Raw genomic sequence first — 57,218 nt, forward strand, 5'->3', positions numbered from 1 at the left:
CGAGTCCGCCGTGGAGGCTGCGGCAGAGCCGACGGAGGTTGTTGCCGAGACCCCGGTTGCCGAGGCGTCGGTTGTGGTTGAGCCGGTTGCGGAGGTTGCGGCCGAGCTGACGGAGGTCGTCGCGGACGCGGACTCGGCGGCGGTTGAGGCCGAGTCCGCCGTGGAGGCTGCGGCAGAGCCGACGGAGGTTGTTGCCGAGACCCCGGTTGCCGAGGCGTCGGTTGTGGTTGAGCCGGTTGCGGAGGTTGTGGCCGAGGATGCGGCCGAGCCGGTTGTGGAGGCTTCGGTTGAGGCTGAGACGGCCGTGGAGATTCCGGCCGAGCCGACGGAGGTCGTCGCCGAGGCGCCGGTTGAGGCTGAGCCGGTTGCGGAGATCGGGGCCGAGGAGACGGCCAAGCCGGCTGCAGAGGCTGAGGCTGAGCCGGTGGCCGAAGCCGAGCCGGTGGCCGAAGCCGAGCCGGTCGCCGAGGCGCCGGTTGTGGTTGAGCCGGTTGCGGAGGTTGTGGCCGAGGAAGCGGCCGAGCCGATGGTGGAGGTTGCGGCCGAGCTGACTGAGGTCGTCGCGGACGCGGACGCGGAGTCGGTGGCGGCTGAGGCTGAGCCCGTGGCCGAGGCGAGTGTCGAGGCCGTTGCGGAGGCCCCGGTCGCCGAGGCGCAGGTCGAGGCTGAGCCGGTTGCGGAAGCCGTGGTCGAGACCGAGGTCGCCGAGCCCGTCACGGACGCCGCCGCCGACGAGGCGCCGGAGCCGGAGGCCGCCTCCGAGGCTGAGCCCGCCGCCGAGGTCGGGGGGCGGCCGGAGAAGCCGGACTTCACGCCGGGGCGGCCCGTGACCGCGTACTCGGCGGAGGAGCTGCTCGTGATCGTGCGCTGGGTCGACGGCGACGCGGTCGAGCGGAGTGACGAGGAACTGCTGCGGGCGGCCATGAAGGAGCTGGGCTTCGCCCGCCTCGGGCCGCGCATCAAGGAGGCGCTGGGCGCCGCCGTCGCCGCCGCGCGCGGCTGACGACGACCGGGAAGGCCCCGGAGCACGGTCACCGACCGCGCTCCGGGGCCTTCCCCGTGTCCACCCGGTGAAGTCCGACGACAGGGATCGGGCGGTCACCCGTGCGCCGACGCCCGGGTGAGCTGCGCCGTCAGGACGGCCGGGGCCTGTGCCAGGGACGGGCCGTACCAGGTGAGGTGGCGGCCGCTCACCAGGGCCGCCGGAACGCCGGGGAAGGCCTCGGGGCCGTCGTCGGCGGTGAAGCGGTAGGGCTCGTCGGGCAGGACCACCAGGTCGGGGCGGGAGGCGAGCAGGTCGGGGAGCGGGACGGCGGGGTAGCGCTCGGGGCGGTCCGGGTCCTCGGCGTGCGGGAGGCGCAGGCCGAGGCGGCGCAGCAGGTCGCCGGCGAAGGTGTCGTGGCCGAGCACCATCCAGGGGCGGCGCCAGATCGGCACCACCGCCCGGCGGGGCGGGCCGGGCAGCGGGCGGGCGTCGGCCCAGGCGGCCTCGGCGGCGTCCAGCCACGGTGGGCGGGGCAGGCCGCAGGCGACGGTGAGCAGCCGGTCCAGTGAGCTGAACGCCTGGTCGAGGGTGCGGATGTCGGTGACCCAGACGGGTACGCCGGCCGCCCGCAGGGCGTCCAGGTCGGGGCGGCGGTTCTCCTCGGCGTTGGCGATCACGAGGTCCGGGGCGAGCGCCACGATCCGGGCCACGTCCGGGTTTTTGGTGCCGCCGATCCGGGGTACGTCCAGGTTCGAGGGGTGGCTGCACCAGTCGGTGACGCCGGTGAGCAGCCCGTCCGAGGTGGCGGCGAGCGCCTCGGTGAGCGAGGGCACCAGCGACACCACCCGCCGCACCGGTCCCGCGCCGAGCGGTACCACGAGTCCGAGATCGTCGGCCACCGGCGGACCGCCGGAGGGGGAGGAGGACGTCATCACCCCACCCTAGCCACCACCTCGCCACCACCCGGCCGCCACCTCGCCACCGTCGAGCCACCACCCGGCCCGCCCCACCCGGCCGTCCCCGTCCCGACCGCCCCGCCGTCACCGGCCGGGTGCCTGGAGGGGCAAACTCCCGGGAACCGGCCGGGTGCGGTGGCCGACTACCTGGTCCGGGTTCACAGGAAGGACCCGAGCACGACCACTGACCAGGAGAGATTCTGATGCGCCCTCGCGCCCTTCGCGGTATCGCGGCCGCCGTCGCCCTGTTCGCCGCGGCCACGGCATGCTCCGGCGGTGGTGACGGTGACGGTGGCGCGGACGCGGCGGGCGGCGGGAGCGCGCGGCCGGCGGCGGGCGGGACGTTCCCGGTCAAGGTGGCCGACTGCGACGGCAAGGAGACGACCGTCAAGCAGGCGCCCGAGCGGATCGTCACCAGCAACGCGGCGGCGCTGGAGATGCTGCTCCAGCTCGGCGTGGGCGAGCGGGTGATCGGCACCGGGTTCCCGCCGCGCAAGGGCGGCCTGCCGGCCCCGATCGCCGAGCAGGGCGCCAAGGTCCCGGTGCTGGGCGACACGCTGATCCCCAAGGAGAAGCTGCTCGGCTCCGGCGCGGACCTCTACGTGGACACCTTCGGGCCGATGCCGGCGATGGGGGCGGCGGGCTCCGGGCCGAGCGAGGAGGAGCTGAAGGCGGTCGGCATCCAGCACGTGCTGCTGCTCTCCACGGCCTGCGCCAAGAGCTCCAAGGCGGCGCAGGGCCCGCGCACCGACCTCTCCGCCGTCGAGGAGGACATCCGCCGCCTCGGCGCGGTCACCGGGACGGCCGCCCGGGCCGAGGAGATCGTCGGCGCGATGGAGCAGCAGATCACGGAGGTCAAGAACGCCACCGCGGGCGTACCGGAGGCGCAGCGTCCCGGGTACTTCCTCTTCGACTTCGATGCCGGTACAAAGCAACCGATGGCCGTCTGTGGCAGGCAGGTCGCCAACGCGGTGATCACCCTGGCGGGCGCGCGCAACGTGTTCGCCGACTGCGACGCCGACTTCAGGCCCGTCTCCTGGGAGGACGTGGTGGCCAAGAACCCGGACTGGATCCAGCTCGCGGTGCGCAACCGCGGAGGCGAGGAGGCGAACCGCAAGGCCTTCGACGAGGCCGAGGCGTTCCTCAAGAGCTTCCCGGCCACCCAGGGGCTGAAGGCCGTGCAGGAGGGGCGCTTCCTGCGGATCGGCTCCGAGGTCACCACCATCGCCGGGACCCGCACCGCCGACACCGTCCGGCAGATCGCCGCGACGGTCCACCCGACGCTCGTCAAGAACGGGCAGTAGCCGATGTCCGGGGCCACGACCACCACCACCGCGGGCGACGCCGCTGACGCCGCGAACGTCGCGGACACCGCCGGCGCCGCCGACGCGGCCGTGCGGCGCAAGCGCGTCCGGGCCCTGCGGGCCGGACCGCTCGCCGCCGTGCTCACGGCCGCCCTGGTCGTGGCGTTGACCGCCGCGGTCTCGCTCGGCGCGGTGGACATCCCGCCCGGTGAGGTGTGGGAGGTGGTCGGGCGCCGGATCACCGGGCAGCATCCGGCGCCCGGCAGCCGGGACCTCATCGTCTGGCAACTGCGCGTGCCGCGCGCCCTGCTGGCGGCCGTGGTCGGGGCCGGACTGGGCGTCGTCGGCACCGCCGTGCAGGCGTTGGTCCGCAATCCGCTCGCCGACCCGTTCCTGCTCGGCATCTCCTCCGGGGCCTCGCTCGGCGCGGTCGGCGTCATCGTGCTCGGCGCCGGCGTCGGCCTGGAGCTGACCGTCGGCGGCATCGCCGGGATCACCGTCTCGGTGGCCGCCTTCCTCGGCGCGCTCGCCGCCTTCTCGCTCGTCTGGCTGATGGCCCGGCGCGGCGGCGGCTTCTCCCCGCTGCGCCTGGTGCTGGCCGGCATCGGCATCGGCCAGTTCCTCTCCGGCCTCACCAGCTACCTGGTGCTGCAGACCGGCGACGAGCAGCAGACCCGGGGCGTGCTGTTCTGGCTGATGGGCAGCCTCAGCGGCGCCACCTGGGGACAACTCGTCGTTCCTGCCGTCGCCGTGGTCCTCGGCATGCTGCTGCTCCAGGGGCGCGCCCGGGGCCTGAACGCCATGCTGATGGGCGACGAGACGGCGGCCGGGCTCGGCGTCGACGTGGTCCGGCTGCGCCGCGAGATCTTCGCCGTCACCAGCGTGCTCACCGGCGTCCTGGTCGCGGTCTCCGGGGCGATCGGCTTCGTCGGGCTGATGGTCCCGCACGTGTGCCGGATGCTGGTCGGCGGCGACCACCGCCGGCTCCTGCCGTTGTCCGCCCTCACCGGCGCGGTACTGCTGGTGGTCGTCGACCTGCTCGCCCGCACCGCGCTGGACGGCCAGGAGGTGCCGATCGGCGTGGTCACCGCGCTGCTCGGCGCGCCCACCCTGCTCTACCTGCTGGACCGACGACTGGAGCGGAATTGAGAATCGCCGTCGAGGACGTGAGCGTCGCCCTGGCCGGGCGGACCGTGGTGGCCGGCGTCCACCTGGTCGCCAAGGAGGGCGAGATCGCCGGGCTGGTCGGTCCCAACGGCAGCGGCAAGTCCAGTCTGCTGCGCACCGTGTACCGGCACCTGCGGCCGAGCGCGGGACGGGTGCTGCTGGCGGGGCGGGAGCTGTCCGAAATGAGCCCGGCGCAGTCCGCCCGGCACATCGGGGCGCTGCCCCAGGAGCGCGGCGGGGACTTCGAGTTGACCGTCCGCGAGGTGGTCTCGATGGGCCGCACCCCGTACAAGCGGGCGTTCGCCAAGGACGACGCCGAGGACCACCGGGTGGTCGGCGAGGCGCTGGAGCGGGTCGGCATGGCGCACGCCCCGGACCGCCGGTTCGCCCAGCTCTCCGGCGGGGAGCGGCAACGCGTGCTGCTGGCGCGGGCGTTGGCGCAGCAGCCGGACGTCCTGGTGCTGGACGAGCCGACCAACCACCTGGACGTCCGGCACCAGGTGGAGCTGCTGGCCCTGTTACGCGAGCAGCGGCGCACCACACTGGTCGCGCTGCACGACCTGAACGCGGCGGCCTCGGTGTGCGACCGGCTGCACGTGCTGCACCGCGGCGCCCTGGTCGCCTCGGGGGAGCCGCGCGAGGTGCTGACGGCCGAACTGCTGGCGGAGGTGTTCGGGGTGCGGGCGGCGGTGGTCGAACACCCGTTGACGGGTGACCCGTTGATCGCGTTCGACCACCGCACGCCGGCCGGGAGCACGTCGGCCGGGAGCGTACGGGCCGGGAGCGGGAAGGCCGGGAGCGGGAAGCCCGCGACCGGACCCGACGGGGGAACGACGTCGGCCGGGGCGGCGGGCGCCCGGGTGCCCTCAGGACTCCCGGTCGCCGCCGCCCCGGCCTCGGTCGAGTGTCAGGAGGTCTCGTAGTGGCTCGGGCGGCCGTTGCGCTCGACCAGGCGGCCGACCTTGGCGGCCTCCTCGCTGCGCAGCAGCTCCCACTCGCCGTCCTGGCGGTGCAGCACCGAGGAGTGCCACGGGGTCATCCACATGTCCGCGTGCTCGAGCAGCCGGATGCCGAACTTCAGCACGCCGACCTTCTGCGGGTGGATGGAGAGCCGGAACGAGCGGGGGTGCTGCTCGGCGATGAGGTCGCCCCAGGCGCGGCTGCGCTGGATGACGCCGTAGGCGCGCTGGCGGCAGTCCTTCTGCAGGGCGGACTTGGTGCCGGTCCAGCCGAAGGTGTCCTCGGTGAGGAAGCGGGTGATGCCGCGATAGAGCTTGGCGGTCTCCTCGTCGGTGAGCACCTGCTCGCGCAGTTCCTCCTTGGTCGGCGCGTACTGGGCGTGCACCCGGGCGCGCTTCTCGTCGAAGGGCAGGTCGCCGAGGACGGCCCGCAGGTCGAAGGTGTCGAGGTTGGTCAGGCCCTCGCGCTCGATCAGCGCCGCCAACTCGTCCGAGTACTGGTCGATGTTGTCGTCGGGCACGTGGATGAGGTCACCGAAGATGTGCCCGTCGGAGCAGATCAGGATCTTGGCGCCGGGCTCGTAGATCTTGCCGATCTCCTCGGCCAGCCGGTTGAGGAAGGTGAGCGAGAGCCGCTCGCCCTCGTCGGGCAGGTGGCTGAGCACCTTGGCGAGGTTGGGGGATTTGCAGGGGAACCCGGGCAGGGTGAACAGGATCGGGTCCCCGGCGGTGATGAAGTCCGCCAACTGCTCCATCTGGAGCGGGAAGTCGGCGGGCGCCGCGTCGACCTCCGGGTCGGAGGCGCGGCGGTGCGGGAGCAGCAGGTCGAGGATCTCGGCGGAGATCCGGGTGATGGTCTGCTGGTCAGGGACGGTGTACCCGGCGCTGGTCTGCGCGGTGGTCACGTCGCTCCCGGTGCTGTCGGCCTGGGAGTTGCTGGAGCTGCTGGTGACGGTGCCGGCGGGCGGCATGGCGGTCCTCCACGGAACGGTGATCGGGCTTCGGGCAGGCGGAGCCACGCCCCGGCGGTGGTCGCCGGGACGCTGTGGTGGATGCAGGGAGAAGCGTGGTCGCCCCTTCGCAGGCGCTCAGATCCGCCGGTCGTAGGCGACCGGGAGCTGGTTCACCCCACGGGCCAGGACGGCGGGAACCCAGGCGAGCGCGTCGATGTGCTCGCCGTCGGCGACGGACGGGCGCAGCCCGGGCAGCCGGGTGAGCAGGGTGCCGATGGCGATCTGGAGTTCGGCCCGGGCCAGGGCGGCGCCGGGGCAGAAGTGGATGCCGTGGCCGAAGGCCAGGTGGGCGTTGGGGGAGCGGTCGAAGTCCAGGACGTCGGTGTCCGTGAACTGCTCCTCGTCGCGGTTGGCGGCGCTGAGCGCGACGATCACCGAGTCGCCGGCCGGGACGGTGGTGCCGTGCAGGTCACTGTCCTCGGCGAAGAAGCGCCAGGTGGTGAGCTCGAAGGCGCCGTCGTAGCGCAGCAGTTCCTCGATCGCCCGGATGAGCAGGTCCGGTTCGGCGGTGGGCGCGTCGGGATCGAGGGCGGCGCGCAGCCGGTCGAGCTGCTCCGGGTGGCGCAGCAGGGTGATCAGCATGGTGGTGATCTGGTTGGTGACCGGCTCCTGGCCGGCGACCAGCAGTTGGAACACCATCGAGTCGAGCTCCTCGGGGCTCAACTCGCCGGCGTCGCAGGCGGCGACGAGCCGGCCGAGCAGGTCCACGTCGGGCCCGGCGGGGTCATAGGTGGCGCGCTTGTGCGTGACCACCTCGGCGATGTACGTCTGCAGGCCGCGCAGCCGGCCCTCGTACGCCGGTCGGCCCGGGTCCTGCGGGCCGACCGGTTGCACCACCTTGCCCCAGTCGCGGTCGAACTTGACGGCCAGCTCCTGCGGGAGGCCGATCACCGCGGCCAGCACCTGGAAGGGGTAGTGGGCCGCGAAGCCGGCCACCAGGTCGACGCCGCCGGTCGGGGCGGTCGGCGGCAGCTCGTCGACGAGGGCGTCGGCCAACTCCTGGATGCGCGGGCGCAGCCGCTCCACCCGGCGCGGTGAGAAGGCGTCCAGGACGAGCTTGCGCATCGTGGTGTGCTTCGGCGGGTCCTGGTGCAGCAGGTGCACCTGGAGCTGGGAGTGCTGCGGCTCGGGCATGATCGAGGCGAGCCGGCGCCACTCGTCGTTGCCGAGCGCGTGGTTCTTGCCGAGCCGGGGGTCGTTGAGCGCCTCGTGGGCGGCCTTGTAGCCGGTGACCAGCCAGGCGCCGACACCACTCGGGAAGGTCACCCGGTGGACCGGGCCTGCCGCCCGCATCCGCCGGTAGAGGGAGTAGGGGTCGCTCTTGAATTCCTGGCCGAACATCGGTACGGGGTCGGGGAGTTCGTCGTAGCCGAACGGGCAGCGAGGCCCGTCGGGGGCCTCGCCCGCCGCGGTCGGGTCGTGGACGGTGTCGGTCATTTCGGATGTTCCTCCGGTGTGGATCCGCCGAATGCAGGCCGAGTGTGACGATCCGTCACGCGGGACTGCTGATCGTCTGGTCGGTCTTGGTGGTGCTCTCGGTCTTGATGGTGCCCGTGGTGCGGTCGGCGGGGTTCCCGCCCTTGGTGGTGCGGTGGTGCAGGGTCAGGAGGGCTACGGCGACGGCGGCGGCGAGGCCGGCGACGGTGAGGCCGGCCCGTACGCCGGCGATCTCGGTGGTGCCGTACAGGGTGGCGGCGGTGCCCAGCGCGGGGCCGAGGGCGAATCCGAGGCTGCGGGACAGCTGGACGGCCGAGCCGGCGGTGGCGAGCTGGTCCCGCGGGGCCGAAGTCATCACCAGGGCCTGGACCGGGCCGCCGTTGAGGCCCATTCCGGCGCCGGCCACGGCGAGCCGCCAGGCGATGTCGGGCGAGGACCAGTCGGTGGACACGGGGACGAGCAGCAGCAGGCCGATCGTGGTGACGACGGCGCCGGTGAGCGCCGTCGGGCGGGCGCCCCAGCGGTCCGCGAGCCGTCCGCCGAAGCGGCCGGCCAGCACCATGCCGAGCGGGAACGCCAGCATGGTGAGCGCGGTGGTGGTCGCGCTCTCCCCGCTCTCCCGGCGCAGGTGCTGGGCGAGCAGGAAGTGGGTGGCGGCGAAGCCGGCGGCGAGCGCCAGCACCGAGCCGTTCACGGGGGCGGTGCGGGAGACGCGCAGCACGGTGGCGACCGGGCGCCCGCCGGGGCGGCGCAGCCAGATCAGCAGGAGCGGTACGGAGGGAAGCGTGAGCAGCAGCCAGAGCGGCGCGTCCGGGGCGAGGGTGAGGCCGAGCAGGACTGCGGCGATCGCCGAGCCGATCAGCGCGGCGTCGCCGAGCGAGCCGCGGTCGGGCAGCCGCAGCCGCTTGCCGCCGCGCGTGGCGCTGCGGTGCGCGATCAGCCAGGCTGCCAGGCAGATCGGCAGCTTGACCAGGAAGATCGCCCGCCAGCCGACGTGGTCCAGCAGCAGGCCGCCCATCACCGGGCCGGTGACGGCGCCGAGCGGGCCCATGGTGGCGGGCACGCTCATCGCCCGGCCGCGCAGCTCGGGGCGCACGGAGGTGGCGGCGAGGACCGGCATCAGGACGAACAGCACGGCGCCGAAGGCGCCTTGGGCGAGGCGGGCGGCGATCAGCCAGCTCGCCCAGGGGGCGACGGCGGCCAGGACGCTGCAGAGCGCGAAGCAGGCGACGGCCAGCAGCAGTGCGGAGCGCAGGCCGACCTGGTCCAGCCACCGCCCGGCGGGCAGCAGCAGGGCCACCAGGGGGAGCTGGTAGCCGAGCACGGCCCACTGGGCGGTGGTGGGGGAGACGTCGAAGGCCTTCGCGATGTCCGTGAGCGCGAGGTTCACGACGTTCATGTCGAGCATCGCGACGAAGGCGAGCAGGCCCGCGGCGAAGACCAGGCTCCACCGGTCCTCCGCCCCGGCCGGGCTGCTACCCGGTGCGCCGACGGCGGGAGACTGCTGCGTTGCCATGGGTCATCCTCCGTTCCCCCCCGTGCTGTCCGGACACCCTCTCGGCGGCGGCGTCCGGTACAGCAGTCGGAGGCACCCGGGTCCGGGTTCCGAACAGGTGGGGGATTTTTGAGGCTTGGCCGGATCATGACGACGATGGCTGATCTTGCCTGCGGCCGGGAGCGGGGAGCCGGGCCCGCCGACGGCTGACAACTGACAGATTTCAGATAACAGATAACAGATTTTGAAATCTGTCATCCGTCATCTGTCAGCGGTCCGGGGTCGAACATCTCGTCGGGGGCCGCCGGTCCGTCGGCCCCCGGCGCCGCCTCAGCCGACGGCCGCCAGTTCCCCGGCCGAGGCCGGTGCCGGCTCGCCGGCCTCGGCCGCCCGCAGCCGGGCTATCAGCTCCTCGCGAGCCCGGGCGACCCGGGAGCGGACGGTGCCGACCGGGCAGCCGGCCACCTCGGCGGCCTCGGCGTAGCTCAGCCCGACGACCTGGGTGAGCACGAAGGCCTCGCGCCGCTGGGCGGGCACCCGGTCCAGCAGGTCGCCGAGCGCCACGCCGTCCTCGAAGCCCGCGGCCGGCGGGGTGCCCTGCCGCTCGGCGGCCTCCTGCCAGTCCGGCAGCGCGGCGCAGCGCGGCCGGGCGGCGGCGGTGCGGTAACGGTCGATGACGGTGCGCCGGGCTATGGACAGCAGCCAGGTGCGGGCGGAGGAGCGCCCGGCGAACCCGGGCAGGCTGCGCAGCGCCCGCAGGAAGGTCTCCTGGGCGAGGTCGTCGGCGGACTGCACGTCGGTGAGGTGGGCGACGAACCGCCACACGTCCCGCTGGGTGGCCCGGACGAAGGCCTCGACATCGGCGGGCCGCCCCTCGCGGGCGGCCAGGGCGAGCGCGGTCAGCTGATCGTCATCCACGACGGCCCCCTACCCGGTCGGTCCCGCCTGGGAGCAGGTACGGGACGATGGTCATATGAGATGCGCGCAACTTCGTACCGCTCTGTCCGCCCGCCTCGACGGCGAACCGGCCGGTGTGCCGGACCGCCGGCTGGACGGGCACCTCGCCCGGTGTACGGCCTGCCGGGAGTGGTTGGAGCGGGCGGAGCGACTGCGCGGGCCGCTGCTCGCGAACGGGGCCGACGAGCCGTCGGCGGACTGGACGGCGAAGCTGCTCACGCGCCTCGGCGCTGCCGAGGACGGTGGAGCCGAAGTGGGCCGCCCCGGGCAGGGGGACGGCGGGCGGACGCGGTAGGACGGTGGCGCCGGGTGTGGCCGGTGCGCCGTCGAAGTCAGGCATGGAGAAGTCCTGAGGGGAAGACGGGGTGCGGTGCCGTTGCGGTCGGCACCGTCGGCGTCGATGGGCGGTCGTGCGGTCCCGGTCCCGGTCCGGCGGAGCGGCGGGAACGGTCGGCACGTGCGGGCCCGGACCCCGGCGCCGGCAGCGGTCTCCGTCGGAACCGTCGGCGCCCCCCGGCACGGACGCACCGGCCGCCCGCGACGGCCCACGGCCGCCCGGCGGGAGGCGCGGGAGGCGGTGGTGCGCGGTCGGTCGGCGGTCGTCGGGGGACGGGCGGCGGTACCCGGCGGCGCGGTCGCGGCGCGGGGCGACCTGCCCGCCGCGTGGCGGACACCGGCGGTGTCCGGGAACGGCGGCGGGCGCGTCAGCGGGCGAACGCGGCCGGGGGAGGCCCGCGCCGGACCAGGGCGTGCGAGAGCAGCACCGACCGTGGCAGCCGGGCCCGGTGTCCGACGGGTTCGGGCACGTCCGGCGGCCGGTAGCCGGTCGCACGGGCGAACAGTACGAGCAGCGGCGCCAGCAGCGCCCCCGCCAGCACCGAGCCCAGCGCGCCGAGCAGTTCGAACAGACGCACCAGCGCCGCCTCGCCGCGCCAGAGCAGCAGCGAGCAGGCCAGCGCGGCGACCACATGGGCGGTGATCATGCCGGTCGACATGCCGTGCGCGGCCATGCCGTGGCCGCCCATGCCGGTCGTACCGTTCATTCCGTTCATCCCGGGCATGCCGCTCATGCCGCTCATACCGCTCATGTCGTGCCCGGCCATCCCGGACGCGGCCGCGGAGCCGGAACCGGAGCCCGGCACCGGCGTACCCGCGGCGGACGTGAGGTCGGCGGCCGCCGCCGCGCCGTGCGCGTGGGCGACGGCCGCGGTGCCGGACGGCGGAATGTCGGGGTCCAGCCCGGCCATCAGCGCCAACTCGTCCGAGGACAGCCCGGTGGGCGTGGTGTCCGGATTGCACAGCAGCAGCGAGGCCCAGTCCGTCGACGGCGCGCCGGCGATGCCGCCGCCCCCGAACAGCGAGCCCGCCTGCTGGAACGTCAGGTGCAGCGCGGTCTGCGCCACCACCATCCAGCAGCTGATCACCGTGAGCCCCCGCCGCCGGCCGGCCAGCAGCCAGGTGAGGCTGAGGGTGAGAGCGAACGCGCCCGCCAGGACCGGGGCCGAGACCCCGGAACCCGCCATGGCGACGTGCGCCGTGGCGGCCAGCGCCACGCAGAGCGCGGCGAAGACCACGGCGCGCAGCGAGCGGATCCGGTCGGTCATCACGATGACACTCATCGTCGCACCCGCCTCCGCCGCCCTGTACCGCACCCTCCGGTATTGGCCGGTTCCGTCCCTGCCGTGATGTCCGGCCACCTCGGGAACGCCCCTTCGGGGCAAGCCGTTCGGGCACGCGCGCCGTCCGGCACGGGCGGGGCGCAGGTGATGGAGGTGACGGTGTGGTGGCCGGATCCCGACGGTGCGCGAGCGACCGCCCTCCGCCGCATGCCGGACTGGTCCGGAAGATGCTCTCTTCATACCGTCATATCGGTTTGACACGTCCGTGCAGATACGTACTGAATGTGACGCCCTGAATGTGACTCCGCGCACACGGGCCCCGACGGCGACAGGAGACCCGGCATGGACACCACGGCACCCGAGGCCGGCAGCATCCCCGCGCCCGGCACCGCAGGAACCGCCGGCACCGCAGGAACCGCCGACGCCTCCGGCACCCTCGGCACCCTCGGCGCCGATCTCGCCGACCCGGTGTTCTGGCGGCTGCCCGACCACGCCCGCGCCGCCGCCTTCGCCGAGCTGCGCCGCCTGCCCGCCCCGGCCCGCTTCGGCGACGCCCCGGGCTTCCACGCCCTCGTCCGGCACGCCGACGTCGTCGAGGCCAGCCGCAACCCCGCCGTCTTCCTCAGCGGACCCGGCGTCACCACCCCCGAACCCGCCCGCTGGGTGCGCCTCCTGTTCGGCGACTCGATGGTGAACCTGGACGACCCCCGCCACGCCCAGCTGCGCCGCATCGTCTCCCGCGCCTTCACCCCGCGTCTGATCGCCCGGGTCGAGGACGACATCCGCCGGGTCGCCACCGACCTGGTCGACCGGGTCGAGCGCGAGCGCCCCGAGGACTTCGTCAACGCGGTGGCCGCCGAACTCCCCTTCCAGGTGATCTGCAACATGATGGGCATCCCGCAGGAGCCCCGCCGCGCCATCCTCGACCAGGTCGACCACGCCTCCGAGCACACCGGTGTCCAACGCCCGCTGCGCCAGCGGATCCGGATGCCTGGCCGGGGACTACGGGCGCTGGCCCGGATGCAGGGCATGGTCGCCGACCTCGGCCGCGAACGCCGCCGCCGGCCCACCGACGACCTGATCTCCGCCCTGGTCACCGCCGACGTCGACGGCCGCCGCCTCACCGGCCGCGAACTCGGCGCCTTCTTCTCCCTCCTGCTCGTCGCCGGGGTCGAGACCACCCGCAACGCCCTCGCGCACGGCCTCCACCTGCTCACCGCCCACCCCGAACAGCGCGCCCTGCTCCTCGGCGACCTCGACGGGCACCTCGGCGGCGCGGTCGACGAGATCGTCCGCCACTCCACGCCGATCATCCAGTTCCGCCGCACCCTGGCCGTCGACCACCGGCTCGGCGGCCCCGACGGCCCGCTGCTGCGGGCGGGCGAGAAGGTGGTGCTCTACTACGGCTCCGCCAACCGCGACGAGAGCGTCTTCACCGACCCCGAGGCCTTCGACATCACCCGCAGCCCCAACCCCCACCTCGGCTTCGGCGGCGGCGGGCCGCACTACTGCCTCGGCGCGCACCTCGCCCGGCAGGAGATGAAGGTGCTCTACCGGGAGCTGTTCACCCGCCTCCCCGAGGCCCGCTCGACCGGCGAGCCCGAGTTCGTCCCCTCCAGCTTCGACCACCGCATCCGCTCGCTCCGGTTCACCTTCTGAGCAGCCCCGGCCTCACCCGGACCCCGGCCTCACCCAACCCCTCCCCGCCTCGCCCAACCCTCTCCGCCTCACACCGCCCCGGCCGGCTCCCACACCGCGTCATCGTGCGCGAACAGCACCCGGCGCGGCCCGAACGCCGCCAGCCGCTCCAGCCAGGCCGGGTACCCGGGCAGCGGCGCGCCCACCACCCCCTCCGCCGCCGCCCGCCGCGCCAGCACGGCGGCGCCGTACCCGGACGCCGTGTCGCACGCCTGGCCGGCCAGCACCGTGCAGCCGTCCGCCCCCGCCACCACCAGCGACTGGTGCCCGGCCGTGTGACCGGGCGTCGGCACCACCCGCACCCCCGGCCACACCTCCGCCTCCCCGTCCAGCTCCCGGTAGCGGGCACCCGGGAAGTCCACCAGCGCGTCGATCGTGTACCCGCCCGCCCGGGCCTGCGCCAGCTCCGCCGCCTGCGTCCACACCGGTACCCCGGCCAGCAGCGGGTTGCCGCCGCAGTGGTCGAAGTGCAGATGGCAGTTGACGACCACGTCCACCTCGCCCGGCGCCACACCCGCCGCCGCCAGCGCCGCCGTCAGCGGACGGCGCACCGGGCGGTAGTGCGCGTCCGCCTCCGGATCGCCCTCGCCGAGGCCGGTGTCGAACAGCAGCAGCCCCTCCGGCCGGCGCACCAGGTACGCCAGCACCGGCTCCACCCGCGGCTCCGGGTTGTCGGCCTCCCCGGCCGGACGCACGAAGTAGCCGAGGTCGAGCCGCCGGATCGCGGGCACCGGACCGGGGTGGGGCCTGGCCATGCGGGTCCTCCTGGGGGACGCGGGGGAGGTGGTGGCGGATGTCACTGCGTTTACCCCGCCGCACGGCGCACAATGCGGGCATGACCGACCGTCCGCTGCCCGGCCCTCCGCTGCCCGGCCCTCCGCTCGCCGGCCGTCCGCTCCCCGCCCCGCCCGGGCCCGCCGACGGACCCACCGCCGACGCCTGGCACGCCCTCGGCGGGGCGTCCGCCCTGCTGGAGCGGGTCTCCTTCCACGGCCCCGACGCGGTCCTGCCCTCCCGCCTGCCCGTACGGCGGCTGGCCCGGGCCACCGTCGCCGCCTGCTCGCTGGCCGCCGCAGAACTCGCCGCGCTGCGCACCGGCGGCCCCGTGCCGCGGGTCCGGATCGACCAGGGCGCCGTGGCCACGGCCTTCGTCAGCGAGCGCCACCTGCGGATCGACGGCCGCGCGCCGGTCTCCTTCGCACCGCACTCCGGCTTCTGGCCCACCGCCGACGGCTGGCTGCGCACCCACGCCAACTACCCCCACCACCGCGACCGGCTGCTCGCCGCCCTCGGCCTGCCCGACGACGCCGGGCCCGAACGGCTCGCCGCCGTGCTGCGCGAACTGCCGGCCGCGGCCGTCCAGGAGCGCGCGTACGCGGCGGGGGCGCTCGCCGTCGCCGTCGCGCCGGTCCGGGACACCCTCCTGCCGCTGGCCGAGGTGCGCACCGTCGACGAGGCGGCGCCCCGGCCGCTGGACCCGGCCCCGGCCGACCGGCCCGCCGCCGGGATCCGCGTCCTCGACCTCACCCGGGTGATCGCCGGCCCGGTGGCCACCCGCACCCTCGCCCTGCTCGGCGCCGACGTGCTGCGCCTCGACCCGCCGCGCCTGCCCGAGGCCGACGACGCCCACGCCGACACCGGCTTCGGCAAGCGCTCCGCCCGCCTCGACCTCGCCGGGAGTGCCGACCGGGCCGTCTTCGAGGACCTGCTCGCCACCGCCGACGTCGTCATCAGCGGCTACCGCCCCGGCGCGCTGGACGCCTACGGCCTGGCCCCCGGGGCGCTGTTCGCCCGCCGGCCCGGCCTGGTCCTCGTCGAGCTGAACGCCTGGGGCTGGAGCGGCCCGTGGTCCGGGCGGCGCGGCTTCGACAGCCTGGTCCAGGCGGGGTGCGGCATCGCCGCGACCGAGGCCGGCGCCGACGGCCGCCCCGGCGCCCTGCCCGCCCAGGCCCTCGACCACGGCACCGGCTACCTCGTCGCGGCCGGCGTACTGCGCTCCCTCACCGACCAACGCACCGACCAACGCACCGATCAACGCACCGATCAACGCACCGACCAGCGCACCGGCCGGCCCGGCGGCCGCCACCTGCGCTACTCCCTGGCCGGCACCGCCTCCTGGCTGCTGCACGGCATCACCCCCACCGCCGACCCGCACCTGCCGCCCAACGACGAGCCCCACGACCCGGCCCGCTGGCTCACCGAGACCGACTCGCCGTACGGACGGCTGCGGTACGCCCTGCCGCCCGTCGGGTACGCGGGCGCCCCGGCGGACTGGACGCGCCCGCCGGGGCGCTGGGGCACCGACGCGCCGCGCTGGGCCTGAGGGCTGCCGGAGCCGCGCGCTCAGACCCCGGAGGGGATCTGCTTCGCGGTGCTCCGCACCTGGAACGCGGTGGCGATCTCGATCAGCCCCAGGACCACCAGCCAGCAGCCGGCCAGCACGGTCAGCGCGGTGATCGACCCGGCCGGCCAGACCATCAGCAGCACACCGGCCAGCGTGTTCGCCCCGCCCGCGAAGGCCTGCCAGCCGCGGGCGGGCATGGCGGGGTCCGAGATGGCGGCGGCGAGTTGCGTGATGCCGCGGAACAGCCAGCCGATGCCGATCCAGATCGCCAGCAGCAGCACCGACTGCGCCGCGCTGCGGAAGCAGAGCAGGCCCAGCAGCACGCAGATCGCGCCGCTGATGAACGCCAGCACCCGCATCGCGGTGGTGGCGTGCGTGCCGAACGCGGCGACCAGCTGCACGATGCCGATGACCAGCAGGTAGAGGCCGAACAGCACGCCGACCACCAGCAGCGTCTCCTTGGGCCAGACGAACACGACGATCCCGAGGCCGAGCGAGACGAGTCCGGCGACCAGCAGGACCTGCCAGGCGGCCTTGGCGAGCAGCCCGAGCGGGCCCTGCACCGGGGAGCCGTCGGGAGTGATGATCGGGGAGACCACGGTGGCGTCCTCCAGGGGAGCGGCGGGGGAGCGTAAGGGGAACGGGCGCCCCGGCGTACGCGTGGGGGCGGGTGCGCGGGCCCCCACGGCGCGCGGGGTTCGGGCGCTCCTCACGATCACCCCACGCGCCCCGTACCGCTCGCCGGATACACCCGTTCGGGCGATCGAACGGGTTTCCCCCGGGATTGCCGGAACGCCATCTGGGCCTCATACACCGTCGATAGGATCCGGTGATGTGACTTCTGAAGGGTGGGGGACCCCTCCGGTCGAGCCGATCAGCCAGCACTACATCGTCTGCGGCGGCAACGCGCTCGCCCACCGGCTGGCCCTCGAACTCGTCGAGCACTACGAGGTACCGGTCGTCGTCCTCGTCCCGGACCGAGCCCGCGACCACGCGCCCCGGATCGAACAGCTGGAGGGCGTCGCCGCCGTCGTCGAGTACAGCAGCGTCACCGAGGAGGCGCTGCGCGCCGTCCGGGTGGAGACCGCGCGCGGCATCGCCTTCGTCGACGGCCACGACCAGGAGAACATCCACGCCGCGCTCTCCGCACAGGGCCACAACCCCGCCATCCGCATCGTCCTGCGGATGTTCAACCAGCGGCTCGGCGCCAACATCGAACGCCTGCTCAGGAACGGCGCCGCGCTCTCCGGCTCCGCCACCGCCGCCCCCGCCTTCGCCGACGCCGCCCTCTCACGCCCCAACTCCGTCCAGGTCGGCGACCGCTTCCTGCACATCGCCTACGACGACGACATCAGCTCCGACCGGCTCTGCGTCGTCGCCGACCGGATCGACCGCCAGGACGTCGGCCGGATCCGGCTGCTGCCCGCACAGGCCGGCGACTCCGCCTCCTTCGTCCGGCTGGCCAGCGAGTTCGGCGACGACGGGCCCATCCGCTCCGGCGCCGAGGCCCGCCGCGCCGCCGACCTGGCCGACGAGGCCGGGCCGGACGGCGGCATCGCCGCCCTGCAGACCCTGCGCAGCGAACCCGCCGTCCGGATCGCCTGGTGGCGCCGGCTGCGCTGGCGGCTGCTCGACACCCTGCGCTTCTTCACCAGCGTCCGGCTGAGGGTGGTGCTGATCACCGCCCTGGCCGCCGTGCTGCTCGCCTTCGGCCTGCTCTGGCACCTCAACGGCAACTTCGCCTGGACGCTCTACACCTCGCTGCTCGACATCGCCGGCGCCGCCCAGCCCGACCAGCCCGGCGCCTCCGGCGGGACCGGCGGCACCTGGCAGCGGGTCGCCCAGGTGGTGATCACCTTCTGCGGGATCACCTTCGCCCCGGTCGCCACCGCCATCATGGTGGAGGTGCTCGCCTCCGGCCGGCGCGGCCAGCCCCGCAACCCCGGCGCCGGCACCCGCGACCACGTCGTCGTGGTCGGCCTGGGCAACGTCGGCACCCGCGTGGTCAGCCAACTGCACGGCCTCGGCGTCCCGGTGGTCGGGGTGGAGAGCGACCCGCAGGCGCGCGGCATCTCCGCCGTCCGCGCGCTCGGCGTCCCGGTGGTGGTCGACGACGGACCGCTCGCCGAACAGCTGCGCCGCGCCCGGCTCAAGCACAGCCGCGCGGTGGTCGCGGTCAGCGGCGACGACGCCACCAACCTGGAGGCCGCCCTGGAGGCGCGCGCCGAACGCCCCGACGTCCGGGTGGTGCTGCGGCTCTTCGACGACTCCTTCGCGAGTCACGTCTACGCCACCCTGGACAACGTGGCCTCGCGCTCCACCTCCTACCTCGCCGCCCCGGCCTTCGCCTCCGCGCTGATGGGGCGCGAGGTGCTCGGCACGCTCTCGGTGTTCCGCCACGTGCTGCTGATCGCCGAACTGCCCGCCGAACTCGGCAGCGGCCTGATCGGCCTCAACCGCCACGACCTGGAGGACCCGGGCGGCGTCCGCGTCCTCGCCGTCCGCCTCGCCCGCAACCCGAGCCTCTACCAGTGGAACTACGCCGACCGCACCCGCACCCTCGAACCCGGCGACAGCGTCGTGGTCGCCGCCACCCGCAGCGGCCTGGCCCGCCTCAACACCGCGCTGACGGCCGACGGCTGAGCCCGGCGGGGCCCGGCGGGGTGGCGGTGAAATACCACGGACAGTCGGATTCCGGTTGTGAATGGACGGAAAAGGTCATCATCCGTCATTCTGTGGATCGTCAGAGACCGTGAACATGGCGCGATTTGACGCCGCCTGGCCGGGGGGTCGGGCGGACCCGACCCGCGGAAAGGCGGAGCACATGGCATTGGTCCCCGACATCGGGGCTACTCGCCCGGGCCGATGGCGAAGGCTGCGGCGTGGAATGGCGGCAGCGGTGACGGCCGCTGCGCTGGGCACCCTGGGCGCGGTCGTCCCGGCCGCGGCGGGGCCGTCGGCGCCGTCGGTGCAGCCTGTGCTGCTGGCCTACGTCGCCAATCTCCAGGACGGTTCGCTCACCGCCTACCACCCGGCGACCGGCAAGGTGGCCGCCACCATCCCGGTCGGCAACGGGCCGCAGTACGTGGCCCTCTCACCGGACCGCACGCAGGTGTACGTGACCAACAGCGGCGCCTCCTCCGTGGCGGTGGTCGACACCGCGACCAACACCCTCGCCGCCACCATCGCGGTCGGCCTCGGCCCCAGGGCGGTGACCTTCTCACTGGACGGCGCGCACGCCTACGTGGGCATCGCCGACAAGGTGGTCGTGATCGACACGGCCACCCGGAAGGTCACCGCCTCCATCCCGGTTGATATGGGGCCGATAGCGATCAGGCTGACCCCGGACGGTCGCCGGGCCTACGTGGCCAGTCTCGACGGCAACTCGGTGGCGGTGATCGACACCGCGACCAACACCGTCACCGCCACCATCCGCCAGCCCGGGTCCAGGAGCCCGAAGGGGGTGGTGATCAGCCCCGACGGCGCGCTCGCGTACGTCTCCTACACCTCCTCCAGCCGAGTCGGGGTGATCGACACCGCCACCCACAGCGTCGTGGCGCTCGTCCCGGTCGGCACCGGACCGGGGGGCATCGCCGGCAGTCCGGACGGGCGGTATGTGTACGTCGCCAACGGCACGGGGGATTCGGTGTCGGTGATCGACACCGCGACCAACACCGTGGTCGCCACCGTGCCGGTCGGTGACCTGCCCCTCGATGTCGCGGCCGACCCGGCCGGCGGCGTCATGTACGTCACCAACGCCAATTCGAACACGGTGTCGGTGATCGACACCGCGACGAACACCGTCACCGCCACCTTCCCCACAGGCCGCCGCCCCTGGGGCCTGGCGGTCGGCGAGGTCGTGCCGCTGACGGTCACCGGCATCAGCCCCGGCCACGGCCCGGCCGCCGGCGGCACCACCGTCACCCTCACCGGCGTCCGCCTGACCGGCACCACCGCCGTCACCTTCGACGGCGTCCCGGCGACCGACCTGACCGTCGTCGACGACACCACCGTCACCGCGACCGCCCCGCCGCACGCGGTCGGCAGCGTCGATGTGGCCCTGACCGCCTCGGGCCGCACCTTCCCCGCCGGGACGTACAAGTACGACATCCCGGCTCCCGCTGTGAGCGGCATCGCGCCGGATCACGGTCCGCTGGCGGGCGGCACCATGGTGACCCTCACCGGCGCCAACTTCACCGGGGCGAGCGCGGTGTCCTTCGGGGCCGCTGCGGCCACGGCGTTCACGGTCGTCAGTGACACCCAGATCACCGCGACCGTCCCTGCCGGGAGTGCTGCCGGTGCGGTCGACGTCACGGTCACCACCCCTGGTGGCACCAGCCCCGCCGCGAAGTTCACGTACGACGTGCCGGCTCCCGCTGTCACCGGTGTCGCGCCCGATCACGGTCCGCTCGCCGGTGGCAGTGTCGTGACGATCACGGGCACGAACCTGTCCGGGGCGAGCGCCGTGACCTTCGGGACCATCCCGGCGGCGGCGTTCACGGTCGTGAGTGACACGCAGGTCACCGCGACCGTTCCTGCGGGCATCGCTGCCGGTGTAGTTGATGTCACGGTGACCACGCCGGGTGGCACCAGTGCCGCCGTGAAGTTCACGTACGACATCCCGGCGCCGGCCATCACCGGCATCACCCCGGACCACGGACCCCTCGCCGGTGCCACTACCGTCGCGATCACCGGTAGCAACCTGTCCGGTGCGAGCGCGGTGAACTTCGGGACCACCCCGGCCACGGCGTTCACTGTTGTGAGTGACACGCAGATCACCGCGACCGTTCCCGCTGGGGCCGCTGCCGGTGCGGTCGACGTCACGGTCACCACCCCTGGTGGCACCAGCCCCGCCGTGAAGTACACCTACGACGTTCCGGCGCCTGCCGTCACCGGCATTGCGCCGGACCACGGTCCGCTGGCCGGTGGCACCGTCGTCACGATCACTGGCACCAATCTGACCGGTGAAACTGCCGTGAACTTCGGGACCACCCCGGCCACGGCGTTCACCGTCGTCAGTGACACCCAGATCACCGTCACCGTCCCGGCCGCGAGCACCGCCGGTGCCGTGGACGTCACGGTCACCACGCCGGGTGGCACCAGCGCCGCCGCGAGGTACACGTACGAGGAGGGCTCCTACGTCTTCGCCAAGTCCGCCGACCCGAAGTCGGGTTCGACGGTGAAGGCGGGCGACAAGGTCACCTACACCGTCACCGTGACGCAGCAGGGCGCGGGCGAGGTCAAGGGCGCGACGGTCGCCGACGACCTGTCCAAGGTCCTGGATGACGCCGCCTACAACGGCGACGTCAAGACGACCTCCGGCACCGCCGAGGTCAAGGACGGCAAGCTGACCTGGACCGGCGACCTGCCGGTCGGCGCCACCGCCACCCTCACCTACTCCGTGACCGTAAACGGCAAGGGCGACAGCAAGCTGCACAACGCCGTCACCACCACGGACGGCAAGCGCGGCACCTGCGCCACCGAGAAGGGCTGCGAGACCGACCACACCGCCCAGGCCGGGAGCACCCCCTCGCCGACGCCCACCCCGACGCCGACGCCGTCGTCGACCGACAGCGGTCAGAAGCCCGGCACCCCCGCCCCCAGCACTCCCGCCCCCGGCCCGGCCAACCCCGGCCCGGCGAACCCGCAGGCCCCGGCCGCTCCGGCCGCCCCCGCTGCTCCGGCCCCGCAGCCCGGGCCGGTCTCCCGGGTCGCTCCGGCGGCCTCGGCGCCCCGGCACTCGTCGGGTGGCAGCCTCGCCGACACCGGCGCCACCGTGTTCACCACGGCGACGGTCAGCGCCGCCCTGCTGATCCTCGGCGGTCTCGCCATCGCCCTCAGCCGGCGCCGCCGACTCAACGAGGGCTGAACCGTACGAACCCGATAGGTGGGGTGGTCGTGGCAGCCGGCCATGACCACCCCACTGTCATTCACGGGCGTCCAACTTCCGGCCGTTGGCACGTTGTCGACACGATGTTGACGTGTCACTTCCAAGCTGGCGGGACTGCACACACCCCGCAGAGAAAGGAAGGACACCTCATGCGTCTACGCGGTCTCCTCACAACCCTCGTGGTATCCGTGGCGGCCCTCGGCATGGCCGTGCCGGCCTCGTCCGCCGCACCGGCCACGACGACCACGGGCACCAAGCCGATCGAGCGCGTCAGCGGCAACACCCACGTCCTGATCAACCCGGCGCATGCCGGACGCACGAACTGGACGCCGGAGAACGAGAGTTCCCTCGACGGTCGCCCGCTGACGATCCGCGCGACCGAACCGACCGTCAAGCCGGCGGCCGCCGCTGCCACGGCGGCGAGCGTCTGGGGCACCACGGGGCGTCTGGACGCCGGGAACAAGGTGTGCACCGCCAACGTCGTCTCCAGCGCCAACCGCGACGTCATCGCCACCGCCCGGCACTGCGTGGAGGGCGGGCACGACTTCAAGTTCGCGCCCGGCTACGACGCGGGGAACGCCCCGCACGGCTGGTGGACCTGGCGGGCGGCGGGCTGGGTCACCGCTCCCGCTCCTCAGGGCGACATCGCCTTCATCGTGCTGAACACCCAGAACGGTCGGCACATCGCGGACGTCGTCGGGGCCACCGGCATCGGGTTCAACCGGGACATCAACAACTACGCGCACATCATCGGCATCCCCGCGAAGAGGGAGAAGGAGAACGAGCACATGTTCTGGTGCGGCGGCCAGCCGGTGGCCGGCCCCGAGCAGCCGTCCACCGCGCTGATCGACAACTGCATCGGACTGGACGGCGGCGCCAGCGGCGGACCGTTCTTCGTGAACTACAGCCAGACCGACGGCTCGGCCGTGCAGACCGGCGACTTCGTCACGGGCTACAGCTGGCAGGGCAAGTGGTGGGCGGTGAGCTCCTACTACCGCGACGACGCCTACAACGTCTTCAACGGAGCGCAGTACTCCTGACCGCACGCCCCCGCCGACCCGAAGCCCCCGCCGGACTCAGCCGGCGGGGGCCTCGCAACGGTGGCCCGATCCCTTGCTGGTGGACGGCCGAGCACCGGCCGGGCGCCCATCCCCAGCGTCCCTTAGGGTGGGCGCCATGGCCGACCGCCCCGAACCCGCGCCCGTATCGCCGTCGCAGTTCGGCATCGACGGCGCCTGGCTGCCCGTCAGCACCGCTGAGTCGGGCGCCTTCGTCTTCCGCAGTGCCGACGCCACCGGGTACGCCAAGTGCGTAACGGCCGCGGGTACAGCCGAGTTGGCGGCCGAGCGCGATCGGATCGCGTGGCTGGACGGCAAGGACATCCCCGGTCCGCGCGTCCTCGACTGGACCGACGGCGAGGCGGGAGCCTGCCTGCTGACCAGCGCCGTCCACGGCGTACCCGCCGATCAACTGCCGCCCGAGGACCTGTGGCGCGCCTGGGACGACATCGCGGACGCGGTCCGCCGACTGCACGAACTCCCGGTACGGGCATGCCCGTACCGCCGGAACCTGGACGAGATGGTCGCCCGTGCAAGGGACGTCGTGGCCCGCGACGCCGTGAACCCGGAGTTCCTCCCCGACGATCAACAGCACACGCCCCCCATGGACCTACTGGCCGCCCTCACCCAGGAGGCCCCCCTCCGACGCGCCCAGGAACCTGCGGACACGGTCGTCTGCCACGGCGACCTCTGCCTCCCCAACATCATCCTCGACCCCACCACATGGGCCGTCTCCGGCTTCATCGACCTCGGCCGCCTCGGCCAGGCCGACCGCCACGCCGACCTGGCACTCCTCCTCGCCAACGCCCGCGAAACCTGGCCCACCGAGGCCCGTGCCCAAACGGCAGACACGGCCCTCGCCGCCCGCTACGGCACCACCCTGGACCCCGACCGCCTACGCTTCTACCTCCACCTGGACCCCCTCACCTGGGGCTGACCCCGCCTGCGGCGCCGGGACTCTGCCCGTGACGATCAGGGTCCCGATGTGTCCCTCGGTCGGCGCGTCGAGCACTGTGGCATCCACCGACTCGAACCCGCTCCGCCGAAGCAGCCCGGCCCACTTGCGGGGCGTGTAGGAGTAGCGGTACGTGTACAGCGCCCTCCCGGCGAAGCCACCCTTGTACATGCCCTGCGGGCCGTAGGCGCCGGGGATGGCCGGCGGGTGCGAGAAGGCCAGGACGCCGCCGGGGTTGAGGAGGGAGGCGACGAGGGGGAGCAGCTTCAGCGGGTCCGTGAACCAGACCGCCCCGAACACCGAGTAGACCGCGTCCCAGGTCTCGTCCGTGCCGCTCAGAAAGTCCAGGACCTCGGCACAGTGGACCCGGACGCCGGACGGCCCCCAGCGCTCGGTGACCCTCCCGACCATGACCGGCGAGAGGTCGATACCCGTGACCTTCACACCCCGCCCGGCCAGCACGGCCATCGCCCGCCCGGTCCCGCACCCGATCTCCAGCGCACTGGCCGGATCCCCGAGCAGCTCCGGCCCGGGCCCGTGGCCGGCGTACTGCGTCCAACGGAGGGCCGGCCCGCCGTCGAACACCTCGTCCTTGATCCCGGCCGCGTACGTGTCCCAGAGTTCGCGCTCGGCTTCGATGTCGTGCTGTGCGGTCAACGGACTTCCCTTGAAGAGGAGTTGGCGGGAGAGAACGCCTTCCGCACGGTACGAGGCGGCAGGGCCTTCCGGTGTCCGAACAGCGATTCCTGGCCACCTTCGAGTCATCCGATGAGCGGATCAGCTGGACCTGCGGTGGTTACTGGAATGACAAGGCCGACTAGATTCAGGTCCGACCGTTCCCAGTGAGGCCCTCGTGCCCGGTGGCACGAGGGCCTCACCCCCCTTCTCCGGGAGACTCGTTGAACCGCACGACCGCCACCGTCGCCGCAGCAACGTTCGCCGCGGCACTGCTGCTCACCGCCTGCGGGCCGACCACCGTGGCCGCTCCGACGCATCAGCCGGTCTTCGCGCCCACGGCGATGCCCGCCGTGAGCGGTGCGGAGGACGGGGCTGCGGAGTTCATCCGGTTCGTGCAGGAGAAGGGAACCCCCGAGCAGCAGTCGGCGGTGGTCGGGCACGTCTCCAAGGTCGCCCGGTCGGCGCCCCAGGGGGATCACCGCAACAGCTACATCGCCACCGATCACCCGCAGCCCGATGAAACGACGATGCGGGCCATCACCGACGCCTACCTGGCGTGGGCCGGCCCGGCCGACGACGCGGCCATGCTCGTGCTCTACACCGCCGCAGGAACGGTGATGGGCGGTGTGGAACTCGGACCTTGGCGCAGTTCCACACCAACGCCGTCGGCCCAGTAGCGGAGCCGGAAGCCGGGCCCGGCGCCGCCCAACCGGCCGACGCCACCAACGGCCTCAGCGGTACTGGTGGGCCTCTCTGGTGCTGTGACCGGGATGGTTCACCGTGATCGGAAGGCGGTTCGTGGGACGAGCGCATGCGAAACAGCTGGTATGACTGGGGGCATGGAGGAAGAGACCGCACGCTCCGCGATCGACACGTTCATCTCCGCGTTCAACGCCTCGCACGACAGCTATGTGACGGCCCTGCTCTCCCAGGCCCTGACCTCCGACGTGGTCTTCTGGGGACCGCTGGGTCGCAGCGAGGGAATCGCGGCGGTCGAGCGGTTCGTGCTGGACGTCCGGCATCACCCGGCGGGGCCCGGCACGAGCACGTGCCGCACCTGGTCACCGGAGAGGAGTGGGAAGCCCGGTTCGTCCTCGGACTCCGCCTCGGTGTGTGGACCGTGGGAGGAGGACGCCGCCCGGCTCTGGGACGAGGTGGAGGCGGCCCACCGCTGGTGGGAGGAGCGGGACCGGCCGGGGCCCGGGCGGTTCGGGTCGACCGTCAGCGCACAGGGACAGCGGGCCTGGTCGGACGCCTCCACGCAGGCCGTCCGGAGGTGAGCGGGGAGGCCCCGGGGTGACGGGGCCTCCCCGCTCGGAGGCGTCAGCGGTGCTTGAACTCCGCGGGGCGCTTCTCGGCGAAGGCGGCCATGCCCTCCTTCTGGTCGGCGGTGGCGAAGGCGGCGTGGAAGAGGCGGCGTTCGAAGCGGACGCCCTCGGCGAGGGTGGTCTCGAAGGCGCGGTTGACGCTCTCCTTCAGCATGATCGCCGCGGGGGTGGACATCGCGGCGACCTTCTCGGCGGTGGCGATGGCGTCGGGGAGCAGGTCGTCGGCGGGGACGATGCGGGAGACCAGGCCGGCCCGTTCGGCCTCCTCGGCGCCCATCATGCGGCCGGTGAGGCACAGTTCCATCGCCTTGGCCTTGCCGACGGCGCGGGTGAGGCGCTGCGAGCCGCCGATGCCGGGGATGACGCCGAGCTTGATCTCGGGCTGGCCGAACTTGGCGGTGTCGGCGGCGATCAGGATGTCGCAGAGCATCGCCAGTTCGCAGCCGCCGCCCAGGGCGAAGCCGGCCACGGCGGCGATGACGGGCTTGCGCAGCTCGCCCAGGCGGTCCCAGGGGCCCAGCCAGTCGTCGAGGTAGACGTCGGGGAACCGGTTGCCCTGCATCTCCTTGATGTCGGCGCCCGCCGCGAAGGCCTTCTCGGATCCGGTGATCACCAGAGCGCCGATCTCCGGGTCCCGGTCGAACGCGGTGGCCGCGGCCACGACCTCGTTCATCAGCCGGGTGTTGAGCGCGTTGAGCGCCTCCGGCCGGTTGAGCGTGATCAGTCCGACCCGGCCCTTGCGGTCCACCAGGATCGTCTCGTAGGTCTCGGTCATCGCCGTTGACTCCCATTCGGTTGCGCGCTCTGAGGGACTCCACGATCTACGAACCGGCCCGCCTCGCGCCAGTCTCGGTCCGCGAGACGGTCGTCACCCGAGGTCCGGCCCGAGGTTCAGGTCGCCGTCGGCGGGGGCCTCGAAGAACGCGGCCACCGCGTGCTCGTCGACCCCGCCGAGGGTGGCCGGCGACCAGTGCGGGTCGCGGTCCTTGTCGACGACCTGCGCGCGGATGCCCTCGACCAGGTCGTGGTGGGCCAGCGCGGCGCAGGACACCCGGTACTCCTGGGTCAGGCTCTCCGCCAGCGAGCCGTGCGCCCGGGCGCGGCGCAGGGCGGCCAGCGTGACCTTGAGCATGGTCGGCGAGCGCTCGGCGAGTTCCTCGGCGGCCTGCTTGGCCGCGGGGACGCCGCTCGCCGTCAGCCGCGCGACGATCTCCTCCACGGAGCCGGCCGCGTAGCAGGCGTCGATCCAGTCGCGCTGTTCGGCGAGCGGCGCGGCGGGGGCGGGCTCCGCGTACCGGGCGACCACCTCGTCCGCGGGCGCGTCGGCGAGGTCGGCCAGCAGCGCGGGCAGGCTCGCCGACGGCACGAAGTGGTCGGCGAACCCGCACAGCAGTGCGTCCCCGGCCGTCATCGAGGCGGCGGTGAGCGCCAGATGGGTGCCCAGCTCGCCCGGCGCGCGCGACAGCAGCCACGTCCCGCCGACGTCCGGCACCAGCCCGATCCGGGTCTCCGGCATGGCCACCACCGAGCGCTCGGTGACGATCCGCACCGAGCCGTGGGCGGAGACGCCGACGCCGCCGCCCATGGTGATGCCGTCCATCACCGCGAGGTAGGGCTTGGGGTACCGGGCGATCAGGGCGTTCAGCCGGTACTCGTCGCGGAAGAACGCCCGGGTCCCGGCGCCGCCCTGCTTGGCGTCGTCGTGGAAGGCCCGGATGTCCCCGCCCGCGCACAGCCCGCGCTCGCCGGCGCCGGTGAGCACCACCGCCCGCACCGCGTCGTCGCCGGCCCACTCCTCCAGGACCGCCCGCATCCCCACGACCATGTCGCGCGTCAGCGAGTTGAGCGCCCGCGGCCGGTCGAGCACGATCCGACCCACCCGGCCGTCCAGCGACGCCCGCACCTCGTCAACCATCGTCCCCACTCCCGTTCGTCGTCGACCGGCTGTAGTTCAAGACTTCAGGACTTCACACCTTCAGGACTTCACACCTTCAGGACCTCAAGCCCAGGATTTCCAAGACAAGCACGAAGGGCGGCTCCGGTGGTGACCGGGGCCGCCCTTCGTCCGGCGGGGGAAGGTGGTTCAGGGGGTCCTTGGGAGGTCCTCGGGGGTCCTCAGGGGACGATGCGGCCGGTGACCTCGCCGAAGCCGACGGCGGTGCCGTCCGGGCCGGGGGCGGTGGCGGTGATGGTCACCTCGTCGTCGTTCTCCAGGAATGTGCGGGTCGAGCCGTCCGGGAGCTTGAGCGGGTTCTCGCCGTTCCAGGTGAGCTCGATGAGCGCGCCGCGGGTCTCCGGCTCGGGGCCGCTGACGGTGCCGGAGGCGAACAGGTCGCCGGTGCGCAGCGAGGCGCCGTTGACCGTCATGTGGGCGAGCTGCTGGGCGGCCGTCCAGTACATCGAGGCGAACGGCGGGCGGGAGACGAGGTGGCCGTTGAGGCGGATCTCCATCGCGAGGTCCAGGCCCCACGGCTCGTCGCGGTCGTCGAGGTAGGGGAGCAGCTCGACGTCGCGGGCCGGCGCGGTGACCCGGGCGTGCTCCAGGGCGTCCAGGGGCACGATCCACGGCGAGAGCGAGGTGGCGAAGGACTTGCCGAGGAACGGGCCGAGCGGCACGTACTCCCAGCCCTGGATGTCGCGCGCGGACCAGTCGTTGACCAGGCAGACGCCGAAGACGTGCTCGCGGAAGCCGTCCAGGGTGACGGGGGTGCCCATGGCGGAGGGCGCGCCGACGACGAAGCCGACCTCGGCCTCGATGTCCAGCCGGCGGGTCGGGCCGAAGGACGGAGCGGCGTCCGCCGGCGCCTTGCGCTGGCCGTGCGGGCGGACCACCGGCGTGCCGGAGACCACGACGGTGCCCGAGCGGCCGTGGTAACCGATCGGCAGGTGCTTCCAGTTGGGGGTGAGCGGCTCCGAGCCGGGGCGCAGGATCCGGCCCAGGTTGGTGGCGTGGTGCTCGGAGGCGTAGAAGTCGACGTAGTCGGCGACCTCGAACGGCAGGTGCAGCTCCACCGCGTGGAGCGGCAGCAGCAGCGGCGAGAGGTCGCCCCGGTGGGCCTCCTCGGTCAGCCAGCGGGTGAGGGCCGCGCGGACCTCGGTCCATACCGGGCGGCCCGCGGCCAGCAGCGGGTTGAGCGAGCCCGCGTCGAGCAGTACCGAGGGCTCCCCGACGGCCCGGGCGGCGGCGCCGGCGTCCAGGACGAAGTCGCCGACGCGCACGCCGATCCGCCGACGGCCCGGCCGGTCGCCGGCCGTGAAGACGCCGTACGGCAGGTTGTGCAGGCCGAACGGCGAGTCGTTCGCGGGGGCGAGCCAGCTGCGGGGGGTGGTCAACGGTCCTCCTGGGGCGTCGGGTCGGACGACAGCAGGCCGAGGGCGGCCAGGTCGTCCAGCGGCTCGGCGATGCTACAGGTGCCGAACGCGGTGAAAGAGTTGCGGATCACCGTGACCTGACGGTCACTCAGAGTGCGCACGGCCTTGGCGAGCGCCTCGCCGGAGCGTTCGGCGAGCACCTCGGCGGCCGCGGCCGGGTCGGTCTCCTGGGCGGCCAGCAGGACGTTCAGGAAGCCGTGGTGCTCGAAGCCGGTCGCCGGGTCGGTGTGCCGGACGGCGTGGTGCAGGCCGGCCGTGCACTTGTACGGCAGGCCGCGCTGCGCGCACCCGGTGAGGAATCCGGCCAGTTCCCGCTCGTCGGGGAAGGCGCCCGCGACGATCCCGCCGGTGCGGAACTTGGCCCGGTACGGGCTGTCGACGAGCACGTCCAACACCTCCTCCAGGCCGTCGCCGCGCAGCAGTTCGCGCGGCAGTTCGACGGCGGCGGGCACGCCGGCCGGCAGCAGCAGGTCGAGCGCGGCGACCGCCTCGCGGGCGTCCCGGGTGGTGAGTTCGACGCCCGCCGGCTCGAACGGCGCGGCGGCGGCGAGGGCCGGGCCGAGCTCGGGGCTGCCCCCCGGCAGCACCAGCCCGACCCGGAGGACGGGTCCGGGACCCTGCGCCGCGGCCGCCAACTCGCCCAGCCGGCCCGCCCCGCACAGGAGCGGGCCGACCGCGTCGGCGTACCAGGCGGTGCGGTGCGCGCGGTGCGCGGGCACCGCGTCGGCGACCGGCAGGTTCCCGGGCGGGAAGACCGCCGCGTCGTCGAAGAGTCCCTGGAACAGCGGGGGGATGACGGGGGTGGCGCTCACCGCTGCGGCCCCCGACCGGCCCACGTCCAGGCGTAGCCGGAGTCCTCCGAGGCGCGGCCGCCCTCGCCCAGCTCCAGCGGGCGGAAGGTGTCCACCATCACCGCGAGCTCGTCGAAGAACTCGGCGCCGATGGAGCGCTCGTAGGCGCCCGGCTGCGGGCCGTGGGTGTGGCCGCCCGGGTGCAGCGAGATGGAGCCCTGGGCGATGCCCGAGCCCTTGCGCGCCGCGTAGTCGCCGCCGCAGTAGAACATGACCTCGTCGCTGTCGACGTTGGCGTGGTAGTACGGCACCGGGATCGACAGCGGGTGGTAGTCCACCTTGCGGGGAACGAAGTTGCAGATCACGAACCCGTTGCCCTCGAAGACCTGGTGGGCCGGCGGCGGCTGGTGGATCCGCCCGGTGATCGGCTCGAAGTCCCGGATGTTGAACGCGTACGGGTACAGGCAGCCGTCCCAGCCGACCACGTCGAACGGGTGGTGCGGCACGGTGTACCGGGTGCCCGCAATGCCGTTCGGGCCGCGGTGCTTGACCAGCACGTCGACGTCACCGGAGTCCTCGGCGAGCAGCGGGCCGGACGGGCCGCGCAGGTCCCGCTCGCAGTACGGCGCGTGCTCCAGCAACTGGCCGTACTTGGAGAGGTAGCGCTTGACCGGGGTGATGTGGCTGTTCGCCTCGATGCAGTAGGCGCGCAGCGGCTCGTCGCCGGCCGGCACCCAGCGGTGGGTGGTCGCCCGGGGGATGACCACGTAGTCGCCCTGGCCGACCTCCAGCGTGCCGAAGACCGTCTCCAGGGTGCCGGAGCCGGACTCCACGTACACGCACTCGTCGCCGAGCCCGTTGCGGTACAGCTCGCTCGGCGCCCCGGCGGCGACGTAGGAGATCCGCACGTCGCCGTTGCCGAGGACGAGCCGGCGCCCGGCCACGACGTCCGCGGACTTCCACTCCTCGCCCGCGAACAGCTCGTGCAGCTTGAGGTGCCGGGGGAGCAGGGGGTGGTTGGGAACCGTCGACTGGTCGGGCAGCTCCCACGGCACGGCGTTCACGACGGCCGAGGGGATGCCCCGGTGGTAGAGCAGCGAGGAGTCCGAGGAGAACCCCTCCTCGCCCATCAACTCCTCGTAGTACAGCCCGCCTTCGGGCGTGCGGTGCTGCGTGTGCCGCTTGGGCGGGATGCTGCCCAGCTGCCGGTAGTACGCCATCGTCCCTGCTCCTCCCGGACCTTCCTGTGGCCCAGAGCTTCCTAGAGCTGCCCAGAACCTGCTACGGCTTCCGCGGTGGCCGTCGCGCCCCGGGGGGCGTTCGGCCTCGGAGCCTCAGAGGTTGCCGCGGCGCTCCTGCTCGCGCTCGATGGCCTCGAAGAGCGCCTTGAAGTTGCCCTTCCCGAAGCCCAGCGAACCATGCCGCTCGATGAACTCGTAGAAGACGGTCGGACGGTCGCCGATCGGCTTGGTGAAGATCTGCAGCAGGTAGCCGTCCTCGTCGCGGTCGACCAGGATGCCGCGGCTCTTCAGCTCCTCGATCGGCACCCGGACCTTGCCGATCCGCTCGCGCAGCTCGGGGTCGTCGTAGTACGAGTCGGGGGTGTTGAGGAACTCGACGCCGCGCGAGCGCAGCACGTCGACGGTGGTGAGGATGTCGTTGGTGGCCAGCGCCATGTGCTGGCAGCCCGCGCCGGTGTAGAACTCCAGGTACTCGTCGATCTGCGACTTCTTCTTGGCGACGGCCGGCTCGTTGAGCGGGAACTTCACCCGGTGGTTGCCGCTGGCGACGACCTTGGACATCAGCGCGGAGTAGTCGGTGGCGATGTCGTCGCCCACGAACTCGGCCATGTTCACGAAGCCCATGACCTTGTTGTAGAAGGTGACCCACTCGTCCATCCTGCCGAGCTCGACGTTGCCGACCGCGTGGTCCAGGGCCTGGAACAGGCGGCGCGGCGAGCCCTCCGGGTGCTGCACCCTGCTCTGGGCGGCGATGTAGCCGGGCAGGTACGGGCCGGTGTAGCGGGAGCGGTCGATCAGGGTGTGGCGGGTCTCGCCGTAGGTGGCGATCGCGGCGCGGCGCACGGTGCCGTTCTCGTCGGAGACGTCGTTCGGCTCCTCCAGGACGGTGGCGCCCTGGGCGCGGGCGTGCGCGATGCACTTGTCGACGTCCGGGACCTCCAGGGCGAGGTCGACGACGCCGTCGCCGTGGCGGCGGTGGTGGTCCAGCAGCGCGCTGTCCGGGGAGACGCCGCCCTTGATCACGAAGCGGCAGGAGCCGGAGCGCAGCACGTAGGCCTTGCGGTCGCGGCGGCCGGTCTCCGGGCCGGAGTAGGCGACCAGCTCCATGCCGAAGACGACCTGGTAGAACTGGGCCGTCTGGGTGGCGTTGCCGACCACGAACACGACGGCGTCCTGCGCCGTGACCGGGAACGGGTCGGCGGCCGGGTCGTGCTCGACGAGGCCGACGAGGCGGCGCAGCTGCTCGGCGTCGAGACCGGCCTCGCGCTCCTCGGGGGTCAGCTCAAGGGCGTGGGACTGCGGGGTCATCGGTCGTTCCTCCACATTGAGGCCTCGGCATTGAGGCATCCGCTTGAGGCGGCCGCTCCGCGGGGGTGGGGTGAGGGCGAATGCGGGCGGCTGAGCGCTGAGCTTGCTCCAGTCGGGCGGGTTGGGCAATAGATCGAGTTTTCACTGTTCAATGTGTACAAGGTGATCAGGAAATCGCTGGACATGCTGTGCAGAATGCTCGATGGATCGGGAGTGTTTCACGAGTTCTGCGTTTCGGCCCCGATCGGGCGTGTGCGCTGGTCAGGGCGGTTCCGGGCGGCGGGACGCCCCGGGCCGGGGGCGCGCGGCCTCAGGCCGGGGGCCCGCAGGGCAGGAGGCGGCCGTCGAACCAGTCGCCGGCCAGCTCGGCGACCCGGTCCAGCGTCCCCGGCTCCTCGAACAGGTGACCCGCGTTCGGGACCACCGCCAGCTCACTCTCGCAGCGCAGCCGCTCCCGCGCCCGCCGGTTCAGGTCGATCACCACCTCGTCCCGGCCGCCGACGATCAGCAGCGTCGGCGCCCGCACCACGCCCAGCGCCTGCGCCCCGGCGAGGTCCGGCCGCCCGCCCCGGGAGACCACCGCGCCCACCTGGTCGCCGAGCCGGGCGGCCGTCCACAGCGCGGCCGCGGCCCCGGTGCTCGCGCCGAACAGGCCCAGCGGCAGGTACGGGCCGCCGCCGGCCCGGGCCTGCTCGGCGGGCAGCGCGCGGGCCACGTCCGTCAGCCGGGCGCCCAGCAGGGCGACGTCGAAGACGTTGCGGCGGTCCTCCTCCTCGTCCTCGGTGAGCAGGTCGAACAGGAAGGTGGCCAGCCCGCGGCGGTTCAGGTACCCGGCCACATGGCGGTTGCGCGGGCTGTGCCGTCCGCTGCCGCTGCCGTGCGCGAACACCACGATGCCGCGGGCGCCGGCCGGGACCGTCAGCCGGCCGGTCAGCCGGACGCCGGCGGCGGGCAGCGTCACCTCGCGGTCGGCGGCGGCCACCGCGTCGGTGGACCCGTCCGCCGGTGGCGGCGCCGACGCCGCCGTCGACGGGCCGGCGCGGGCGGCGCGGGCGGCGGCCAGGTGGCGCAGCACCTCGGCGTCCCCGGTCTGCGAGAAGTCCGCGTAGAACTCGCCGATCGCGAAGAACGGCGACGGCGTGCCCACGCACACCAGCTCGTCGGCGACCGTGCCCAGCCGCTCCGTCCAGTCCCGCGGCGCCACCGGCACGGCGAGCACCACCCGCGCCGCGCCGCGCGCCCGCACGATCAGACAGGCGGCCCGCGCGGTCGAACCGGTGGCGATGCCGTCGTCGACCACCACCACCGTCCGCCCCCGCAGGTCCTCCGGCGGACGGCCGCCCCGGTAGCGCCGCGCCCGGCGCTCCAGCTCGGCCCGCTCGCGGACCTCCACGGCGGCCAGCTGCTCCGGCGTCACCCCGGCGGGCCGCAGCACCTGGTCGTTGATCACCCGCACGCCGTCCTCGCCGATCGCCCCCATGCCCAGCTCCGGCTGGTACGGGACGCCCAGCTTGCGGATCACACAGATGTCCAGCGGCGCGCCGAGCGAGGCGGCCACCTCGGCGGCCACCGGGACCCCGCCGCGCGGCAGGGCCACCACGACGGTGCCGGGGCCGCGCAGGTGGTCCAGCAGGGCGGCCAGCCGGCGGCCCGCGTCGGTGCGGTCGGTGAAGTGGGTACCGGTGGCGTGCATGGTGTCGGCCTCCGGTTTCCACCGTACGTCGCCGGGGCGACGCGCGGCGCGAGCGGGCGCGGGGGGTGGGGGGTGGGGGGCTTGGCGAGGGCGGTCCCGGGCGGGATCGGGACGGGGATGGGGCCGGCCGCCCGTGCGTCCGGGACGGCGGGCGGGCCAGCGTGGTGCACACCGGCCCGGTGGTCCATCCCTCAGCCACCGGGCCGCCCGCCCCTCGTCCGCCGTCCCGCCGAAGGAGCCGACCTGTGTCCATCCCCCACCCCCAGCACCGTTCCGCCGACCCCGGTGCCCGGGTCCCCGGCGCTCAGACCTCCGGTGCCCAGGCTCCCGGTGGTCAGACCGCCGGTGCCCGGACCTCCGGCGCACACGGCCACAGCCCGCACGGCCACGGCCTGCACGCCACCGGCGACCCGGTCAACGGCGCCCCCGCCACCGGCTGGACGGTCGCCACCGCCCTGCCGGTCAGCTACCGGGTCCGCTTCACCCCCGGCGTGCTGGACCCCGGCAACCCGGCACTCGCCGCAGCCGGCGGCCCGCCCGGGCGCCGCCTCGTGGTCGTCGACGCCCGCGTCCACGAACTGCACGGCGACCGCCTGCGCCGCTACCTGGCCGCCCAGGCCGTCGAGTACGAGACGCACGTCCTGCTCGCCCACGAACAGGTGAAGACCATGGACGCGGTGTTCCAGGTCGCCGACCGGATGGACTCCTTCGGGATCTCCCGCCGCGGCGAACCGGTGATCGCGATCGGCGGCGGCGTGCTCACCGACGTCGTCGGCCTCGCCTGCAGCCTCTACCGCCGCTCCACGCCCTTCGTGCGCGTCCCGACCACGCTGATCGGCCTCGTCGACGCCGGCGTCGGCGCCAAGACCGGCGTCAACCACGGCCGCCACAAGAACCGCCTCGGCACCTACCACCCCGCCGTCGACACCCTGCTCGACCCGGCCTTCCTCACCACCCTGGACCGGCGCCACATCGGCAACGGCCTCGCCGAGATCCTCAAGGTCGCGCTGATCAAGGACGCCGCCCTGTTCGGCCTGCTCGAACGGCACGGCCGCGACCTGCTCGACACCGGCTTCCAGTCCCCGGCCGCCGGCGCCGCCGTGCTCGGCCGCGCCGTCCACGGCATGCTCCAGGAGCTCCAGCCCAACCTCTGGGAGCACCGCCTGGAACGCCTCATGGACTACGGCCACTCCTTCAGCCCCACCGTCGAGATGCGCGCGCTGCCCGAACTCCTGCACGGCGAGGCGGTCTGCGTCGACATGGCCCTCACCACCGTCGTCGCCCGGCGCCGCGGCCTCCTCGACGCGCGGCAGGCCGAACGCGTCCTGCGACTGATGCGCCGCCTCGAACTGCCCGTCTGGCACCCCCTGATGGAACCGGTCACGCTCGCCGAGGCACTCGCCGACACCGTCCGCCACCGCGACGGGCGCCAACGGCTGCCGCTGCCCTGCGGAATCGGCGCGGGCGTCTTCGTCGACGACCTCGACGGAGCCGAACTCGCCGGCGCGGCGGGATGGCTGCGCACCTGGTCGGCCCGCGAGAGCGCCGCAACGGCCCAGGGGAGTGGGACGCGTGCGTAGCGCCGTCGTGATCGCCGACACCACCGCACCGGCCGACGTCCACGGAGTCCACGGCGCCGCCGGAATCACCCAGTGGACCTGCCTCGCCCGCCGCGCCGGACTCGCCGGCGACTGGGAGGCCGTCGAATGGGCCCGCATCCCGGCGGGCGGCATCAGCGGAGAACACCTCCACACCCGCACCCGCGAGGTGTACGTGCTGCTCACCGGAGAGGGCGAGGTCACCCTCGACGGCCACCCCCACGCCGTCCGCGCCGGCGACGCCGTCCTGACCGCCGTCGGCACCCGGCACGGCCTGCGCAACACCGGGGCCGGGCCGCTGGAATGGCTGGTGATCGAACTGCCCGCCGACCCGGCCGCCCCCGATCAGGTGGGCAGCACCGTCGTCCGCGACCTGCGGCGCACCGGCCCGCTCGACCCCTCCGCCGTCATCGGCGGACCGCTGCGCCTGCTGCGGCACGTCGAACTGGCCACCGGCGAACGCGACTTCCTGATCGCCGACGGCATCGAGCACACCGCCTTCGTCATCGGCGGCAACGGCCGGGCGGGCGCCGCGGGCATCCGGGTGCCGCTGCGCCCCGGCACGGCGTTCACCCTGCCGCTCGGCACCGCGCTCGACCTCATGGCCGGCGCCGGCGGGCTCGTCTACCTGCACGCGGAACTGGTGCCGCAGGGCGGTGGGCCGCGATGATCGTCACCCGCACCGCCGCGCCCCGCCTGCTCCTGGGCCCCGGCGCCCAGCGGATCCGCACCCGATGCCTCGCCCGCCGGGGCATGCTGCACAGCGAGTGCGAGGCCTTCGAGCACGTCAGCCTCGGCCCGGGCGCCTGCTACGACCTCACCGGCCGCGACGCCACCGAGGCGGCCTGGTACGTGCTGCGCGGCCCCGTCGTCCTGGTCGACTGCCCCGACCACCCGCTGCGTCTGCTCGACCGCGGCACCCTGCTGCTCGCCCCGCAGGGCGAATCCGTCCACCTGCACGGCGGCCCGCTCGGCGCGGAGTTGCTGTGCCTGACCGTCCTGCCGGAACGGGTGAGCGCCGCCCTGCCGCACCGCCGCCCGGAGGTGGGCGCGGAGGCCGCGGCGCCGACGGCCGTCCGGCGGCGGTAGCGGCCCGTCGCGGGGGCTCGCCGCCTGCGGGGGGCCGGGCTGCCTTCGGGCGGCAGCGTTGCGAGACGGGTTCCACGGCCGCGCCGATGGCGGTGGCGGCCTGTGGACGGGCGGGTGGACGGGCGGCCGGGCGTCGGCACTGTCCCGGCGGTCGGCCGACCGGCCCGCGGGCGGCAGCGTCCCCGGGCCGGTCCCACGCCGGCCGGGACACGTCCCACGGCACGTCGTTCGCATCGGGTTCCGGCCCACGCCGGCCCGGCTGCCCGGAGGTGGGCGCGGCGGCCGCGGTGCCGACGGCCGTCCGGCGGCGGTAGCGGCCCGTGGCGGGCGGCTCGCCGCCTGCGGGGGCCGGGCGGCCCTCGGACGGCAGCGTTGCGAGGCCGGTTCCACGGCCGGGCCGATGGCGGTGGCGGCCTGTGGACGGGCGGGTGGACGGGGGCCGGTCGCCGGCACTGTCCCGGCGGTCGGCCGACCGGCCCATGGGCGGCAGCGTCCCGAGGCCGGTCCCACGCCGGCCGGGACACGTCCCACGGCACGTCCTTCGCATCGGGTTCCGGCCCACGCCGGCCCGGCTGCCCGGAGGTGGGCGCGGCGGCCGCGGTGCCGACGGCCGTCCGGCGGCGGTAGCGGTCCGTCGCGGGTGGCGTGGCGGCCGCGGTCGGCCGCCGGTATCGCGCACGCGGTGGTCGGCCGGCCCTCGTGCGGCGTCGTCCCGTGGCCGGGTCCACGACAGCCGGGACGGGCCCCATGGCGGCCCGTGCGCACCGGGCTCCGGCCACGCCGGCCCGCCCGCCAGGCGCGCCGGACGGCCTCCCGGACGGCCGCCCGGCGGCGTCCGGCCGGTGTCGCTCGCTCGTGAGCGGCGGTGGCTGGGGGCGGATGGAGTGGTGTCCGTGGTCGGCCCGGGTGCCGTCGGGCTCCCGCGTCTGCGGCCGGTGCGGGCTCGCCTCCGGCGGCGGCGGCCCGTCTGCCCGGCGCCGCCCGCTCGTGAGGGACGGCCGCCGGAAGCCCGGGACCGGCGTGGGGTGCGTGGTGGACCTCGCCTCCTCGGTCGCCCGCCCGCCCGCCCCTCCCGGACCGGAAGCGGGAACGGCCTCGTCCACGGCCGCCTTCCCGCTGCTCCGGGCCCGGGCGGGCGGGTTCGCCGACGGACTCGCTGACGCGGCCGACCTCGGGGAGCGCCTTCGACCGTCCGCTGCGGCAGGCTCGCCGGCATCCGGAACGCCCCGGGCCGGCGGACGTCGGTACGACACGTCCGGTGCCCGGTGGCCGCCGTCCCGGGCGGGCGCGCGGGGCGTGGTCGGGGCCGGCGGCTCAGGCGGGCGGGGCGGCGGGCGGCGCAGCGTGGTGGTCGCAGTTCGAACCCGCTCGGACGGTTCGGACGGTTCGGGTGGAAGGAGACCGCCATGCAGCGCACTGTCCGGCTCGACCGGCGGATCCAGGCCGGTGCCGCGCAGGTGCTCCTCGCGGTGCGCGGCGGCGAGCCGTCCTGGGCCGAACTCGGGGCGCGGCTCGGTGCTCTCGACGCCGACCGGTTCGTCCTGGTCACCGACGGCACCGCGCCCGCCGACCAGCCGGCCCACGTCCGCGCCCTCGCCGCCGCCCTGGCGCCCACCGCCGTGCACGACCTGCGCGACGGCCCGCTCCCGGCCGGGGCCACGTCCGGCGGGAGCGCCCGTACGGCCGTCGTCGCCGTCGGCGGCGAACGCGCCTGCGGGCTCCCGGCGGACGTCCGGGTGCCCACCGACCTGGCCGCCGCGTGCGGGCCGGCGCCGGCCCTGCACGGCCCGGTCCCGGCCGCGCTGGTCTGGGTGCGGGCCGACCTGCTCGCCGCCCGCCCCGCCGGGGTGACCCGGGCGGGGATGGTCGAGGTGGTCCGCCACGTGCTCGCCGTCTGCCCGGCCCAGTACCCGATGCTCGCCGCCCTGCTCCACCCCGGTGCCCGGTACGACGCGCCGACGCTCACCGCCCTGATCGCCCTGTGCGCCGACGCGCGGGCCGCCCTGGTCTGCTTCGACCCCGACGAGACCGGCCCCGCGCTGGCCCTCGGCTACGGCCGGAGCCTCGCCGACGCCCTGCGGGCCGTCGCAGGCCCGGTCCTCGCACCCGGCGACGCCGAGGCGCTGGGACTGCTGCTCGCCGCCCGGGTGGCCGCGCGCCTCGGCGTGGCGGCCGGCGCCACCGGCTGGGCCCACCGGGAACTGCTGGCCCGGAACGGCTCGGCGACCACCCTGCCCGGCGGTGTGGACCTCGACCGGCTGGTCGCCGGGCTCGCCGCGACGGGCAGGGCGGGGCTGCTGCTCCTCGCCGAGCCCGGCCGCCCGTACTGCGCCGACGGCAGGCTGCTGACGCCGGTGGACGGCGCGGTGCTGCGGGCCGCCGTGGAGGGCCTGGGCGACCTCGCGAGCGCGGGCGTCCCGCGCAGCCGGACCGCCGGTCCCGACGAGGCCGCTCCCGGGAGCGCCCGGCCCGGGAGCGCCGGTCCCGAGACCGCCCGGGCCCCCGTGGTCCCGGCCGCCTGTCCCGCCCCGGGCGCGTGGTGAGGCGGCGGGGACCCGGGCCCGGGCACCGGCCGGGAACGGGCCGGGAGCAGGACGGGACCGGGTTCCCGTGCGACCGGGACGGCAGGCGGCACACGGTGGAGAACAGAAACGGCCCAGCACGGACCGCAGGACACCAGAAGGAGTTCCCGTCATGACGGGCACCGTCATCACCGACCTCCGCCGACGCGGAGCAGTCGACCCCAGCCGGGTGCTGACCGGACCGCTGCGCGCCGTCGGACTCCAGTGGCTCGAACCGGGCCGCAGCGTCGAGGTCACCGCCGAGGGTGTCGAACGCGCCATGTACATCACGGCGGGCTCCGGCACCGCCACGGCGCCGGAGACCGAGACCGAGGCCGACGCCGCAGGAAGCGAGGAATCGACGGTCGCCGACTCCGGGATCCCCCTGGTCGAAGGCACCGCCGTGACCCTGCCGCTCGGCGCGCGCACCGTGCTCACGGCCGGCACCGCCGGTCTGGAGTTCTTCCACGCGGTGCTCGCCGTCGCCGGCCACCCGGGCAGGGCCCTCGCCCACCCGGCGGCGGAGCGGCCGACCACCGGGCGGCCGGCCACCGAGCCGACCGACGAACGGCCCGGGACCGAACGCCCGGCCACCGACGAACCGGACCACCCCGACACCCCTCCGAGCCAGAAGGGAGGCGAGTCACGGTGATCGTCACCACCGCGACGGCCTCGGCCGCCGTCATCCTCGGCCCGAACGGCGAGCGCGTGCGACTGCGCTGCCTGGCACGCCGCTCCATGCTCGCCAGTGCCTGCGAGAGCTTCGACCACCTGCGGCTCAGCCCCGGCGCCCACCACGAGATGGCGGGGCGGCCCGACGACGAGACCGTCCTGTTCGTGGCACGCGGGTCCCTGCTCGTCGGCAGGAACGCCGACGAGCCGGACCACCTGGCCGTCGACGGCGACCTGCTGCTGGCGACCCGGGGCCGCACGCTGCTCCTGGAGGCCGGCCCGCTGGGCGCCGAGGTGCTCTGCCTCGCCCTGGCCGCGCCCCGCCGCACCACCGCGACCAGGAACTCCCTCGCCCGCCGGCGCGCCGAACGGCGGAGCCGGCCGTGACCGGCCCCGCCAGGGCCGCCGAGGCCCGCACCGAGGCCCCCGCCACCACGGCGGGGGCCACTCGCGCCACGGCCCGCGCCGCCGCCACCATGACGGCGCTGCGGTTCGAGGCGCCCCACCGGGTCGCCCTCGCCCGGATGCCCCGCCCGGCGGCGCCCGGACCGGACGCGGTCACCGTGCGGACCTCCCTGGTCGGCCTCTGCGGCACCGACCTCGAACTCCTCCACGGCACCGCCGCCTACCTGCGCGACGGGCGGGCCCGCTACCCGCTCGTCCCGGGGCACGAGTGGTGCGGCACGGTCGCCGAAGTCGGCCGCGAGGTCACCGAGTTCGCGCCCGGCGACCGGGTGGTGGGCCACACCATGGTGCACTGCGGCCTGTGCCGGATGTGCCGGTGCGGACGCCGCCCGCTGTGCGAACGCCTCACCGAGGTCGGCCTCTACGGCCGCCAGGGCGCCGCCGCCGAGTACGTGGTGCTGCCGGAACGCTCGCTGTCCCGGATCCCCGGCCGGGTGCCGGACCGGGCCGCCGTGCTGGTCGAACCGGCGGTCACCGTGGTGGCCGGGCTGGAACGGGCCCGCTGCCGGCTCGGCGACCGGGTGCTCGTCCTCGGCACCGGCACGATCGGCCTGCTCGCCGTCCAACTCGCCGCCCGCCTGGGCGAGTCGGTGGACGCGGTCGGCATCGACCCGGCCGGGCGGCGGCTCGCGCTGCGCTGCGGCGCCCGCCGCGCCCTGAGTCCCGAGCAGGCGCGCGTCGAGGGCTCCGCCCGGTACTCGCTCGCGGTGGAGGCGTCGGGCGCGGTCCAGGCGTTCGCGCTCGGCCTCGACCTGCTCGAACCGGGCGGCCGGCTCGCCGTGATCGGCGTGGCGGGCGGGCCGTGCCCCGACTTCGACCCCGGCCGACTCGCCCTGCGGGGGCTGGAGGTGATCGGCGTCCGGCACGGCCTGGATCACTACGACCGCACGCTGCGGCTCTTCCACGACGGCGTGCTGAGCGCCGAGCCGCTGATCGCCGCCGTGCTGCCGCCGTCCGCCGGGCCGGAGGCGTTCCGGCTGCTGGCGGGCGGGCGCAGCGGCCCGCCCAAGGTGCTCCTCGACTTCGGCCGCGCCGGCGACCGTCCGCCGGCCCGGGCGCGGACCGTGCCCGCCCCCGGCCGGCCCACGAGACCTGCCGGACCTCCGAGACCCGCCGAACCCGGACCCGCCGGACTCACCGTTGAAGGAGATCCCCCGTGATCCTCGTACCCGCCGCCGTCCCCCGGACGGCCCCCGCGTTCCGACGGCTGATCGATCCGCAGCACCTGCCGTCCGCGCACGGCGGGCTGACCGTCGAGACCCTGCCGCCCGGCGTCCGCGTCGAGCACCACCCCTCCCGGGTGGGCGAATCCGTGACGCTGGTGCTCTCCGGCGGGATCCGCTCGTCCGGGCGGGTGTTCGGCCCGGGGGAGGGCCTCTACCACCCGCCCGGCAGCTCCTGCGGACTCACCGCCCTGCCCGGAGCGCCCGCCGCCGTGCTGACCGTCCGGCCCCTCGCGGTGCCGGGCGACCGGCCCGCGCAGCGCCCCTACCCCGTCCCGCTCGCCCCGCCCAGGCCCGGCGTCCGGTTCCACGACGACACCGCGGACCCGCCTGCCCCGGACCCGCCTGCCCCGGCGGTGCCCGCCGCACGCAGCGGCGACCCCGGCAGTCACCCCGACACGCCCGCCGACGCCGCGATCGCCGGCTCGGCCGGCATGGCGGTGCGCTGGCTGGCCACCGACGAGACCGTCGGCGCCCACCGACTCACCGTCGCCGCCTCGGAGTTCGGCGCCGGCGGCAGCCACGACCTGCACCGGCACCCGCACGCCGACGAGTTCTTCCTGGTCCTCTCCGGCGGCGGCACCCACCTCACGGAGCGCGCCGAGGTCCCGGTGCGCGCCGGGGACCTGGTGTTCGTCCCGGCCGGTGAGTGGCACGGCTACCGCACCGGCCCGGCCGGCCCCACCGCGGCCCTCTACGGCTACCTGGGCGCGCCGAGCCTCGCCCTGGCCGGCTACCAGGTCCGCCCCGCCACGGTTCCGGAGGTGACCCGATGAGCATCCCCGGACCGCATCACCACCACCCCGAGGGCGGTGGTCCGCCGGACACGGTGGCGGTCGTCACCGGTGCCAGCTCCGGCATCGGCCGGGCCGCCGCCATCGCCCTCGCCCGGGCCGGGCACGCGGTGGCGATCGGCTACCGCACCGACCGGGCCGCCGCCCGCCGGACGGCCGAACTGGCCGGCGGGCGGACCATGCTGCTGCCGCTCGACCTCGCCGACCCGGCCGCCGCGGCGCGGGCCGTGCACGGTGCGGCCGAGCAGCTCGGCGGGATCGACATCCTGGTCAACTCCGCCGGGATCAACCACCGTTCACCCGTCCTGGAGGAGAGTCTGGACGACTGGCAGCGGATCCTCGCGGTGGACCTCACCGGGCCGTTCGCCTGCGCCCAGGCCGCCGCGCGCCGGATGGTCGGCCAGGGGCGCGGCGGGCGGATCGTCAACGTCACCTCCGTCCACGAGTTCACCCCGATCCTCGGCGGCTCCGCCTACTGCGCGGCCAAGGGCGCGCTCGGCGGGCTCACCCGGGTGATGGCCCTGGAACTGGCGCCGTACGGGATCACCGTGAACGCGGTCAGCCCCGGGGAGACCGCCACCCGGATGAACGGCGTCCTCGACGACCGCGACCTCGGCGCGCTCGCCCGGCCCGCCATCCCGGTGGGCCGGCCGGGCCGGGCGTCGGAGGTCGCCGCGGCCATCGTCCACCTGACCGGACCGGACGCCGCCTACACCACCGGCGTGTCGCTCACCGTCGACGGCGGACTGAGCCTGATGAGCGCGATCGCCAACCAGCGCGACGCCGCCCACGAGCAGCCCTTCCCCGCCGGGGAGTCCGGAAGGAGCGCCCGATGACCGGCATCCCCGGCGCGCGCGCCGTCCACCACGTCGCCTACACCGTCCCCGACCTCGACCAGGCGGTGGCGTTCTTCACCGAGGTGCTCGGCGCGCGCCTGCTCTACCGCCTCGGCCCGGTCGCCGCGCCACCCGGGGACGGCGACTGGATGCACCGCCAACTCGGCGTCCACCGCTCGTCGGTGGCGCACATCGCGATGCTGCGCCTGGGCCCGGTCAGCAACCTTGAACTGTTCCAGTACTCCGCCCCGGACCAGCGCCGTGAGCAGCCCGCCAACAGCGACTGGGGCGGGCACCACCTCGCCATCGCCGTCGACGACGTGGACCGCGCCGTCGCCTACCTGCGGCGTCAGCCCGGCGTCGAGGTGCTGGGCGAGCCGCAGACGATCACCGACGGCGGACCGATCGACGGCGACCGCTGGGTGTACTTCCGCACGCCCTGGGGCCTTCAGCTGGAGGTGCTCGCGATGCCGCCCGGCATGCCCTACGAACGCGCCACCCCCGACCGGCTGTTCACGCCCCCGGACCCGTGGGACAGCACCGGTGCGCCGCCCGGCGGGGCCGGTCCGTCATGATCGAGACCACCGCCGCCGTGGTGCGGGAGAGCGGCGGGCCGTTTTGCCCGGAGACCGTCCGGCTGGACGGGCCGCGCGCGGACGAGGTGCTGGTCCGCGTCCGCGCCGTCGGGATCTGCCACACCGACCTGAGCGTGCGGGCCGGGCGCACGCCCGCGCCGCTGCCCGCCGTCCTCGGCCACGAGGGCGCCGGCACCGTCGAGGCGGTCGGCGACGCCGTCACCCGGGTGCGGCCCGGCGACCGCGTCGTGCTGACCTTCGACTCCTGCGGCGCCTGCCCGCCCTGCCGGGCCGGCCTGCCGGTGCGCTGCGACCACTGGGCCGCGCTCAACCTGTTCGGCGGCCGCCGGCTGGACGGCAGCGCCACCGTGCGCGGGACCGGCCGCCACCGCGGCGCCGCGCTGCACGGCCACTTCTTCGGCCAGTCCTCCTTCGCGGGGTACGCGCTCGCCGACGAGCGCAACGCGGTGCCCGTCACCGGGCCTCCGGTGCCGTTCGAGCTGCTGGCGCCGCTCGGCTGCGGCGTGCAGACCGGGGCGGGGGCCGTCTTCCACGTGCTGCGGCCCGAACCCGGCGACACCCTGGCGGTGTTCGGGGCGGGCGCGGTGGGGCTGGCCGCCGTCCTGGCGGCGCGCTCGACGCCGGTGGTGCGGATCGTCGCCGTCGACCTGCGCCCGGACCGGCTCGCGCTGGCCCGGGAGCTCGGCGCCACCGACGTCGTGGACGCGGGCGCCGGCGATCCGGTCGAGGCGGTCCGCGACCTCACCGGCGGACGCGGCGCCCAGCACACGCTGGAGACCAGCGGCAGCGTCCGCGCGCTGCGCCAGGCGGTGGACGCGCTGGCCGTCGGCGGGACCTGCGGGGTGGTGGGCGCGCCGCCGGCCGGCAGCGAGGTGGGCCTGGACGTCCCGGGACTGCTCGCCCGGGCGCCGCGGATCGTCGGGGTCAACCAGGGGGCGAGCGTGCCGTCGCGGTTCCTGCCGGTGCTGGTGGACCTGCTGCGCGCGGGACGGCTGCCGGTGGACCGGCTGGTGCGGACGTACCCGTTCGAGGCGGTCGAGGAGGCGGCCGGGGCGGCGGAGGCGGGGGAGGTGGTGAAGCCGGTGCTGATGCTGCCCTGAGCTGCGCCGATGGGTCCGCCGTCGGGTCCGCCGTCCTGTCCGCCGTCCCGTTCTGGGACCGGAACGGGACGGCGGGCCCATGCGCCCGGGGCGTCGCTCCGACCACAGTGGTGGGCAGAGCGGTTGATCGGATCGACCGCTCGGAGCTGAAGAATTTGGAGTACCCCACCCATGGCAACGAACACGGCATCGAAGACGCTCGGCGTCGCGTCCGCCATCGTCGGCCTCGCCGCCGCCACCGCGGTCATCAAGAGCGCCGTCGTCGGCGCGGTGGCCAAGTCGGCGCCCGCCGCCAGCGGTTCGGAGACCGAGCGCGGCTGCAAGCCGGGCGAGAAGGACTGCAAGCACTGATCACCCACGATGGCCTCCACAGTTGGCCCTTTCCCCACCCTTCGCCCCCTTCCCCCCGCCCCGCCCCCGGTCTCCCGGGGGCGGGGCGGGGGGCTGTCGCTTCCGGGGGCGTCCGCTCCTCAGGCGGCGGTGCCCCGTTCCTGCGACGGGCGCCGGGGGAGTACGGCCAGCACCCGTGTCCCGCTCTCCCGCGAGACCCGGTCGACGGTGCAGCGACCGCCGATCTCGGCCGCCCGGTCCGCCATCGACCGCAGCCCGACCCCGCCCGGCGACCCCTTGCGCGCCAGCTCCGTGCCCGGGGCGCCCGGTTCCCCACCGCTCGCCCCCTCGGGGCCCCCGGTGGACGTCCGGGGGGTGTCGACGCCAACGCCGTCGTCCTGGACGGTCAGCGTCAGATTCTCCTCGTCCACCCGCAGCGTCACCTGGGCGTTCCGGGCGCGGGCGTGCCGCAGCACGTTGTTCAGCGCCTCGGCGGTGATTCGGTAGGCGGCCACCTCGACGGCGGCGGGCATGTCCGGCAGCGGGTCGGGGTGCAGCGAGGCCACGACGGTCAGGCCCTCGCCGCTGAAGGAGGCCGCCAGGTGCTGGACGGCCCGGGTGAGGCCGAACTCGCCGAGCGGCGCGGGTCCGAGCCGGTCGGTGATCCGCCGTACCTCCTTGATCGTCATCGCCAGGTCGACCGAGATGCCCCGCAGCGTCCGGGCGATCCCCTCGGCCCCGGCCCCGGCCCCTGCCCCGGCCCCTGCCCCTGTCCCGGCCTCGGTTCCTGCTCCTGCCGCGGCTCCTGTCCCGGCCCCGGCCTCCGCCTCCGGAGCGGCACCCGTCCCGGCCGCCGAGGCCGCGTTGTCGAGCCGCAGCCGCAACCCGGCCAGGGCCGGGCCGAGCCCGTCGTGGATGTCCCGGCGCAGCCAGCGTCGTTCCTCCTCACGCGCCGCGACGATCTGCTCCCGGCTCGCCTGGAGGTCCTCCTGCAGCCGCAGCGAGGCGACGGCCGGCGAGGCCTGGTCGGCGAGCGAGCGCAGGATGTCGACGTCGCTGGTGTCCAACTGCTCCTCGCCCGCCCGCAGCCCGACCGTCAGCTCCCCGATCGTCACGCCGTGGTGGACCAGTTCGAAGCCCCGGACCGGGCCGTCCAGCCTCCCCACCGCGGCCAGCGGCCGGCTCCCGGCCCGGGTGGCGACGGCCAACGCCACACCCGGCAGCTTCAGTTCCTCCGCCACGGCGGTGCAGAGCGCGGCCGGAAGCCGCTCCGGCTCGACCACCTGCCGGACCTGCCCGGCCAGCGTCCGCAGCACCTGGTAGGGCTGGGCGCGGTCGCCGTAGTAGAGCCGGTCCACCACCTCCACGGCCCACCGGGCGGCCCGTGGCAGGCCCGCGCCCAGCGTGAAGACCAGGGCGATCAGCAGCAGTGCGGCCGCGCCCCGGCCGGGCACCAGCCACCCGGACAGCACCGCCGCGGACGCCACGAACAGCACGATGAGCCCGGTGGCGAGCACCAGCCCGGTCAGCACGGACCGGGCCGCCCGGTCCAGCCGCCACCCGCCGTCCCGCACCACCAGGAAGGCGACGGCCACCGCCCACACCGCACCGGCCGCCGTGAACAGCGAGTAGCTCAGCCAGTACTCGTACTCGAACCGGCGCGTGTAGTAGTCCTGCATGCCCGCCCACAGCAGGTAGGCGCCCAGCATCCCGGCGACGTGCGCGCGCCGCCGGGGCGCCGTGCGCCGCAGCAGCCGCACCAGCAGTACGGCCGCCGCGATGCCGATCAGCAGGTAGTTGACCGAGTTGTAGGCGCTTTCCAGGCGGTCGGCGACCGAGCCGAAGAAGTCCGCGGGCGCGCTGTCGGCGAGCGGGTTGGGACGCCCGAAGACGGTCGCGCGGTCGAGGAAGTACATCGCGTTCGGCAGCACCCACAGCGTGACGGCGCCGATGTACCACCACCACCGGCGGGAGGTCAGCCGGGCGGCCGGCAGCCAGAGCGGCAGCACGTAGAACAGGGTCCCACTGACGGTGTCGCACACCCCGCGGACCACCGCCGCCGCGCCCACGAGCCCGGGGTCGGAGACCTCCACCCAGACGGGTGCGGCCGCCGCGCTCGGCAGCATGGACGTCAGCGCGTAGACGAGCATCACCCAACCGAGCGGATTTCCCGGCCGGTGGGCGTGCAGCAGCATGCCCGCCCCCGCCGTCGGCAGGGCGTAGAGCAGGATGGCCAACTGGTCCCGGGGCGCCTCGATGCCGGGGGAGTCGAGGTGGACCAGCACGTAGCAGACCCAGAGGGTGGCGATCGCCAGGCAGAGCGCCGTGACCGCCGCGGCGCCGGTGAGGTGGCGCTGCGCGGCGGTGCGGCGCGGCAGGGGCCCGGCAGGCGTGCGCGGCCGGGGACGGAAGGGGATCACCGTGGTCATGGCACCGCCTAGGAACGGGTGGGAAGGGGCCCACCGACGACCGGTCGCCGTCCCGGGCGCGCTGACTCCAGTTTCGGCCTCCCGCCGTCCCGGGCGCATGGGGCAGCGGTCTTGTCCGCCCCGGCCGCCCGGTGCCCCGCCCGCCGCGTGCCAGGTCACCGCGGGCCCCGCCACCAGGCACATCACGGAAAGTCACGCCCGTATCGCTGGTAGTGTCGGCCAGGTGGATGAAGAACAGCCCGCCGAAGACCCGCAGCGACCGGAGGACCGGCCGGAGGACGAGTCGGCGGCCGCACCCGTGCGGGTGCTGATCGTCGACGACCACCCGCTGTTCCGGGAAGGCCTGAAGGCCGCCCTGGAGAGCGCCGAGGGCATCGTCGTGGTCGCCGAGGCCGAACGCGCCGGCGACGTCCCGGCGGCGGTCGCCCGCCACCACCCCGACATGGTCGTGATGGACCTCTCGCTGCCGGACGGCTCCGGCCTGGAGGCCACCCGCCGGCTCTCCGCCGACCAGCCCGCCCCGCCGGTGCTGATGCTCACCATGGCGGACGACGACGGCAGCCTGCTCGCCGCCCTCCAGGCCGGGGCCCGCGGCTACCTGGTGAAGGGCGCGGGCCGCGAGGAGGTGCTGCACGCGGTGCGCACCGTCGCGGCCGGCGGCGCGGTGTTCGGCGCGGACGTCGCCGAGCGGATCACCACCCTGCTCGCCGGGGCCAGGGTGCGGGAGGCCGGCCAGCTCTTTCCGGCGCTCACCGCCCGCGAGGCCGAGGTCCTCGACCTGGTGGCCCGCGGACTGGACAACCGCCGGATCGCCCGGGAACTCGTGGTCGCGGAGAAGACGGTCCGCAACCACGTCACCCACATCTTCGAGAAACTGCACGTCGCGACCCGCGCGGAGGCCGTCGCCCGGGCCCGCGACATGGGACTCGGCGACGGCTGACCCGCACCCGCGCGGGCACCCGCCACCACCCCGGGCCGGGGCCGGAACCGGACCGCCGTCCCGCGCCGCCGGGACGGTGGGAGTCGCAGGATGCGGGGAGGAGGCCCTCATCATGAGCGAACCGGCCGCTACCCCGGCCACCACCACACCGGCCCGGCACGCCGCCGGGCCGACCACCCGGCCCGCCCGCCCGTACGGCGCGGCAGGCCCACCCGCCCGCACGGTGCCCCCGCCGCCGCGCCCGTCGGCCGCGCCCCGGCGCACCGTCCTCGGACCGGCGGCCTGGGCCTGCGTCGCGACCCTGCTCAGCGGCCTCGGCTGGGTCCTGCTCGCCGTCACCCACCCGGACGCCCCCTGGACCGCCCCGTTCTACCTCCACGACGGCGAAACGGTCCTGCTCGGCTTCGCCTTCGCGCTCTCCGGGCTGCTCATCCTCGCCCACCGCGCCGCCCCCGCCCCCGACGGGACCGTCCCCGCCCCCGCCGCCGGACCGTCGGCCGCACCGCCCGCGGGCCGCAGCCTCGGCCGCTGCCTGCTCGCCGCCGGCCTCGGCGGCTGCCTCTCCCGCTTCACCCTCCTCCTCGGCGCCGTCACCGACGCCGGACCGGCGGCCGAAGCCCTCGGCGCGGCCCTGCTGCTCGTCTCCGTCACCCTGTTCATCTTCGTCTCCGTCGCCCTCCCGCTCTGGCTGCCCGAAGGCCGGCTGCCCGGCGGACCGGGCCGCCTCTACGTCGCGGCCGTCGCCCTGTGGAGCGCCGTCCACGCCTGCACCGTCCGCCTGGGCAGCCCGCTGCCCTACCACGGCGACATCCTGGTACCGCCCGGACAGGGCCTGCCGCTGGACGAATGGCACGCCACCCTGATCGCCTGGGGCCTGGTCGTCACCAGCCTCGCCGTCGCCGCCGTCCGCTGGCGGCGCTCCGCCCGCCCGCACCGCAGCGTCACCGCCGTCCTGGTGCCCTACCTCGTCTGGCTGATCACCACCAACATCGCGCTGCGGCTCGGCAGTTCGGAGAGCGTCGCGGCGGTCGCCTACTTCGCCGGCTCCGCGCTGTGGATGCTCGGCGCCGTCGGCTACGCCTTCACCCGTGACCGCTCCCGCTACCTCGACCGGGCGACCCGCCGGATGCTCAGCGTCCTCGCCCTCACCGCCCTGCTGATCGCCGGCTACCTCGGCATCGCGCTGCTGCTGCGCCGCGCCCTGCCGCAGGCCAGCAGCGCGCCCGCGCAACTGCTCGCCGCCGGGGCGCTGGCCATCGGCGGACTGCTCGCACCCACCACCCGGTGGGTGGTGCGGGCCGTCGACCGCTTCTACTACGGCGACCGGGCCCGCCCCTACCAGGTGGTGCGGGCCCTCGCCGAGCGGCTGAGCCGCGCCGTCAGCCCCGCCGACGCACCGCCCCTGCTCTGCGACACCGTGGTGAACGCCCTCGGCCTGCCCGGCGCCCGGGTCGTCCTGCACACCCGCACCGGACCGCACGAACTCGCCGCCGTCGGCACCCTCGGGCCGGCCAGCCAGGTGTTCCCGCTCAGCTACGAGGGCGCGGTCATCGGGGACCTGTACGCGCCGCCGCGCACCGGCCAGCCCGAACTGGACGCCCAGGACCACGAGGTGCTGCGCTTCCTCGCCGACCAGGCCGCGCCCGCGATCGCCTCGCTGCGGATGTACGAGGAACTGCAGCGCGGGCGGCGGCAGGTCGTGCTCGCCCGGGAGGAGGAGCGCCGGCGCCTGCGGCACGACCTGCACGACGGCCTCGGGCCCACCCTCTCGGGACTGCGGCTCGGCGTCGACACCGCGCGGGCCGCCGTGCCCGAGGGCTCCCCGGCGGCCCGCTCGCTGGTCACCGTGTCGGCCGGGATCGGGCAGGCGATCGACGAACTGCGCCGGATCACCGAAGGGTTGGCGCCCGCCGCGCTGGCGGGGGAGGGGCTCGCGGTGGCGCTGCGACGGCTGGTCGCGGAGCTGGACGGCTCGCGGGTGCGGATGTCGCTGGTGCTGGACCCGGACCCGCCGCCCGCGCTGCCGGCCGCCGTCGAGGTGGCGGCGCTGCGGATCAGCGGCGAGGCGCTGCACAACGTGCTGCGCCACTCGGGGGCCGGCCGGGCCCGGCTGACGCTGCGGGTGCGGCCGGAGGCGGTGGTGCTGGAGATCTGGGACGACGGCTGCGGCTTCCCGGCCGGTCCGGCGGATCCGGCCGATTTGGCAGACCCGGCCGGTCCGGCCGCGCGGCGTGACGGTTCGGGTGTCGGGCTGCGCTCGATGGCCGAGCGGGCCGAGGAACTGGGCGGCCGGTTCGCCACGGGCAACCACGACGGGGGCGCCGTCGTCCGGGCGGTGCTGCCCCGCACCCCCGAGCAGCCGCCGGTCGACGACTGACGGATTTCGGCTGACGGGCAACAGGTGACGGATAACGGCTGACAGATGACAGCTGACAGATTTCAGATTCTGTCAGCTGTCAGTCGTCCCGCCGCCCCTTGACGGACTCCCGGCTTCGCCCAATCATCATGGTCGCGTCAACTTTTCGGTGCGACCGGCGGCCCCACACCCCCTCAGCATCCCGCCGCCGCCCGTGAAGTGACGCGCTTCCGTTCGCCCCACCGGATACCGGAGCCTCCATTGACCGAGCGCGCCCCGCGGCGATCCCGCCTGCGCCGATCCGCCCTGTCCGCCGCTGCCGCCGTCACCCTCGCGGCCGCCTTCCTCGCCCCCGCCGCCTCGGCGGCCCCCAAGGCCCCGGCGGCCCCCGTCGCGCCGACGGCCGCCGCCGCCCCCGACATCCCCGTCGCCAACGTCAAGGCGCACCTGGCCCAACTCCAGTCGATAGCCACCGCCAACGGCGGCAACCGGGCGCACGGCCGCACCGGCTACAAGGCCTCGATCGACTACGTGAAGAGCAAGCTGGACGCGGCCGGCTACACCACCGCCCTGAAGACCTTCAGCTACAACGGCTCGACCGGCTACAACCTGATCGCCGACTGGCCCGGCGGTGACACCTCGCATGTCATCATGGCCGGCGCCCACCTCGACTCCGTCACCGGCGGCCCGGGCATCAACGACAACGGCTCCGGCTCGGCCGGCGTCCTGGAGGCCGCCCTGGCCGTCTCGCGGGCCGGCCTGCAGCCCACCAAGCACCTGCGGTTCGGCTGGTGGGGCGCCGAGGAGTACGGCATGATCGGCTCCCAGAACTACGTCAACGGCCTTGGCGCCACCGAGCGTTCGAAGATCGAGAGCTACCTCAACTTCGACATGATCGGCTCGCCCAACCCCGGCTACTTCACCTACCGCTACGACAGCGCGCTCGACGCCCTGTTCCGCAACTACTTCGCCGGCCTCGGCATCAGCACCGAGCAGGACTTCGAGGGCGACGGCCGCTCCGACCACGCCCCGTTCCAGAACGCCGGCATCCGCGTCGGCGGCCTGTTCAGCGGCGCCGACTACACCAAGACCAGCGCCCAGGCGGCGAAGTGGGGCGGAACGGCGGGCCAGCCCTTCGACCGCTGCTACCACTCCTCCTGCGACACCACCGCCAACATCAACGACACCGCGCTGGACCGGATGAGCGACGCCATCGCCCACGCGATCTGGACCCTCGCCGCCGGCGACACCACGCCGCCCACCGGCACCGTCTTCGAGAACACCGCCGACGTCCAGATCCCCGACTACGGCTCGGCCGTGACCTCCGACGTCACCGTCACCGGCCGCACCGGCAACGCCCCGTCGGCGCTCCAGGTCGGCGTGGACATCAAGCACACCTGGCGCGGCGACGTCGTCATCGACCTGGTCGCGCCGAACGGTACGACCTTCCGCCTCAAGTCCGCCAGCGGCAGCGACTCCGCGGCCAACGTGCAGACCACCTACACGGTGAACGCCTCCGCCGTGCCGGCCAACGGCACCTGGAAGCTCAAGGTCCAGGACGTGGGCCCGCAGGACACCGGCTACATCGACAGCTGGAAGCTCACCTTCTGACACTCGGCAGCCGTAGCGCCCCCGGGAGTGCCGGTCGTCCACCGACCGGCGCCCCCGGGGGATCCGCCTACGGGGCCATCTCGTACGCGCCCGACAGCGCCTCGACCATGCCCCACACCTTCGCCGCCCGCGCACCGTCCGCCACCGGGCGGCGCACATGCGCCAGCGCCCACGCCGCCTGGGCCTCGCTGGTGGACGCCTTGCCGTGCAACTCGGTGGCGTGCGCGGAGAAGTCCCGCACCAGCGCGTCGAATACCTGGTCCAGCAGGTCCGCGTCCAGGCCGGTGAGCGCCGCCTGCTCCAGCACCAGCTGCCCGTAGACGATCAGCGCGAACAGCTGGCCGATCTCCAGCAGGAAGTCCAGGTCCGCCTGCTGCTCCGCGCTCGGCGCGTGGCTGAGCAGCAACTCGCAGAAGCCGTCGGCCTGTTCGCGGAACCGGGCGACGTTCGGCAGGTGCGCGTGCGCGTCGTAGGCGGCGCGCCAGTCGTGGAAGCGGATCGCGCCGAGGCCGCGGGCCGGGCCCTGCCGGAACAGGAACGTGTCGTCGGCGGCGTCCTGCCGGGTCGGCACGGGGGCGTAATCGGCCGGGTCGAACAGGTAGTTGGCCATGAACTTGAGGATCAGCGCCAGGTTGACGTGGACGGTGCCCTCCAGCTTCGGCAGGCCCCGGATGTCCTTGGCGGCCTTGTCGAAGTAGGTGTCCGCCTCGAAGCCCTTGGCCGCGATGACGTCCCACATGAGGTCGATGACCTTCTCGCCCTCGGTGGTGACCTTCATCTTGGTCATCGGGTTGAAGAGCAGGTAGCGGCGGTCCTCGGGTGAGGCGGTGCGGAAGTAGTCCACCGACCGCGCGGCGAACAGCTTCATCGCCACCAGGCGCGCGTAGGCGTCGGTCAACTCCCGGCGCACGTGCGGGAAATCGGTGACCCGCTTGCCGTAGAGCACCCGGTTGTGGGCGTGCGTCACGGCCTCGTACATCGCGTGCTCGCAGATGCCGACGGAGGCGGTGCACAGGTTGAACTTGCCGACGTTGACGGTGTTCAGGGCGGCGTCGAAGGCGGCCTTGCCGGTGTGCAGGACGTCCTCGGCGCGCACCGGGTACTCCTCCAGCCGGAACTCGCTGACGTACATCTGGGCGTTCACCACGTTCTTCACCAGGTGGTACGCCTCGTGGCGGCTGTCGGCGGCGAAGAAGACGTAGCCCTCCGGCCCCTCGACGTCCGAGCGGCGGCCGAACACCGAGACCAGGCCGGCGACATTGCCGTTGCCGATGTAGTACTTGGAACCGGTGGCGGTGAAGCCGCCCTCGCCGTCCGGGGTGAGGACCATGTCGGTCGAGTAGATGTCGGCGCCGTGGCCGCGCTCGGAGAGGCCAAACGCCATCACATGACCCTCCGTCAGGAGGCGGGCGGCGCGGGCCCGGACGGCCTCGTTCCCGCTCTGCCAGACCGGGCCGAGGCCCAGGATGGTGACCTGCCAGGTGTACCAGTAGCCGAGGCCGTAGAAGCCGAGGATCTCGTTCAGCTCGGCGATCCTGGCGGTGTCCCAGCGCTTGGCCGGATCGGCGGCGGAGGGCGTCAGGAATTCGGCGAACAGTCCCTCCTTCGCGGCGAATTCGAGGAAGTCGGCGTACCAGGCGCGGTCGATGTAGGTGTCGATCAGCGCCTTCTTGCCGCGCGCTTCGAACCAGTCCACGGTCGCGCGCAGCAGCCGGCGGGTCGGCTCGTCGAACTGCGCGGGGTCGTAGGTGCGCGGGTTGAAGAGCATCGCGGGCTCCCGGGTGTCGAGGGTGAGGGCGTTAGGGTGAGGGGGGTGGAGGCGGGCGAGGTCAGCCGCCGTCGGCGCCGCGGCCGTCGGCCAGCTCGCGCAGGGTGGCGAGCACGTCGTCGAGCCAGGCGAGCGTCATCCGCTCGTACTCGATGCCGCCGCGCAGCACCACGTGCTGGAGCCGCTGTCCGGCGTCGAGCGCGCCCGGGGTCGCGGCGTCGGGAAAGTCACGCCGCTCGCCGTGCAGGTAGCGGGCGAGCAGGGCGGCGTGGCCCTCCCGGTGGCGTTCGACCTCGGGGATCAGCGCGGCCGGGTCGTCGAAGGCCGCCGCCCGGATCCGGACGGCCAGCTCGTGCCGGACGGTCTCCGGTTCGACGGGCTCGCGCAGCCAGGCGGCGAGCGCCTCCCGGCCGGGCGGGGCCGCCGAGTACACCTTCTTGTCCGGCCGGCCGTCCTGGGCGACCTCCTCGGCGCGGACCCAGCCGTCCGCCTCCATCCGCCGCAGCACCCGGTAGATCTGCTGGTGGGTGGCGGTCCAGAAGCGGCCGATGGACCGGTCGAAGCGCCGGGCCAGTTCGTAGCCGGAGCCGGGCCGTTCCAGCAGCGAGACGAGGATCGCGTGCTCCAGTGCCATGACCGGCATCCTGCTATGCAACGAATTGCATAGGCAAGGGCGGCCTGCGGCGGTGAGACGGAGGTCACCCGCCGGGACGGGTCGGGCGCGGAAGGGTAGCGGCCCAGGTGAAAAGGTGCAAAACGGGCGAACGGCGCCAGAATGGTACTGGGCTAGAGCCCTCCATGTTCGAAACCTAGGAGGTGGTATCGGTGTCGACCCAAGCGCCGATGGGCATGGAGCACCATCCGGACATCGTCGAACTCCGGGAGCACTACGAGCGGGTCACCCTGACCCCGCGGGCCCAGGGCGTCGAAGCCCTGGCCATTGTGGCCGGTCTGTTCCTGGCGGCCTCGCCATGGATCGTCGGCTTCACCGCGTTCAACACGCTCACCGTCACCTGCCTGATCGTCGGCATCGCCTACTGCGTGCTGATGGCCGGCTACGGCTCGGCGTACGAGCGCACCCACGCACGGGCCTGGGCGGCGACCCTGCTCGGCGCGTGGACGATCATCTCGCCGTGGGTCGTCTCGGGAGAGGTGGACCGGGGCCGGAACATCGTCACCTGCCTGATCGCGGGCGGCGTGATGTGTCTGCTGGGCATCGCCGCCATCTCGATGGCCACGATGACGTCGAACGGAGCATCGATGCGGCGCGGCCGGGCCGGCCGCGCCAGGGGCTGACGGTCACACCGGACAGCCCGGAACCCGGAACCCGGAACCCGGAACCCGGGGCGCGGAGGGCGGCAGCGCCGCTCCGCGCCCCGGGCGCGCGAACCCGCCGGACAGGGGCTACGGCCGGGTCATCCGCAGCACGTCCAGCGCCTCGTCCAACTGCTCCACGGTGAGCCGCCCCTGCTCGACGTACCCGCGCTCCAGCACCACCTGACGGATGGTCCTGCGCTCTGCGAGCGCCTGCTTGGCGACCTTGGCCGCCTCCTCGTACCCGATGTACCGGTTCAGCGGGGTCACCACCGACGGCGAGGACTCCGCGAACTCCCGGGCCCGTTCGACGTTGGCCGTGACGCCGTCCACCGTGCGGTCGGCCAGCAGCCGGGCGCTGTTGGCGAGCAGCCGGACCGACTCCAGGACGTTGCGGGCGATCACCGGCAGCATCACGTTGAGCTCGAAGTTGCCGCTCGCCCCGGCCACCGTGACGGCGGCGTCGTTGCCGATCACCTGGGCCGCGACCATCAGCACCACCTCGGGCAGTACCGGGTTCACCTTGCCCGGCATGATCGAGGAACCGGGCTGGAGGTCGGGCAGGTTGAGTTCGCCGAGGCCGGTGCGCGGGCCCGAGCCCATCCACCGCAGATCGTTCGCGATCTTGGTGAACCCGACGGCGACGGTGCGCAGCTGTCCGCTCAGCTCGACCAGGCCGTCGCGCGCGCCCTGCGCCTCGAAGTGGTTGCGGGCCTCGGTCAGCGGCAGCCCGGTGGCCCGCGCGACCTCCTCGATCACCGCCGCCGCGAACCCGGGCGGGGTGTTGATGCCGGTGCCCACCGCGGTGCCGCCGAGCGGCAGTTCGGCGACCCGGGGGAGGGTGGCCAGCAGCCGCTCCCGCCCGTGCCGCACCTGCGCCGCGTAGCCGCCGAACTCCTGGCCCAGGGTGACCGGCGTGGCGTCCATCAGGTGCGTGCGGCCCGCCTTGACGACGTCCGCGAACTCGGCCGCCTTGCGCTCCAGCGCCTCCGCCAGGTGTTCCAGCGCCGGGACCAGCTCCTGGCTGACGGCGGCGGTGGCGGCGATGTGGATCGAGGACGGGAAGACGTCGTTGGACGACTGGCTGGCGTTGACGTGGTCGTTGGGGTGGACGGGCCGGCCGAGGCGCTCGCCGGCCAGGGTGGCGATCACCTCGTTGGCGTTCATGTTGGACGAGGTGCCCGAGCCGGTCTGGAACACGTCCACCGGGAACTCGGCGTCCCAGCGGCCCGCCGCCACCTCCTCGGCGGCGGAGGCGATCGCGTCGGCGGTCTCCCGGTCCAGCACG

At 74.5% G+C, this 57,218-nt stretch carries 47 protein-coding genes and 2 pseudogenes (1 of these 49 running past the window's edge); 29 read left to right on the forward strand and 20 right to left on the reverse strand.

Translation table 11 applies throughout. From position 1 onward, the window contains the following. Window positions 1–1,003 (forward strand): annotated as a pseudogene (locus tag ACFZBX_RS32940) (hypothetical protein); the annotation flags it as partial. A 95-nt stretch (window positions 1,004–1,098) separates the two neighbouring features. On the opposite strand, the gene ACFZBX_RS32945 reads toward ACFZBX_RS32940, so the two are convergent. Then, complete coding sequence (locus ACFZBX_RS32945; protein WP_391537457.1) at window positions 1,099–1,917, reverse strand: helical backbone metal receptor; 819 nt, start codon at window positions 1,915–1,917, stop codon at window positions 1,099–1,101. A 227-nt stretch (window positions 1,918–2,144) separates the two neighbouring features. On the opposite strand from ACFZBX_RS32945, the gene ACFZBX_RS32950 reads away from it, so the two are divergent. From ACFZBX_RS32950 to ACFZBX_RS32960, 3 genes are read left to right on the forward strand one after another with little or no spacing between them, the layout of a single operon-like run. Beyond that, window positions 2,145–3,245: an ABC transporter substrate-binding protein gene (locus tag ACFZBX_RS32950; RefSeq protein WP_391537458.1), complete on the forward strand. Its 1,101-nt coding sequence runs from the start codon at window positions 2,145–2,147 to the stop codon at window positions 3,243–3,245. Between the two features lie 3 nt (window positions 3,246–3,248). After that, window positions 3,249–4,394, forward strand: a complete 1,146-nt coding sequence (locus tag ACFZBX_RS32955) for a FecCD family ABC transporter permease (RefSeq protein WP_391537459.1) — start codon at window positions 3,249–3,251, stop codon at window positions 4,392–4,394. Next, window positions 4,391–5,335: an ABC transporter ATP-binding protein gene (locus ACFZBX_RS32960; RefSeq protein WP_391537460.1), complete on the forward strand. Its 945-nt coding sequence runs from the start codon at window positions 4,391–4,393 to the stop codon at window positions 5,333–5,335. Before ACFZBX_RS32955 ends, ACFZBX_RS32960 begins: the two co-directional genes overlap by 4 nt. Here the strand turns inward: ACFZBX_RS32960 and ACFZBX_RS32965 are convergent. From ACFZBX_RS32965 to ACFZBX_RS32980, 4 genes are all read right to left on the reverse strand, one after another. Then, window positions 5,320–6,342: an L-tyrosine/L-tryptophan isonitrile synthase family protein gene (locus ACFZBX_RS32965; protein WP_391537461.1), complete on the reverse strand. Its 1,023-nt coding sequence runs from the start codon at window positions 6,340–6,342 to the stop codon at window positions 5,320–5,322. The genes ACFZBX_RS32960 and ACFZBX_RS32965 overlap by 16 nt on opposite strands. Window positions 6,343–6,459: 117 nt before the next feature. Further along, window positions 6,460–7,725, reverse strand: a complete 1,266-nt coding sequence (locus ACFZBX_RS32970) for a cytochrome P450 (RefSeq protein WP_391537515.1) — start codon at window positions 7,723–7,725, stop codon at window positions 6,460–6,462. A gap of 151 nt (window positions 7,726–7,876) precedes the next feature. After that, on the reverse strand, window positions 7,877–9,337 hold the full coding sequence (locus tag ACFZBX_RS32975) for an MFS transporter (protein ID WP_391537462.1): 1,461 nt from the start codon (window positions 9,335–9,337) through the stop codon (window positions 7,877–7,879). Between the two features lie 309 nt (window positions 9,338–9,646). Then, entirely contained in the window at window positions 9,647–10,234 is a 588-nt protein-coding gene (locus tag ACFZBX_RS32980; RefSeq protein WP_391537463.1) for a sigma-70 family RNA polymerase sigma factor, read from the reverse strand. A 55-nt stretch (window positions 10,235–10,289) separates the two neighbouring features. Between ACFZBX_RS32980 and ACFZBX_RS32985 the strand changes: the two genes are divergently transcribed. Further along, a complete protein-coding gene (locus tag ACFZBX_RS32985; protein ID WP_391537464.1) occupies window positions 10,290–10,568 on the forward strand; it encodes a zf-HC2 domain-containing protein in 279 nt (92 codons plus the stop codon). A 409-nt stretch (window positions 10,569–10,977) separates the two neighbouring features. Here the strand turns inward: ACFZBX_RS32985 and ACFZBX_RS32990 are convergent, their stop codons facing one another. After that, on the reverse strand, window positions 10,978–11,892 hold the full coding sequence (locus ACFZBX_RS32990) for a hypothetical protein (RefSeq protein WP_391537465.1): 915 nt from the start codon (window positions 11,890–11,892) through the stop codon (window positions 10,978–10,980). Between the two features lie 342 nt (window positions 11,893–12,234). Between ACFZBX_RS32990 and ACFZBX_RS32995 the strand changes: the two genes are divergently transcribed. Then, window positions 12,235–13,551, forward strand: coding sequence for a cytochrome P450 (locus ACFZBX_RS32995; RefSeq protein WP_391537466.1), 1,317 nt, complete (start codon window positions 12,235–12,237; stop codon window positions 13,549–13,551). A 68-nt stretch (window positions 13,552–13,619) separates the two neighbouring features. On the opposite strand, the gene ACFZBX_RS33000 is transcribed toward ACFZBX_RS32995, so the two are convergent. Next, window positions 13,620–14,345, reverse strand: a complete 726-nt coding sequence (locus ACFZBX_RS33000) for an MBL fold metallo-hydrolase (RefSeq protein WP_391537467.1) — start codon at window positions 14,343–14,345, stop codon at window positions 13,620–13,622. Window positions 14,346–14,425: 80 nt separating this feature from the next. Between ACFZBX_RS33000 and ACFZBX_RS33005 the strand changes: the two genes are divergently transcribed. Further along, complete coding sequence (locus ACFZBX_RS33005) at window positions 14,426–15,913, forward strand: CoA transferase (RefSeq protein WP_391537468.1); 1,488 nt, start codon at window positions 14,426–14,428, stop codon at window positions 15,911–15,913. A gap of 20 nt (window positions 15,914–15,933) precedes the next feature. Here the strand turns inward: ACFZBX_RS33005 and ACFZBX_RS33010 are convergent, their stop codons facing one another. Next, window positions 15,934–16,533: an HdeD family acid-resistance protein gene (locus ACFZBX_RS33010; protein WP_391537469.1), complete on the reverse strand. Its 600-nt coding sequence runs from the start codon at window positions 16,531–16,533 to the stop codon at window positions 15,934–15,936. A 235-nt stretch (window positions 16,534–16,768) separates the two neighbouring features. On the opposite strand from ACFZBX_RS33010, the gene ACFZBX_RS33015 reads away from it, so the two are divergent. From ACFZBX_RS33015 to ACFZBX_RS33030, 4 genes are all read left to right on the forward strand, one after another. After that, on the forward strand, window positions 16,769–18,577 hold the full coding sequence (locus ACFZBX_RS33015; RefSeq protein ID WP_391537470.1) for an NAD-binding protein: 1,809 nt from the start codon (window positions 16,769–16,771) through the stop codon (window positions 18,575–18,577). A 244-nt stretch (window positions 18,578–18,821) separates the two neighbouring features. Continuing rightward, entirely contained in the window at window positions 18,822–21,803 is a 2,982-nt protein-coding gene (locus ACFZBX_RS33020) for an IPT/TIG domain-containing protein (protein ID WP_391537471.1), read from the forward strand. A gap of 200 nt (window positions 21,804–22,003) precedes the next feature. Continuing rightward, window positions 22,004–22,864, forward strand: coding sequence for a trypsin-like serine peptidase (locus ACFZBX_RS33025; protein ID WP_391537472.1), 861 nt, complete (start codon window positions 22,004–22,006; stop codon window positions 22,862–22,864). A gap of 136 nt (window positions 22,865–23,000) precedes the next feature. Next, window positions 23,001–23,819, forward strand: a complete 819-nt coding sequence (locus ACFZBX_RS33030) for an APH(3'') family aminoglycoside O-phosphotransferase (protein WP_391537473.1) — start codon at window positions 23,001–23,003, stop codon at window positions 23,817–23,819. Here ACFZBX_RS33030 and ACFZBX_RS33035 read toward each other — a convergent pair. Continuing rightward, the gene (locus ACFZBX_RS33035; RefSeq protein WP_391537474.1) at window positions 23,778–24,494 is read right to left on the reverse strand and encodes a class I SAM-dependent methyltransferase; all 717 of its coding nucleotides are present in this window, start codon (window positions 24,492–24,494) and stop codon (window positions 23,778–23,780) included. The two genes, ACFZBX_RS33030 and ACFZBX_RS33035, sit on opposite strands and share 42 nt — an antisense overlap. Window positions 24,495–24,736: 242 nt before the next feature. On the opposite strand from ACFZBX_RS33035, the gene ACFZBX_RS33040 reads away from it, so the two are divergent. Further along, window positions 24,737–25,192 (forward strand): hypothetical protein, encoded by a 456-nt coding sequence (locus ACFZBX_RS33040; RefSeq protein WP_391537475.1) that lies wholly within the window; start codon window positions 24,737–24,739, stop codon window positions 25,190–25,192. A 162-nt stretch (window positions 25,193–25,354) separates the two neighbouring features. After that, window positions 25,355–25,558, forward strand: a pseudogene (locus ACFZBX_RS33045) (nuclear transport factor 2 family protein); the annotation flags it as partial. A gap of 280 nt (window positions 25,559–25,838) precedes the next feature. Here ACFZBX_RS33045 and ACFZBX_RS33050 read toward each other — a convergent pair. The 7 genes from ACFZBX_RS33050 to ACFZBX_RS33080 form a co-directional block, all read right to left on the reverse strand. Continuing rightward, window positions 25,839–26,618, reverse strand: coding sequence for an enoyl-CoA hydratase (locus tag ACFZBX_RS33050; RefSeq protein ID WP_391537476.1), 780 nt, complete (start codon window positions 26,616–26,618; stop codon window positions 25,839–25,841). Between the two features lie 93 nt (window positions 26,619–26,711). Beyond that, a complete protein-coding gene (locus ACFZBX_RS33055) occupies window positions 26,712–27,758 on the reverse strand; it encodes an enoyl-CoA hydratase/isomerase family protein (RefSeq protein ID WP_391537477.1) in 1,047 nt (348 codons plus the stop codon). A 200-nt stretch (window positions 27,759–27,958) separates the two neighbouring features. Next, on the reverse strand, window positions 27,959–29,176 hold the full coding sequence (gene fahA, locus ACFZBX_RS33060; RefSeq protein ID WP_391537478.1) for a fumarylacetoacetase: 1,218 nt from the start codon (window positions 29,174–29,176) through the stop codon (window positions 27,959–27,961). Then, window positions 29,173–30,027, reverse strand: a complete 855-nt coding sequence (locus tag ACFZBX_RS33065; protein ID WP_391537479.1) for a hypothetical protein — start codon at window positions 30,025–30,027, stop codon at window positions 29,173–29,175. Before ACFZBX_RS33065 ends, fahA begins: the two co-directional genes overlap by 4 nt. Next, window positions 30,024–31,226: a homogentisate 1,2-dioxygenase gene (locus ACFZBX_RS33070; RefSeq protein WP_391537480.1), complete on the reverse strand. Its 1,203-nt coding sequence runs from the start codon at window positions 31,224–31,226 to the stop codon at window positions 30,024–30,026. The genes ACFZBX_RS33065 and ACFZBX_RS33070 overlap by 4 nt, the downstream gene beginning before the upstream one ends. Before the next feature lie 114 nt (window positions 31,227–31,340). Continuing rightward, on the reverse strand, window positions 31,341–32,555 hold the full coding sequence (gene hppD / locus ACFZBX_RS33075) for a 4-hydroxyphenylpyruvate dioxygenase (protein ID WP_391537481.1): 1,215 nt from the start codon (window positions 32,553–32,555) through the stop codon (window positions 31,341–31,343). Window positions 32,556–32,865: 310 nt separating this feature from the next. Further along, window positions 32,866–34,248, reverse strand: a complete 1,383-nt coding sequence (locus ACFZBX_RS33080) for a phosphoribosyltransferase family protein (protein WP_391537482.1) — start codon at window positions 34,246–34,248, stop codon at window positions 32,866–32,868. A gap of 245 nt (window positions 34,249–34,493) precedes the next feature. Here ACFZBX_RS33080 and ACFZBX_RS33085 point away from each other — a divergent pair, with 245 nt between their 5' ends. From ACFZBX_RS33085 to ACFZBX_RS33140, 12 genes are all read left to right on the forward strand, one after another. After that, window positions 34,494–35,828 carry a sedoheptulose 7-phosphate cyclase gene (locus ACFZBX_RS33085; protein ID WP_391537483.1) on the forward strand — a complete coding sequence of 445 codons (1,335 nt, stop codon included), beginning with the start codon at window positions 34,494–34,496 and terminating at the stop codon, window positions 35,826–35,828. Continuing rightward, window positions 35,821–36,516: a cupin domain-containing protein gene (locus ACFZBX_RS33090; protein WP_391537484.1), complete on the forward strand. Its 696-nt coding sequence runs from the start codon at window positions 35,821–35,823 to the stop codon at window positions 36,514–36,516. The genes ACFZBX_RS33085 and ACFZBX_RS33090 overlap by 8 nt, the downstream gene beginning before the upstream one ends. Further along, the gene (locus tag ACFZBX_RS33095; protein ID WP_391537485.1) at window positions 36,513–36,935 is read left to right on the forward strand and encodes a hypothetical protein; all 423 of its coding nucleotides are present in this window, start codon (window positions 36,513–36,515) and stop codon (window positions 36,933–36,935) included. Before ACFZBX_RS33090 ends, ACFZBX_RS33095 begins: the two co-directional genes overlap by 4 nt. A 1,406-nt stretch (window positions 36,936–38,341) precedes the next feature. After that, on the forward strand, window positions 38,342–39,478 hold the full coding sequence (locus ACFZBX_RS33100; protein ID WP_391537486.1) for a hypothetical protein: 1,137 nt from the start codon (window positions 38,342–38,344) through the stop codon (window positions 39,476–39,478). 151 nt (window positions 39,479–39,629) lie between these two features. Next, window positions 39,630–40,148: a hypothetical protein gene (locus ACFZBX_RS33105; protein WP_391537487.1), complete on the forward strand. Its 519-nt coding sequence runs from the start codon at window positions 39,630–39,632 to the stop codon at window positions 40,146–40,148. After that, on the forward strand, window positions 40,145–40,555 hold the full coding sequence (locus ACFZBX_RS33110) for a hypothetical protein (RefSeq protein ID WP_391537488.1): 411 nt from the start codon (window positions 40,145–40,147) through the stop codon (window positions 40,553–40,555). Before ACFZBX_RS33105 ends, ACFZBX_RS33110 begins: the two co-directional genes overlap by 4 nt. After that, complete coding sequence (locus ACFZBX_RS33115) at window positions 40,552–41,793, forward strand: zinc-binding dehydrogenase (RefSeq protein ID WP_391537489.1); 1,242 nt, start codon at window positions 40,552–40,554, stop codon at window positions 41,791–41,793. Before ACFZBX_RS33110 ends, ACFZBX_RS33115 begins: the two co-directional genes overlap by 4 nt. Then, complete coding sequence (locus tag ACFZBX_RS33120) at window positions 41,790–42,632, forward strand: cupin domain-containing protein (RefSeq protein WP_391537490.1); 843 nt, start codon at window positions 41,790–41,792, stop codon at window positions 42,630–42,632. Before ACFZBX_RS33115 ends, ACFZBX_RS33120 begins: the two co-directional genes overlap by 4 nt. Continuing rightward, the gene (locus ACFZBX_RS33125) at window positions 42,629–43,486 is read left to right on the forward strand and encodes an SDR family oxidoreductase (protein WP_391537491.1); all 858 of its coding nucleotides are present in this window, start codon (window positions 42,629–42,631) and stop codon (window positions 43,484–43,486) included. The genes ACFZBX_RS33120 and ACFZBX_RS33125 overlap by 4 nt, the downstream gene beginning before the upstream one ends. Continuing rightward, a complete protein-coding gene (locus ACFZBX_RS33130; RefSeq protein WP_391537492.1) occupies window positions 43,483–44,061 on the forward strand; it encodes a VOC family protein in 579 nt (192 codons plus the stop codon). The genes ACFZBX_RS33125 and ACFZBX_RS33130 overlap by 4 nt, the downstream gene beginning before the upstream one ends. Further along, window positions 44,058–45,182: an NAD(P)-dependent alcohol dehydrogenase gene (locus ACFZBX_RS33135; protein WP_391537493.1), complete on the forward strand. Its 1,125-nt coding sequence runs from the start codon at window positions 44,058–44,060 to the stop codon at window positions 45,180–45,182. The genes ACFZBX_RS33130 and ACFZBX_RS33135 overlap by 4 nt, the downstream gene beginning before the upstream one ends. A 171-nt stretch (window positions 45,183–45,353) precedes the next feature. Further along, window positions 45,354–45,533 (forward strand): hypothetical protein, encoded by a 180-nt coding sequence (locus tag ACFZBX_RS33140; protein ID WP_391537494.1) that lies wholly within the window; start codon window positions 45,354–45,356, stop codon window positions 45,531–45,533. A gap of 119 nt (window positions 45,534–45,652) precedes the next feature. Here ACFZBX_RS33140 and ACFZBX_RS33145 read toward each other — a convergent pair whose 3' ends face one another. Next, window positions 45,653–47,941, reverse strand: coding sequence for a sensor histidine kinase (locus ACFZBX_RS33145; protein WP_391537495.1), 2,289 nt, complete (start codon window positions 47,939–47,941; stop codon window positions 45,653–45,655). Window positions 47,942–48,239: 298 nt separating this feature from the next. Between ACFZBX_RS33145 and ACFZBX_RS33150 the strand changes: the two genes are divergently transcribed. From ACFZBX_RS33150 to ACFZBX_RS33160, 3 genes are all read left to right on the forward strand, one after another. Beyond that, on the forward strand, window positions 48,240–48,881 hold the full coding sequence (locus ACFZBX_RS33150; RefSeq protein ID WP_391537516.1) for a response regulator: 642 nt from the start codon (window positions 48,240–48,242) through the stop codon (window positions 48,879–48,881). Between the two features lie 112 nt (window positions 48,882–48,993). Next, window positions 48,994–51,258, forward strand: a complete 2,265-nt coding sequence (locus ACFZBX_RS33155; protein ID WP_391537496.1) for an ATP-binding protein — start codon at window positions 48,994–48,996, stop codon at window positions 51,256–51,258. A gap of 240 nt (window positions 51,259–51,498) precedes the next feature. Next, on the forward strand, window positions 51,499–52,848 hold the full coding sequence (locus tag ACFZBX_RS33160; protein WP_391537497.1) for a M28 family metallopeptidase: 1,350 nt from the start codon (window positions 51,499–51,501) through the stop codon (window positions 52,846–52,848). 67 nt (window positions 52,849–52,915) lie between these two features. On the opposite strand, the gene ACFZBX_RS33165 is transcribed toward ACFZBX_RS33160, so the two are convergent. Both ACFZBX_RS33165 and ACFZBX_RS33170 read right to left on the reverse strand, forming a co-directional pair. Beyond that, entirely contained in the window at window positions 52,916–54,616 is a 1,701-nt protein-coding gene (locus tag ACFZBX_RS33165; protein ID WP_391537498.1) for an acyl-CoA dehydrogenase family protein, read from the reverse strand. Between the two features lie 61 nt (window positions 54,617–54,677). Then, window positions 54,678–55,250 (reverse strand): PadR family transcriptional regulator, encoded by a 573-nt coding sequence (locus ACFZBX_RS33170; protein ID WP_391537499.1) that lies wholly within the window; start codon window positions 55,248–55,250, stop codon window positions 54,678–54,680. Between the two features lie 191 nt (window positions 55,251–55,441). Between ACFZBX_RS33170 and ACFZBX_RS33175 the strand changes: the two genes are divergently transcribed. Continuing rightward, window positions 55,442–55,912, forward strand: a complete 471-nt coding sequence (locus ACFZBX_RS33175) for an SPW repeat protein (RefSeq protein ID WP_391537500.1) — start codon at window positions 55,442–55,444, stop codon at window positions 55,910–55,912. 108 nt (window positions 55,913–56,020) lie between these two features. Here the strand turns inward: ACFZBX_RS33175 and ACFZBX_RS33180 are convergent, their stop codons facing one another. Continuing rightward, window positions 56,021–57,218 carry the 3' portion of a class II fumarate hydratase gene (locus ACFZBX_RS33180; RefSeq protein WP_391537517.1) on the reverse strand. 206 nt of this gene lie beyond the right edge of the window, so only the last 1,198 of its 1,404 coding nucleotides appear in the window; its start codon lies off the right edge, out of view; its stop codon occupies window positions 56,021–56,023.

The organism is Kitasatospora sp. NPDC008115, assembly GCF_042957205.1.
Taxonomy (GTDB): Bacteria; Actinomycetota; Actinomycetes; order Streptomycetales; family Streptomycetaceae; genus Kitasatospora.

Bases quoted from the DNA above. Each gene is read 5' to 3' on its own strand.
- ACFZBX_RS32945 (WP_391537457.1), bottom strand. From the start codon at position 1,917: ATGACGTCCTCCTCCCCCTCCGGCGGTCCGCCGGTGGCCGACGATCTC.
- ACFZBX_RS32950 (WP_391537458.1), top strand. From the start codon at position 2,145: ATGCGCCCTCGCGCCCTTCGCGGTATCGCGGCCGCCGTCGCCCTGTTC.
- ACFZBX_RS32955 (WP_391537459.1), top strand. From the start codon at position 3,249: ATGTCCGGGGCCACGACCACCACCACCGCGGGCGACGCCGCTGACGCC.
- ACFZBX_RS32965 (WP_391537461.1), bottom strand. From the start codon at position 6,342: ATGCCGCCCGCCGGCACCGTCACCAGCAGCTCCAGCAACTCCCAGGCC.
- ACFZBX_RS32970 (WP_391537515.1), bottom strand. From the start codon at position 7,725: ATGTTCGGCCAGGAATTCAAGAGCGACCCCTACTCCCTCTACCGGCGG.
- ACFZBX_RS32975 (WP_391537462.1), bottom strand. From the start codon at position 9,337: ATGGCAACGCAGCAGTCTCCCGCCGTCGGCGCACCGGGTAGCAGCCCG.
- ACFZBX_RS32985 (WP_391537464.1), top strand. From the start codon at position 10,290: ATGAGATGCGCGCAACTTCGTACCGCTCTGTCCGCCCGCCTCGACGGC.
- ACFZBX_RS32990 (WP_391537465.1), bottom strand. From the start codon at position 11,892: ATGAGTGTCATCGTGATGACCGACCGGATCCGCTCGCTGCGCGCCGTG.
- ACFZBX_RS32995 (WP_391537466.1), top strand. From the start codon at position 12,235: ATGGACACCACGGCACCCGAGGCCGGCAGCATCCCCGCGCCCGGCACC.
- ACFZBX_RS33000 (WP_391537467.1), bottom strand. From the start codon at position 14,345: ATGGCCAGGCCCCACCCCGGTCCGGTGCCCGCGATCCGGCGGCTCGAC.
- ACFZBX_RS33005 (WP_391537468.1), top strand. From the start codon at position 14,426: ATGACCGACCGTCCGCTGCCCGGCCCTCCGCTGCCCGGCCCTCCGCTC.
- ACFZBX_RS33020 (WP_391537471.1), top strand. From the start codon at position 18,822: ATGGCGGCAGCGGTGACGGCCGCTGCGCTGGGCACCCTGGGCGCGGTC.
- ACFZBX_RS33030 (WP_391537473.1), top strand. From the start codon at position 23,001: ATGGCCGACCGCCCCGAACCCGCGCCCGTATCGCCGTCGCAGTTCGGC.
- ACFZBX_RS33050 (WP_391537476.1), bottom strand. From the start codon at position 26,618: ATGACCGAGACCTACGAGACGATCCTGGTGGACCGCAAGGGCCGGGTC.
- ACFZBX_RS33055 (WP_391537477.1), bottom strand. From the start codon at position 27,758: ATGGTTGACGAGGTGCGGGCGTCGCTGGACGGCCGGGTGGGTCGGATC.
- ACFZBX_RS33070 (WP_391537480.1), bottom strand. From the start codon at position 31,226: ATGGCGTACTACCGGCAGCTGGGCAGCATCCCGCCCAAGCGGCACACG.
- hppD (WP_391537481.1), bottom strand. From the start codon at position 32,555: ATGACCCCGCAGTCCCACGCCCTTGAGCTGACCCCCGAGGAGCGCGAG.
- ACFZBX_RS33080 (WP_391537482.1), bottom strand. From the start codon at position 34,248: ATGCACGCCACCGGTACCCACTTCACCGACCGCACCGACGCGGGCCGC.
- ACFZBX_RS33095 (WP_391537485.1), top strand. From the start codon at position 36,513: ATGATCGTCACCCGCACCGCCGCGCCCCGCCTGCTCCTGGGCCCCGGC.
- ACFZBX_RS33100 (WP_391537486.1), top strand. From the start codon at position 38,342: ATGCAGCGCACTGTCCGGCTCGACCGGCGGATCCAGGCCGGTGCCGCG.
- ACFZBX_RS33105 (WP_391537487.1), top strand. From the start codon at position 39,630: ATGACGGGCACCGTCATCACCGACCTCCGCCGACGCGGAGCAGTCGAC.
- ACFZBX_RS33125 (WP_391537491.1), top strand. From the start codon at position 42,629: ATGAGCATCCCCGGACCGCATCACCACCACCCCGAGGGCGGTGGTCCG.
- ACFZBX_RS33130 (WP_391537492.1), top strand. From the start codon at position 43,483: ATGACCGGCATCCCCGGCGCGCGCGCCGTCCACCACGTCGCCTACACC.
- ACFZBX_RS33135 (WP_391537493.1), top strand. From the start codon at position 44,058: ATGATCGAGACCACCGCCGCCGTGGTGCGGGAGAGCGGCGGGCCGTTT.
- ACFZBX_RS33140 (WP_391537494.1), top strand. From the start codon at position 45,354: ATGGCAACGAACACGGCATCGAAGACGCTCGGCGTCGCGTCCGCCATC.
- ACFZBX_RS33145 (WP_391537495.1), bottom strand. From the start codon at position 47,941: ATGACCACGGTGATCCCCTTCCGTCCCCGGCCGCGCACGCCTGCCGGG.
- ACFZBX_RS33155 (WP_391537496.1), top strand. From the start codon at position 48,994: ATGAGCGAACCGGCCGCTACCCCGGCCACCACCACACCGGCCCGGCAC.
- ACFZBX_RS33165 (WP_391537498.1), bottom strand. From the start codon at position 54,616: ATGCTCTTCAACCCGCGCACCTACGACCCCGCGCAGTTCGACGAGCCG.
- ACFZBX_RS33170 (WP_391537499.1), bottom strand. From the start codon at position 55,250: ATGGCACTGGAGCACGCGATCCTCGTCTCGCTGCTGGAACGGCCCGGC.